This is a genomic window from Collinsella aerofaciens, from assembly GCF_020709435.1.
Lineage (GTDB): Bacteria > Actinomycetota > Coriobacteriia > Coriobacteriales > Coriobacteriaceae > Collinsella > Collinsella aerofaciens_AU.
The window spans coordinates 1-57,671 of sequence record NZ_JAJFDP010000005.1 but is presented as its reverse complement, the minus strand read 5'-3'; the positions used below and the strand labels follow the sequence as shown (position 1 = coordinate 57,671).

The 57,671-nt window shown below is 61.2% G+C and carries 49 protein-coding genes, 2 tRNA genes and 1 pseudogene (1 of these 52 running past the window's edge); 42 read left to right on the top strand and 10 right to left on the bottom strand.

The features are described 5' to 3' along the window. The 11 genes from LK493_RS04700 to LK493_RS04650 all read left to right on the top strand — a co-directional run. Positions 1-68, top strand: partial view of a DMT family transporter gene (locus tag LK493_RS04700; RefSeq protein ID WP_227790299.1) — the end only. Its footprint begins 1,015 nt before the window's first position; 68 of the gene's 1,083 nt are visible here — the last part of the coding sequence; its start codon lies off the left edge, out of view; the stop codon is at positions 66-68. A 183-nt stretch (positions 69-251) separates the two neighbouring features. Then, positions 252-1,175 (top strand): PTS mannose/fructose/sorbose transporter subunit IIAB, encoded by a 924-nt coding sequence (locus tag LK493_RS04695; protein WP_227790298.1) that lies wholly within the window; start codon positions 252-254, stop codon positions 1,173-1,175. 36 nt (positions 1,176-1,211) lie between these two features. Beyond that, complete coding sequence (locus LK493_RS04690) at positions 1,212-2,006, top strand: PTS mannose/fructose/sorbose/N-acetylgalactosamine transporter subunit IIC (protein ID WP_006235136.1); 795 nt, start codon at positions 1,212-1,214, stop codon at positions 2,004-2,006. A 13-nt stretch (positions 2,007-2,019) separates the two neighbouring features. Then, positions 2,020-2,853 (top strand): PTS system mannose/fructose/sorbose family transporter subunit IID, encoded by an 834-nt coding sequence (locus LK493_RS04685; RefSeq protein ID WP_006235135.1) that lies wholly within the window; start codon positions 2,020-2,022, stop codon positions 2,851-2,853. Positions 2,854-3,052: 199 nt separating this feature from the next. Beyond that, positions 3,053-4,036, top strand: coding sequence for an SIS domain-containing protein (locus tag LK493_RS04680; protein ID WP_227790297.1), 984 nt, complete (start codon positions 3,053-3,055; stop codon positions 4,034-4,036). A gap of 86 nt (positions 4,037-4,122) precedes the next feature. After that, positions 4,123-4,752 carry an HAD family hydrolase gene (locus tag LK493_RS04675; RefSeq protein WP_227790296.1) on the top strand — a complete coding sequence of 210 codons (630 nt, stop codon included), beginning with the start codon at positions 4,123-4,125 and terminating at the stop codon, positions 4,750-4,752. Between the two features lie 123 nt (positions 4,753-4,875). Next, positions 4,876-5,883 carry a YitT family protein gene (locus tag LK493_RS04670; RefSeq protein WP_227790295.1) on the top strand — a complete coding sequence of 336 codons (1,008 nt, stop codon included), beginning with the start codon at positions 4,876-4,878 and terminating at the stop codon, positions 5,881-5,883. Between the two features lie 219 nt (positions 5,884-6,102). Beyond that, positions 6,103-6,822 (top strand): GntR family transcriptional regulator, encoded by a 720-nt coding sequence (locus LK493_RS04665; protein WP_227790294.1) that lies wholly within the window; start codon positions 6,103-6,105, stop codon positions 6,820-6,822. Positions 6,823-7,155: 333 nt separating this feature from the next. Further along, positions 7,156-9,120, top strand: a complete 1,965-nt coding sequence (locus LK493_RS04660; RefSeq protein ID WP_227790293.1) for a RecQ family ATP-dependent DNA helicase — start codon at positions 7,156-7,158, stop codon at positions 9,118-9,120. Between the two features lie 2 nt (positions 9,121-9,122). Then, positions 9,123-9,878, top strand: coding sequence for a GntR family transcriptional regulator (locus LK493_RS04655; RefSeq protein WP_227790292.1), 756 nt, complete (start codon positions 9,123-9,125; stop codon positions 9,876-9,878). A gap of 144 nt (positions 9,879-10,022) precedes the next feature. Further along, positions 10,023-10,991, top strand: a complete 969-nt coding sequence (locus LK493_RS04650) for an SIS domain-containing protein (RefSeq protein ID WP_227790291.1) — start codon at positions 10,023-10,025, stop codon at positions 10,989-10,991. A 379-nt stretch (positions 10,992-11,370) separates the two neighbouring features. Here LK493_RS04650 and LK493_RS04645 read toward each other — a convergent pair whose 3' ends face one another. After that, a complete protein-coding gene (locus LK493_RS04645; protein WP_227790290.1) occupies positions 11,371-12,348 on the bottom strand; it encodes an L-lactate dehydrogenase in 978 nt (325 codons plus the stop codon). Between the two features lie 211 nt (positions 12,349-12,559). Between LK493_RS04645 and metA the strand changes: the two genes are divergently transcribed. Next, positions 12,560-13,486, top strand: coding sequence for a homoserine O-acetyltransferase MetA (gene metA, locus LK493_RS04640; protein ID WP_227790289.1), 927 nt, complete (start codon positions 12,560-12,562; stop codon positions 13,484-13,486). 23 nt (positions 13,487-13,509) lie between these two features. Here metA and LK493_RS04635 read toward each other — a convergent pair whose 3' ends face one another. The 4 genes from LK493_RS04635 to LK493_RS04620 form a co-directional block, all read right to left on the bottom strand. Next, entirely contained in the window at positions 13,510-14,106 is a 597-nt protein-coding gene (locus LK493_RS04635; RefSeq protein ID WP_227790288.1) for a 5-formyltetrahydrofolate cyclo-ligase, read from the bottom strand. Positions 14,107-14,252: 146 nt separating this feature from the next. Beyond that, positions 14,253-14,582, bottom strand: coding sequence for a type II toxin-antitoxin system HicB family antitoxin (locus tag LK493_RS04630; protein WP_195239528.1), 330 nt, complete (start codon positions 14,580-14,582; stop codon positions 14,253-14,255). Then, positions 14,575-14,838 (bottom strand): type II toxin-antitoxin system HicA family toxin, encoded by a 264-nt coding sequence (locus LK493_RS10355; protein ID WP_117839829.1) that lies wholly within the window; start codon positions 14,836-14,838, stop codon positions 14,575-14,577. Before LK493_RS10355 ends, LK493_RS04630 begins: the two co-directional genes overlap by 8 nt. 406 nt (positions 14,839-15,244) lie before the next feature. Beyond that, the gene (locus LK493_RS04620; protein WP_227790287.1) at positions 15,245-18,283 is read right to left on the bottom strand and encodes an insulinase family protein; all 3,039 of its coding nucleotides are present in this window, start codon (positions 18,281-18,283) and stop codon (positions 15,245-15,247) included. Positions 18,284-19,341: 1,058 nt separating this feature from the next. On the opposite strand from LK493_RS04620, the gene LK493_RS04615 reads away from it, so the two are divergent. The 4 genes and pseudogenes from LK493_RS04615 to LK493_RS04600 all read left to right on the top strand — a co-directional run bounded on the left by LK493_RS04615 (position 19,342) and on the right by LK493_RS04600 (position 23,049). After that, entirely contained in the window at positions 19,342-20,376 is a 1,035-nt protein-coding gene (locus tag LK493_RS04615; RefSeq protein ID WP_117629022.1) for an SIS domain-containing protein, read from the top strand. Positions 20,377-20,495: 119 nt separating this feature from the next. Next, a pseudogene (locus LK493_RS10295) lies at positions 20,496-20,636 on the top strand (PTS sugar transporter subunit IIC); the annotation flags it as partial. 47 nt (positions 20,637-20,683) lie between these two features. Beyond that, complete coding sequence (locus LK493_RS04605) at positions 20,684-21,151, top strand: PTS system mannose/fructose/sorbose family transporter subunit IID (RefSeq protein ID WP_227790286.1); 468 nt, start codon at positions 20,684-20,686, stop codon at positions 21,149-21,151. Between the two features lie 431 nt (positions 21,152-21,582). Further along, positions 21,583-23,049, top strand: coding sequence for an ATP-binding protein (locus LK493_RS04600; RefSeq protein WP_227790285.1), 1,467 nt, complete (start codon positions 21,583-21,585; stop codon positions 23,047-23,049). 100 nt (positions 23,050-23,149) lie between these two features. Here the strand turns inward: LK493_RS04600 and LK493_RS04595 are convergent, their stop codons facing one another. Then, positions 23,150-23,641 carry a hypothetical protein gene (locus LK493_RS04595; RefSeq protein ID WP_227790284.1) on the bottom strand — a complete coding sequence of 164 codons (492 nt, stop codon included), beginning with the start codon at positions 23,639-23,641 and terminating at the stop codon, positions 23,150-23,152. A gap of 11 nt (positions 23,642-23,652) precedes the next feature. On the opposite strand from LK493_RS04595, the gene LK493_RS04590 reads away from it, so the two are divergent. Beyond that, on the top strand, positions 23,653-24,069 hold the full coding sequence (locus LK493_RS04590; RefSeq protein WP_227790283.1) for a hypothetical protein: 417 nt from the start codon (positions 23,653-23,655) through the stop codon (positions 24,067-24,069). Between the two features lie 445 nt (positions 24,070-24,514). On the opposite strand, the gene LK493_RS04585 is transcribed toward LK493_RS04590, so the two are convergent. Then, positions 24,515-25,201: a DUF5710 domain-containing protein gene (locus tag LK493_RS04585; RefSeq protein WP_227790282.1), complete on the bottom strand. Its 687-nt coding sequence runs from the start codon at positions 25,199-25,201 to the stop codon at positions 24,515-24,517. A gap of 242 nt (positions 25,202-25,443) precedes the next feature. Further along, a tRNA-Val gene (locus tag LK493_RS04580) sits at positions 25,444-25,518 on the bottom strand. A 289-nt stretch (positions 25,519-25,807) separates the two neighbouring features. Here LK493_RS04580 and LK493_RS04575 point away from each other — a divergent pair. The 3 genes from LK493_RS04575 (at position 25,808) to glmM (ending at position 30,707) form a co-directional block, all read left to right on the top strand. Further along, positions 25,808-26,830, top strand: coding sequence for a DMT family transporter (locus LK493_RS04575; protein ID WP_206428103.1), 1,023 nt, complete (start codon positions 25,808-25,810; stop codon positions 26,828-26,830). A 149-nt stretch (positions 26,831-26,979) separates the two neighbouring features. Next, entirely contained in the window at positions 26,980-29,292 is a 2,313-nt protein-coding gene (locus tag LK493_RS04570; protein WP_227790281.1) for a DUF4012 domain-containing protein, read from the top strand. An 83-nt stretch (positions 29,293-29,375) separates the two neighbouring features. Continuing rightward, positions 29,376-30,707: a phosphoglucosamine mutase gene (glmM, locus tag LK493_RS04565; protein ID WP_227790280.1), complete on the top strand. Its 1,332-nt coding sequence runs from the start codon at positions 29,376-29,378 to the stop codon at positions 30,705-30,707. Between the two features lie 205 nt (positions 30,708-30,912). On the opposite strand, the gene LK493_RS04560 is transcribed toward glmM, so the two are convergent. After that, entirely contained in the window at positions 30,913-32,487 is a 1,575-nt protein-coding gene (locus LK493_RS04560; protein WP_227790279.1) for a carboxypeptidase M32, read from the bottom strand. Positions 32,488-32,992: 505 nt separating this feature from the next. Here LK493_RS04560 and pheS point away from each other — a divergent pair. The 6 genes from pheS to LK493_RS04530 all read left to right on the top strand — a co-directional run bounded on the left by pheS (position 32,993) and on the right by LK493_RS04530 (position 40,573). Continuing rightward, positions 32,993-34,069, top strand: a complete 1,077-nt coding sequence (pheS, locus tag LK493_RS04555) for a phenylalanine--tRNA ligase subunit alpha (RefSeq protein ID WP_227790278.1) — start codon at positions 32,993-32,995, stop codon at positions 34,067-34,069. A 161-nt stretch (positions 34,070-34,230) separates the two neighbouring features. Continuing rightward, a complete protein-coding gene (gene pheT, locus LK493_RS04550; RefSeq protein WP_227790277.1) occupies positions 34,231-36,684 on the top strand; it encodes a phenylalanine--tRNA ligase subunit beta in 2,454 nt (817 codons plus the stop codon). 245 nt (positions 36,685-36,929) lie between these two features. Next, entirely contained in the window at positions 36,930-38,015 is a 1,086-nt protein-coding gene (cbiM, locus tag LK493_RS04545) for a cobalt transporter CbiM (RefSeq protein WP_227790276.1), read from the top strand. Then, positions 37,993-38,829: an energy-coupling factor transporter transmembrane component T family protein gene (locus LK493_RS04540; protein ID WP_227790275.1), complete on the top strand. Its 837-nt coding sequence runs from the start codon at positions 37,993-37,995 to the stop codon at positions 38,827-38,829. The genes cbiM and LK493_RS04540 overlap by 23 nt, the downstream gene beginning before the upstream one ends. Positions 38,830-38,873: 44 nt before the next feature. Continuing rightward, positions 38,874-39,644 (top strand): energy-coupling factor ABC transporter ATP-binding protein, encoded by a 771-nt coding sequence (locus LK493_RS04535; protein ID WP_227790274.1) that lies wholly within the window; start codon positions 38,874-38,876, stop codon positions 39,642-39,644. Between the two features lie 80 nt (positions 39,645-39,724). Continuing rightward, entirely contained in the window at positions 39,725-40,573 is an 849-nt protein-coding gene (locus LK493_RS04530) for a hypothetical protein (RefSeq protein WP_227790273.1), read from the top strand. Positions 40,574-40,776: 203 nt separating this feature from the next. Here LK493_RS04530 and pyk read toward each other — a convergent pair whose 3' ends face one another. Further along, on the bottom strand, positions 40,777-42,237 hold the full coding sequence (gene pyk / locus LK493_RS04525) for a pyruvate kinase (RefSeq protein ID WP_035136807.1): 1,461 nt from the start codon (positions 42,235-42,237) through the stop codon (positions 40,777-40,779). 441 nt (positions 42,238-42,678) lie between these two features. Between pyk and LK493_RS04520 the strand changes: the two genes are divergently transcribed. The 16 genes from LK493_RS04520 to LK493_RS04445 all read left to right on the top strand — a co-directional run bounded on the left by LK493_RS04520 (position 42,679) and on the right by LK493_RS04445 (position 57,448). Beyond that, on the top strand, positions 42,679-45,360 hold the full coding sequence (locus tag LK493_RS04520) for a cation-translocating P-type ATPase (protein WP_217750950.1): 2,682 nt from the start codon (positions 42,679-42,681) through the stop codon (positions 45,358-45,360). A 474-nt stretch (positions 45,361-45,834) separates the two neighbouring features. Further along, positions 45,835-46,788, top strand: coding sequence for a ribosome small subunit-dependent GTPase A (rsgA, locus tag LK493_RS04515; RefSeq protein WP_035137160.1), 954 nt, complete (start codon positions 45,835-45,837; stop codon positions 46,786-46,788). Positions 46,789-47,040: 252 nt separating this feature from the next. Next, positions 47,041-47,700: a Flp pilus assembly protein CpaB gene (cpaB, locus tag LK493_RS04510; protein WP_227790272.1), complete on the top strand. Its 660-nt coding sequence runs from the start codon at positions 47,041-47,043 to the stop codon at positions 47,698-47,700. Continuing rightward, the gene (locus LK493_RS04505) at positions 47,700-49,349 is read left to right on the top strand and encodes a nucleotide-binding protein (protein ID WP_227790271.1); all 1,650 of its coding nucleotides are present in this window, start codon (positions 47,700-47,702) and stop codon (positions 49,347-49,349) included. Before cpaB ends, LK493_RS04505 begins: the two co-directional genes overlap by 1 nt. Then, on the top strand, positions 49,346-50,674 hold the full coding sequence (locus LK493_RS04500; protein WP_227790270.1) for a CpaF family protein: 1,329 nt from the start codon (positions 49,346-49,348) through the stop codon (positions 50,672-50,674). The genes LK493_RS04505 and LK493_RS04500 overlap by 4 nt, the downstream gene beginning before the upstream one ends. A 50-nt stretch (positions 50,675-50,724) precedes the next feature. Next, positions 50,725-51,573 (top strand): type II secretion system F family protein, encoded by an 849-nt coding sequence (locus LK493_RS04495; protein WP_227790269.1) that lies wholly within the window; start codon positions 50,725-50,727, stop codon positions 51,571-51,573. Continuing rightward, positions 51,570-52,211, top strand: a complete 642-nt coding sequence (locus LK493_RS04490; protein WP_227790268.1) for a type II secretion system F family protein — start codon at positions 51,570-51,572, stop codon at positions 52,209-52,211. Before LK493_RS04495 ends, LK493_RS04490 begins: the two co-directional genes overlap by 4 nt. Positions 52,212-52,221: 10 nt before the next feature. Then, positions 52,222-52,455: a hypothetical protein gene (locus tag LK493_RS04485; RefSeq protein WP_148345504.1), complete on the top strand. Its 234-nt coding sequence runs from the start codon at positions 52,222-52,224 to the stop codon at positions 52,453-52,455. Further along, positions 52,419-52,982 carry a hypothetical protein gene (locus LK493_RS04480; RefSeq protein WP_227790267.1) on the top strand — a complete coding sequence of 188 codons (564 nt, stop codon included), beginning with the start codon at positions 52,419-52,421 and terminating at the stop codon, positions 52,980-52,982. The genes LK493_RS04485 and LK493_RS04480 overlap by 37 nt, the downstream gene beginning before the upstream one ends. A 1-nt stretch (position 52,983) precedes the next feature. Further along, positions 52,984-53,202 carry a hypothetical protein gene (locus tag LK493_RS04475; protein WP_227790266.1) on the top strand — a complete coding sequence of 73 codons (219 nt, stop codon included), beginning with the start codon at positions 52,984-52,986 and terminating at the stop codon, positions 53,200-53,202. Further along, a complete protein-coding gene (locus tag LK493_RS04470; RefSeq protein ID WP_227790265.1) occupies positions 53,177-53,674 on the top strand; it encodes a TadE/TadG family type IV pilus assembly protein in 498 nt (165 codons plus the stop codon). The genes LK493_RS04475 and LK493_RS04470 overlap by 26 nt, the downstream gene beginning before the upstream one ends. A 76-nt stretch (positions 53,675-53,750) precedes the next feature. Continuing rightward, positions 53,751-55,811: a hypothetical protein gene (locus tag LK493_RS04465; RefSeq protein ID WP_227790264.1), complete on the top strand. Its 2,061-nt coding sequence runs from the start codon at positions 53,751-53,753 to the stop codon at positions 55,809-55,811. Next, positions 55,811-56,287, top strand: coding sequence for a hypothetical protein (locus tag LK493_RS04460; protein WP_227790263.1), 477 nt, complete (start codon positions 55,811-55,813; stop codon positions 56,285-56,287). Before LK493_RS04465 ends, LK493_RS04460 begins: the two co-directional genes overlap by 1 nt. Further along, on the top strand, positions 56,284-56,643 hold the full coding sequence (locus LK493_RS04455) for a DUF192 domain-containing protein (RefSeq protein WP_227790262.1): 360 nt from the start codon (positions 56,284-56,286) through the stop codon (positions 56,641-56,643). The genes LK493_RS04460 and LK493_RS04455 overlap by 4 nt, the downstream gene beginning before the upstream one ends. A gap of 324 nt (positions 56,644-56,967) precedes the next feature. Continuing rightward, the gene (locus LK493_RS04450) at positions 56,968-57,252 is read left to right on the top strand and encodes an ATP-binding protein (RefSeq protein WP_035137167.1); all 285 of its coding nucleotides are present in this window, start codon (positions 56,968-56,970) and stop codon (positions 57,250-57,252) included. 123 nt (positions 57,253-57,375) lie between these two features. Further along, positions 57,376-57,448, top strand: a tRNA-Phe gene (locus LK493_RS04445). The last annotated feature ends 223 nt before the right edge of the window (positions 57,449-57,671 follow it).

Sequence of the window (57,671 nt, the reverse complement as noted above, 5' to 3'; positions counted from 1 at the left end):
TTAAGGAGCGCACCGGCATTGCGCTGGAACCCACCGTGCAGGAAAGCCCCTGGTACTTCGTGCGATAGAGGATTGCGTGCAGGGTCTGACCTGGGGTTATCCAGCCAGCGCCTGCCTATCCAGCCCCAACGTTTCAAGTACGTTAAACCCGTCAACGGTCGATTTTCACCCGCGAACGGTCTTTATACTAATTAGCAATATAAGCAATGTATAAGACGTTATAATGACCATAACGAAAAGGAGGAGGCAAGATGAATCAGATCATTCTCGCATCTCATGGCGGCCTGGCCGCAGGCGCCAAAGACACGCTCGAGATGGTTCTCGGCGACGTGTCGAACGTCCACGTCGTGTCGCTTGCTCGTGACGACAAGGAGCCCATCACCAATAAGGTGGACGCCCTGATCGCCACGTTCAACGCGGACGACACCGTCTACGTGCTGACCGATATGCTCGGCAGCTCGGTCAACAACAACATGGTCGAGCTTTCCAAGAACGGCACGAAGTTCACGGTAATCAGCGGTTTCAACATCCCGCTGGCGCTCACGCTCGCTATGAGCCCCGTCCCCGTCAAGGGTGCCGAGCTCGCAGCCCTCATCAACGAGGCCCGCACCGGTCTGACCAACCCCAACGCACCGGTCGAGGCTGCCGCGGCTCCCGCCAAGAAGGCCAAGGCGTCCCGTCACAGCTCCGGTCCCGCCAAGATCGTCCTCGCACGTCTTGATTACCGTCTGCTGCACGGCCAGGTCGTCTTTACCTGGACCACCAAGGTTCAGGCCGAGCGCATCATCGTCGTCGACAACGCTGCCGCCAACGATGACATCAAGAAGGGCGCTCTCAAGCTGGCCAAGCCCCAGGGCGTGCGCCTGAACGTCTTCACCGTCGAGCGTGCCCTCGCCAAGATGGACAAGCTCAACACCCTCGGCGAGCGCGTCATGTTCGTCTTTGGCAACACTGCCGAGATGCTGCAGTTCTGCCAGGGCTACAAGCTCGACGCCATCAACCTGGGCGCCACCGCCAACCACGACGGTGCCGATCAGGTCGGCGGCAAGGACAGCTCCGTCTTTCTCGACGCCACCCAGAAGGCCGACGTCAATCAGCTGCTCGACATGGGCATCAAGCTCTATGTTCAGCAGACCCCTACGTATCAGAGCGTCGACATCGACGCCAAGCTGTAATCAACCAGGCTTTTGCCTGACTGAAAGGAGAAGGGTATGAATACGTTCATCAGTGCGGTGCTCGTCGGCCTCGTCGGCGTGTTCTGCATGTGGGACTCCCGCCTGCTCGGTCGTCTTAACTTCGAGCAGCCCCTCGTTGGCGCTACGCTCGTCGGTCTGCTGCTGGGCGATGTGCCCACCGGCCTTGCCGTCGGTGCCGCCGTCGAGCTCGTGTCCATGGGCCTGGTGCAGGTCGGCGCCGCCGTTCCGCCCGATATGGTCCTGGGCGGCATCGTGGCCGCTGCCTTTGCGTGCCTGACCGATGCTTCCGCCGAGACCGCCATGACGATCGCCATCCCGGTCGCCGTCCTGGGTCAGCTTCTCGGCATCGTGTTCCGTTCCATCATCGCCGCCCTCACCCATGTGGCAGATAGCGCGATCGATAACGGAAAGTTCAAGACCGCCTACCGTATGCACATCTGCGCCGGCTCCGGTCTGTACGCCGTCATGTACTTCCTGCCGATCTTCCTCGCCGTTTTTGTTGGCACCGACCTGGTTCAGGCCATCGTCAACATGGTTCCCGAGTGGCTGTCCACTGGTCTTAACGTTTCGACCAAGATCATGACCGCCTACGGCTTGGCCCTGCTGCTCACCATGATGATCAAGAAGGGTATGACTCCGTTCCTGTTCATCGGTTTCCTGCTCGCCGCTTACCTCAACCTGTCCGTCATCGCGGTCGCTCTGATCGGTGTGTGCCTGGCTGTCGTCTTCATGGGCTTCAAGTTCAACGGTTCCCATGCAGCCGCCGGTGTCGATTCCGACTACGATCCGCTCGAAGACGACGAAGACTAAGGAGGAACACACTATGGCAACCGCAACCAAGGACGTGTCCCTGAACAAGAAGGTCAGCCAGTTCTTCTGGCGCTCCTGGGCCATCCAGGCCTCTTGGAACTACGAGCGTCAGATGAACATGGGCTTCCTCTACGGCATGGTTCCCACGCTCGATCGCCTCTATCCGGACGAGTCCGACCCCAAGCAGCTCGCTGCTAAGAAAGAGGCTTACCACCGTCACATGGCGTTCTACAACTGCACCCCGCAGACGAGCGCCTTTATCCTGGGCCTCACCGCCTCCATGGAGGAGGAGTACGCCAAGGATCCCGAGAACTTCGATCCCGATTCGATCAACGCGGTCAAGACCTCCCTCATGGGTCCGCTTTCCGGCATCGGTGACTCCTTCTTCCAGGGCACCATCCGCGTTATCGCCTTTGGCCTTGGCGTTCAGCTGGCTCAGCAGGGCTCCATCATGGGCCCGATCCTGGCCATGCTCATCTCCATCGTCCCCTCCGTGCTGATCACTTGGTTCGCAGCCAAGATGGGCTATCAGGGCGGCCACGAGTACCTGAGCAAGCTTCAGGGCGGCGACCTCATGGAGAAGCTCATGTATGTCTGCGGCATCGTGGGTCTTATGTCCGTGGGCGGCATGATCGCTACGCTGATTGGCGCCACCACCCCGCTGCAGTTCGCTGAGGGCACCGTCGTTATCCAGGACATCCTGGACGGCATGATGCCCCAGATGATTTCCCTTGGCCTCACCGGCCTTATGTACTGGCTCATCAAGAAGAACGTCAACACCGGTTGGCTTCTCGTGATCGCCATCGTGGGCGGCATCGCCCTCTCCGCGGCCGGCATCCTGGCCTAGTCGCGACCAAGCGTCTAACCGCTTTCCCCCGGGGGCCTGCCTGGCATCCCATACCCCAGGCAGGCTTCCATTCCCAAAATGCGACAATGGGACAGTCCCCTTGTCGCATCCTCAACGGGCCGGCGACTCGGTCCAAACCACGGTAACCCTGCGAGCGCCCGGCAATGTGGCGCCGCAAAAATCGAAAGGAATGTGTCAGATGTACGAGATCGACCTTAACCTCCCTAAGCAGATCGTCGCTGACGTCCTGTCCAACCACGAGATCCACAGTGTCGCCTTCGTCGGCTGCGGTGCTTCCATGTCCGACCTGTACCCCGCCAAGTACTTCCTGGCCAACAACACGGACAAACTGAACGTTCAGATCTTCACCGCTAACGAGTTCAACTACGACACGCCTTCCTGGGTCAACGAGCACACCTTCGTGATCACCTGCTCCCTCGGTGGCTCCACGCCCGAGACCGTCGAGGCCAACAAGACCGCCAAGAAGCACAACTGCCCGGTCGTCTCCCTCACCAACAAGGCTGGCTCCGCTCTGACCGTCGACGCCGACCACGTCATCGTCCACGGCTTCCACGCCAACTATGCCGCTAAGGCCGAGAAGCCTGGCTACGCCATCGCTCTTGCTCTCGAGATCCTTCAGCAGACCGAGGGCTATGATCACTACGAGGATATGATCACCGGCCTCACCAACATCTTCGACCTGTGCGAGAACGCCGCTCAGCACTGCACCAAGCTCGCCAAGAAGTTCGCTGAGGACTTCAAGGACGACAAGATGATCTACTTCATGGCTTCCGGTGCCTCCGAGAAGATGGCTTATTCTCACGCCGCCTTCCTGTTCACCGAGATGCAGTGGATCGACGCCGCCGCCTACAACACCGGCGAGTACTTCCACGGCCCGTTCGAGGTTTCCACCGAGGGTAAGCCCTACGTCTTCTTCATGTCCGATGGTGCTACCCGTCCGATGGACGCCCGCGCCCTCACCTTCCTTGAGCGCATGGGCGCCAAGGTCGCTCTGATCGACTCCAAGGACTACGGTCTGGCCGACGCCGTGCCGGCGAGCGTCATCACCTACTTCAACCCGCTGCTGCACCTCGCCGTTATGCGCGAGTACGGCAACCAGATCGCCGAGGCCCGTCAGCACCCGCTGACCATGCGTCGCTACATGTGGAAGCTTTCCTACTAATCACAAGTAAGTAAACCTTACGGGTTGATTGAGAGGGGATGGGGTTTGCGCCCCGTCCCCTTTTTTGCTCTTGAGAGGAGATGCGTATGATCAAGGCAGTGCTGTTTGATATGGACGGCGTGCTGGTCGATACCGAGTGGTTCTACAACCGCCGCCGCGTGGCGTTTATGGAGGAGAAGGGGTTCCACTTTGACGAGATCCCCGATCTCTCGGGGTCTAACGAGCCGGCCATTTGGCAGGCGCTGGTGCCCGACGATGTTGAGTTGCGCGAGCGCCTGCGCGTGGAGTACAAGCAGGTCTACAGCCCGGTCCATCCCGTTCCGTATGCCGAGCTGCTCAACGAGCAGACAGAGCCGGTGATGCGCGAACTGCACGAGCGCGGCGTGAAGTGTGCCATCGCGAGCTCGTCTTATCGCGAGCTGATTGACGAGCTGGTGGAGATCGCCGGTATCGCCGACGTGCTGGACTACACCATCAGCGGCCACGAGTGCAGCGCGTTTAAACCCGACCCCGAGATCTACCTGCGCGCCATGGAGACGCTGGGCGTGGAGCCGGCCGAGTGCCTGGTCATCGAGGACTCGCCCTTGGGTATCGAGGCAGGCAAGCGCTCCGGTGCTCGCGTTTTGGCTTTGCGTCCGCACGAGGGCGTCAACCTGGACCAGTCCGCCGCCGATACCATCATCGACAACCTCACCGACATCCTTTCAGCCATCTAGCCATCTAGCGGCAAACCACCGCGAAGGTGCCTGTCTCCTTTGTGGTGGTTGGGCGCCCGTCTCGCTCCATGCTACAATCGCCGACATGCCTCACAACTAGATTTGCCTTCGAAAGGAGCCCGCGTGGCGAACGCCATCGATCAGCTCACGGACCGCGTGCTCGTGCTCGGCCGCCTTACCATCGTCCGCCGCGCCATTACTGCCGTGGCGGTCACGATTTCTGCCGTTCTCCAGACATTCCTGATCCAGGCGTTCATTCAACCCGCCGACCTGCTTCCGAGCGGCCTCACCGGCGTTGCGGTCCTGCTCGATCGCGTTACCTCGCTCGGCGGCGTTCACATCGACATCTCGCTCGGTATGCTCGCGCTCAACATTCCCGTGGCGCTCCTATGCTGGAGCGGCATTAGCAAGCGCTTCGTCATCTTCTCGATGATGCAGGTTGTGCTCTCGTCGCTGTTCCTCAACGTCTTTCACTTCGCGCCGTTTTTGGGTGACAAGATCATGCTCATCATTTTTGGCGGCGTGGTCTCGGGTCTGGGCGCTGCCATCGCGCTTAAATCCGGCGCATCCACCGGCGGCACCGACTTTATCGCGCTGTGGGTTTCCAACCACACGGGCAAGACCATCTGGGGCGTCATCTTTGGTTTCAACTGCTTTATCCTGGCGATCTTTGGTTTTATGTTTGGCTGGGACAAGGCGGCGTACTCCATCGTGTTCCAGTTTATTTCGACCAAGACCATCGACAGCTTCTATCGTCGCTACGACCGCGTGACGCTGCAGATCACGACGCGCAAGGCGGACGAGGTCATGACCGCCTATGTTGACCATTTTCAGCATGGCATTAGCTGCGCCGAGGTCATTGGCGGATACAGCCGCGAGAAGATGTACCTGCTGCACGCCGTTGTATCGACCTACGAGAGCCAGGACATTATCAAGCTGGTGTGCGACATTGATCCCGGCGCCGTGATCAACGTGTTCCACACGCTCAACTTTGTGGGCGGCTGGTGGGGAGGTCATGTCGACGAGCCCATGCCCGCGGCCGTTCCCGATCCCGACAAGCCCGCACGCATGGCCAGCAGGCAGGCGCGCCTCAGCGAGCAGGACAGCCTGCAGCAGGACGACGGCAAGTAGGGTTTTGGCATTTTACCGGCCCGGCGCAACCCTTCCGTATGAGTCCCTCGAAAGCCCCGTTGCTTTCGAGGGACTTTCGTTTGCCCAGATAAAACCTGCCAAAATGAAGCTGTCGCTTTTTGGTAGGGAGGGTGTATCGTTTTATCAATATGAGGTAACATGAAACTAGACGTTATATACGTATTAGTTATTTCAATATTTCGATAAGAGTGATTAGATATGCCTGCGCCCAAAAATGCACCGCTTTACCAGCAGATTTACGACGAGATCAAGGATGCGATCGAGAAAGGTGTTTATGCACCCAAGGAGCGTATTCCGTCCGAGCTTGAGCTAGCCGAGCAGTACGACGTGAGCCGCATTACGGTGCGCCGCGCCGTCGAGGAGCTGTGCTCCGATGGCTACCTGGTTAAGCGGCAGGGCCGTGGCACCTTTGTCTCCACGCCGCACATCAACCGCCAGTTCCACGCTTCGACGCTGCAGACGTTTACCGCGCTGTGTGCCGATAATGACATGAAGGCGGGCGCGCATGTGGTCGATCGCCAGATTGTGCCGGCACGTCAAAACGAGATGGAGTTCTTTGGCCTGCAGAAGGACGCGCTGCTGCTGCATATCAAGCGCGTGCGTACGGCCGACGGCGAGCCCATCTTTGAGGAGAACATCTTTGTGCCGTTTGACGCCTACCGTGAGCTGTTGACGGCCGATCTTGAGGACAAGTCGATTTTTGCCGAGGTCGAGCGTGTTGGCGGAACGCCGATTGCATCGGTTGGCTACCGCACGGTCGAGGCCGTTCGTGCCAATGCCGAGCAGGCGGCCGAGCTGGGCATCGCTCCGCACGATCCACTGCTCAACCTGCGTGCCGGCTTTACCGGTCCCAATGGCGAGCCGGTCCTGATGGGTAAGCAGTACTACGTGGGATCGCGCTACGTTATGGTTATGTAAGTTACGCGGTTTTACCAAACCGCGTAACGGCTCGACGCTGCAAACGCCCCTAAGCGGCAACCTGACGTTCAATCGTCGGTCGCGTACCGAAGTACGCTTCCCTCCTCTTTCACGTCACCTTGCTCGCTTAGGGGCGTTTTCGCTGGCTTATGCTCAACCTGCGGCGTTTCCGTGCTTGTCAAGAGCTTAGTCGTTGGGGACGTTCTTAAACGACTGGTCATTCAAGAACGTCCCCAATGACTACCCGCAGAATGAGCGTGGCTGACAGCCGGGCGACGCCGGTCCGCGTGGCGGCGTATAATCGGCGGCAGATGATTCTGACGTTAGGAAACCATGACCGATAGCATGCAGCAGATGGCGCTCGACACGCTCGGCGCCTATTTTGGCTACACCTCGTTTCGCCCGGGACAGGATCGCATGGTCGATGCGATTCTTGCCGGTCGCGATGCGTTGGGTGTTATGCCCACAGGCGCCGGCAAGTCCATTTGCTACCAGGTGCCTGCGCTCATGCTGCCCGGTATCACCTTTGTGGTGAGCCCGTTGCTGTCGCTTATGGAGGACCAGACCCGCGCGCTGCTCGCGGCGGGTGCGCGACCCAGCTATCTCAACTCCAGTCTTACGCCGGCTCAGCAAAATACCGTGCTCAAGCGGGCGCGCGAGGGCCGCTACCAGCTTATGTACGTGGCGCCCGAGCGCCTGCTCGAGCCGCGTTTTTTAGCCTTTGCGCAGGAAGCTGCGGCGGACGGCGGCATTGGCGTGCCGCTCGTTGCCATTGACGAGGCCCACTGCGTGAGCCAGTGGGGCCAGGATTTTCGTCCCGCTTACCTGCAGATTCGTGAGTTTATCGATTCGCTGCCGCGGCGCCCCATCGTGGCGGCCTTTACCGCCACGGCGACCGAGCGTGTACGCGCCGATATCCAGCAGATGCTCGGCCTGCAAAACCCTGCGACGGTGGTGACGGGCTTCGATCGCAAGAACCTCTACTTTGGCTGCGAGGAGATGGGCGACAAAGCCAAGGCAGCGTGGGTGCGCGACTATGTGATTGCGCATTCGGGCGAGAGCGGTATCGTGTATTGCTCGACCCGCAAGACCGTCGATGCACTGGCGGGTGAGCTTGCCGAAGCGCTGGGCCCCAGCGGCATTCGCATTGGCCGCTACCATGCCGGCATGGGTAATGACGCCCGCCGCCAAAGCCAGCGCGCCTTTATCGACGACGATATCCAGGTGATGGTTGCCACCAACGCCTTTGGCATGGGCATCGACAAGCCCAACGTGCGCTACGTGATCCACAACAACGTGCCCGAGAGCATCGAGGCATACTACCAAGAGGCGGGCCGCGCTGGCCGCGATGGCGATCCGGCCAGCTGTCACTTGCTGTGGAACGGCAACGATTTTCGCATGCGCCGCTTTCTGATCGATCGCGGCGATGCTGCCGACGAGGCGCTCGATGACGAGCAGCGCGCGTGGGCGCTCCAGAACCGTTATCGCCTGCTCAGCCAAATGGAGGGCTACTGCAATACCACCGGCTGCCTGCGCGAATACATGCTGCGCTACTTTGGCGACGAGGCCGCGGCCGGTGCGGGCGCCACCGCCACGGACGACGCCGAGGGCTGCGGCAACTGCAGCAACTGCCTCACGCAGTTCGAGGCCGAGGACGTCACCGATATGGCCCGCGCCGCTGTGCGCTATGTGGCCACGCGTCCCATGCGTTTTGGCAAGTCGCTCATCGCCGACGTGCTCCACGGCGGCAACACCGAGCGCATTCGCCAGATGCATCTGGACGAGGACCGCGGCTACGGTGAGCTGTCGAGTGAATCGGTTGGGCGCATCAAGGATATTATCGGCCAGCTGTGCGGCCGCGGTTATCTGGCTACCTCGCAGGGGCAGTACCCGGTCGTGGGGCTGGGCCCGCGTGCCGGCGAGGTCGAGGACGAGGCGTTTGCCTTTGCCGTTAAGCGTCGCGCGCCCAAGCGCAAGGCCTCGGCCCGCGCCCGCCGTGCGGTGGATCTGCTGCGCGAGGAGGCCGAGCTGGATCAGCGCCCGCGCGTGGGCGACGATGCCGAGCTGTTCGAGCGCCTGCGTGCCCTGCGCAAGGAGATTTCGACCGAGCTGGAGATGGCGCCGTACATGGTCTTTTCCGACAGGGCTCTGCGCGGTCTGTGCCGCTTACGCCCGCAGACGCGCGACGAGCTTATCCAGGTCAACGGCATTGGCGAGAAAAAGGCCGACGCCTTTGGCGAACAGTTTATGGCGGCGATTGAAGAGTTTGAGTCCGAGCATGCGCGGGATGGAGCGTAACGATGGCTTTCGATAGCAAGACCGACCGTACTGACGTGTCCGCCGTGCCGCTGTACCAGCAGGTCATGGACGACCTAAAGGGCGAGATCGCGCGCGGCGTGTACGCTGCCGGCTCGCGCATTCCTTCCGAGATGGAGCTCGCGAAGTCCTACGGCGTGGGGCGCGTCACCGTGCGTCGCGCCATCGAGGAGCTGTCGCGTGCGGGGTATCTCAACCGCCAGCAGGGGAGGGGCACCTTTGTGTGCGCTCCCAAGCTCAAGCGCAAGATTCGCCAGAAGGGTGACGTCCAGAGCTTTACTGAGGGTTGTGCTGCCAACGACATGGTGCCGGGTGCGCGTCTGGTGTCGCGCACGGTGGTCGCAGCGACGCACGAGGATGCGGCGTTCTTTGGCGTGGAGCCCGGCTGCGAGCTTATCGTGGTCGAACGCGTGCGCACAGCCGACGGCATCCCTGTCATGCTTGAGAACAACGCCTTTGTGCTCGCCGACCATCCCTATCTGCAGACGCTTGCCGACAAGAACCTCACGGACAATTCCATCTTTGCGCTCGTTGCCGAGCATTCGGGTCGCGCGCCGCTCAAGTCCGACCCCTGCACCGTGGAGATTGCGCTTGCCGATGCCCAAACGGCCCCGCTGCTGGAGGTGCCGGTCGGTGAGCCGCTCTTCTATATGGAGGCCTACTTTACCGACGCCGGTGGGCACCCTCTGTTGCTCGGTCGCCAAAAGATTGTGGGCTCGCGCTACGTCTTCGACATCTAACGTCCACAGATAGAACAACATAGAACAAATTTGCCGAGATGACTTCACGGGCGTTGTTACGCGTGTTATAAATAGGACAACATAGAACGACAGCAGGTACGAGCTGCCGTCGCTCAAAGCCACCCCACAAGGAGGAACATCAGGATGAACGCACATGATCTGGTTCAGGAAGTCATCGAGCGCAAGGGCAAGATCGAGAACGTCTTTTGGATCGCCTGCGGCGGTTCGATGATCGACCTGATGCCGGCTAACGAACTGCTCAAGCGCGAGGCCACCACGTTTACCTCGACAGTCTACACGGCACGCGAGTTTTGCCTGATGGCTCCCAAGAGTCTTGGTGAGAAGTCGCTCGTCATCGCCTGCAGCCACAGCGGCAACACGCAGGAGGTCGTCGACGGCTGCGAGATGGCGCTGGCCGCCGGTGCCGAGGTCGTCGCCATGACCGACTGCGAGGGCTCCAAGATCGACAACGGCAAGTGGACCACCTGGGTCTACCCCTGGGGCGAGGGCGTGCCGCAGGCCGAGGTGCCGCAGGGCATCGGCGCTCTGATCGCTGCCGAGCTGCTCGACCAGCAGGAGGGTTACGAGGCGCTTGCCGACATGTACGAGGGCCTCAAGAAGATGGATGCGCTGCTGCCCGCCGCCCGCGAGAAGGTCAACGCCGAGCTGGGCGCCCGCTTTGCCGAGCTCTGCCAGCAGCACAAGTTCTTCTATATCCTGGGCTCCGGCCCCAACTTTAGCCAGACCTACGCCATGGCCATCTGCTCGCTCATGGAGATGCAGTGGCAGCACTGCTGCTACATCCACTCCGGCGAGTACTTCCACGGCCCGTTCGAGGCCACCGAGCCCGGCGTGTTCTACTTTGTGCAGCTCGGATCGGGCGAGTGCCGCCCCATGGAGGAGCGCGCGCTTGCATTCCTCAACACGCACACCGATACGATTATGGTGCTCGACGCGCTTGAGTACGGTGTGGGCGACGTGCCCGCCAGTGTGCGTTCGTACTTGGAGCCGATCTTCTTCTACAACATGAGCTGCGAGCTGCGCGCCGCCCGCGGCAAGGTCTTCGACCACAGCCCCGAGGTTCGTCGCTACATGGGCATTGAGCAGTACTAGGTACCGGGAATTGTCTTTTTTGACGGGGCCTGCGCTGTGCGCGGGCCCCGTTTTACGTTGTGGCGGCCGGATTCGTGTCTGCGCGAAAACGAAGGTGAATACTTTTCCGCGAAGTGAACGACATATTTTGGACCCCCGAAGCATCCACACTTTTTGACGCCAAAACTGCAGGGAAAACTCGGCGAAACCGCAGGAAGCGGCGTCTGAAAAGTGTCGATGCTTCGGGGGCTCGTTTTTGCTCGTTCACTTCGCGGAAAAGTATTCACCTTCGATTCGCAAGGGCATTGCGTGAGTCAAAAAAAGCGTGCCGCGCCGGGTATTTCCGGCGCGGCCCGCTTAGTATCGCGCTTAGATTCGCAAGGTTGCGGCAGCCAGCGGCCTACTTTGCGTCGTAGGCCTCGGCGTCCCACCAGTCGAGCTGGGCGATGTTGTCGCGGATGTGCTGGCAGCTCTTGTGGAAGCCCTCGAGCTCGTGCTCGGACAGGTCGAGCGTGTAAACCTCCTCGACGCCCTCGGCGCCGATCACGCACGGCAGGGAGGTAAAGATGCCCTCCTCGCCATACTGGCCGGTCATGAGCGTGGAGGCGGAAAGCACGGCGTGCTCGTTGTGCAGCACGGCGGCGCAGACGCGCGCGGCGGAGTTGGCGACGGCGTACTCGGTGCACTGCTTGCCCTGGTAGGTCACATAGCCGCCCTTGCGTGCAAGCTCCTCGACCTCCATGTGGTCAAAGGCGTATTTGTCGGGGTTCTCGGCCTGGAGCTCGTTGAGGCTCTTACCGGCGATGGTCGCGGCCTTAAAGGCAGCCAGCTGGCTAAAGCCGTGCTCGCCGATCATGTAGGCGTCGATGGACTTGGGGCTCACGCCGACTTTCTTGGAGATCTCGGTGCGCAGGCGGGCGGAGTCCAGGCCGCAGCCCGAGCCGATGATCTTCTTGGGATCGTAGCCGGTCAGGTGCCACAGCTCGGTGCACACGACGTCGCAGGGGTTGGAGATGCTTACGAAGATGCCGTCGAAGCCGGCGTCGACGATGCGCTTGGCAAAGGAGCGGGCGGCGTCGGTGGTAAAGAACAGCTCGCCGTCGCGGTTGCCGGCGGCCAGCGCGACCTTGCCGGCGGCGTTGACGATGACGTCGCAGCAGGCCAGCTCCTCGTAGCGGTCGTAGCAGTTGACGATCTTGGTGTTGTACGGGACAAACGAAAGGGAGTCGCGCAGGTCCTGGACCTCGGACGTCACCTTGGCCTCGTTGATATCGCACAGGTACAGCTCGTCGGCAATGCCCTGCATAAGCAGGCTGTTGGCGACATGTGCTCCTACGTGGCCCTGGCCGACCACACCGATCTTACGCGTCTGGTACATACGAGTATCCTTCCGGCCGAGTTTTTTGCGTCGAATCATTGTAGCGTCCTGCCGTCACTTTGCTAGACTAAAGCGCCATAGATTTTTGGGACATGCCTTAATCTCTACTTTTGGAGTGATTTGGGCCGCTGGCGGCATCGCTGGGCGATGTGCTCGCGCGGATAGGGCCGCTCGTTGTACCATAGCTGCAACTGACTCGTAAGGAGCATCCATGCCCATTCGCATCCCTGACGCCCTCCCTGCCGCCGCGCAGCTCGAGAGTGAGAACATCTTTGTCATGACCGAGTACCGCGCGCTGCACCAAGACATCCGCCCGCTGCGCGTGCTCATCCTCAACCTCATGCCCACCAAGATCGCCACCGAGACGCAAATCATGCGCAAGCTCTCCAACACGCCGCTGCAGGTGGAGGTGGACCTGCTGCGCACCAAGACGCACGAGGCCACGCACGTAAGCGCCGGCCACCTGGAGACGTTCTACCGCACGTTCGACGACATCCGCGACATCCACTACGACGGCCTGATCATCACGGGCGCGCCGGTGGAACAGATGCCGTTCGAAGAGGTCGACTACTGGCCCGAGCTATGCCAGATTATGGACTGGTCCACTACGCACGTGCACTCTACGCTGCACATTTGTTGGGGCGCGCAGGCCGGCCTGTACCATCATTACGGTATTCAGAAGCACGACCTGCCGGCAAAGGCGAGTGGCGTCTTTGAGCATCGTCTGGTGAAACCGCAAAGCCCGCTGGTTCGCGGCTTCGATGATCGCTTCTATGCCGTGCACTCGCGCAACACCGATGTGCGCCGCGAGGACGTGGAGGCCGAGCCGCAGCTTGAGGTCGTGGCCGTATCCGACGAGGTGGGCCTGTATATCGTCAAGTCGACCGACAGCCGCCGCTTCTTTGTCTTTGGCCATCCCGAGTACGATACCGATACGCTGCGCCTGGAGTACGAGCGCGACGTGAAGCGCGGCCTCAACCCTCAGGTGCCGGCGCATTACTTCCCGGGCGACGATCCCACCGCCGAGCCGCGCAACGTCTGGCGCAGCCAGGCTCAGCTGTTCTACACCAACTGGCTCAACTACTACGTCTACCAGACCACGCCCTACGACCTGGCCCGCGCCGGCGAGGAGCACTAGGCCGTCGGGATATGCGTCAGCCGTTAGGCGCTGATGATGTGGGGTAGCGGCAGGTCGTGGGCGTCGGTGGGAACGTGGTCGACGCGCTGTTCGTCAAAGGCGATGCCGACGATTAGGCATTTAGGTGCAACTGTGGGCAGGTAGCGGTCGTAGCAGCCGCCGCCGTAGCCCAGGCGCGCGCCGGTGCGGTCGAAGGCTACGAGCGGCACGACGACCATGTCGAGAGCTTCGGCAGGCACGATAGGGAAGCGGCTGCTGTCGATGTCCGTGGTCGCGAAGGCCCGCGTGGGGTGGGCGATAAACGGAGCCGCGGACGCATCGTCGGCGGCAACTGCCCGCATGCACATGCGCTGGCCGCATGTGGCGGCGTCGCTTGCCGAGAGCATGCACGGATAGGCTACGCGCCAGCCACGCGCGACGGCCGCGGCGGCAAACGCGGCTGGGTCGACTTCGGAACCCATCGCGGCATAGACGGCAACGGTGTGCGGTGCCGCGGCACCCAAGCGATCCATCAGTTCAACAAGCCGCGCGCAGATAGCGGCTGACTTTGCCGCCCGCACATCCAAATCAAGAGCATTGCGCCGGGCAATCACCGCCCGCCGCAACTCAGCCTTATCCATCCCAGCCTCATCTCTCAAACCTACCAAAAAGGGACAGGTTTATTTTGGCAGGTTTTATCTGGGCAAACGCAACATGGGCAGTAAAGCTAGCGCTAACTTGCCTGCGAACTGCGCCCTTTGTGGTTGTTTGGGCCTATGCGTTAATGCTATAACGCCGCGGCGATTGCTTCAGTCACAAACTTATTGAGTGACTCACCCTTCTTTGCCGCTGCCAGCGCTGCTTGCTTGTGGAGCTCAGAGCCCGTTCTTACGTTGAACGACCCCTTAAAAGCCCGCTCGGGTTCCTTGCCCTTCTCGGCGCAAAACTCAAGGTAATCGTCGACGGCGTCGTGGAAGCATTGCTCCACTTCTTCAGCCGTGGAGCCTTCAAATATGATTGCGTCCCTAATGCCGGTGACCATACCTGTTAGCACATGCTGTTCGGCATCGAACTCGACTGGGGCGAAATAACCCTTGTATGCCAAAACGTTACTCATGACTACCTCCGACATCTTGCAGAAATCGAACGATGTTTCGAATGGTCCCCGCTGTCAATTCGTCAGATGGATGCGGCGCGTGCATTACGAACATCCTGCCATCTGATGGCCTGTAGAAGCGAACGCGCGATCCGGATGTCTTGCCTTTGTTGTCCATTTCAAAGCCATATGAAGCCATGACTTTTAAAAAATCGGTATACCGATACGTCGAAGGGCAGCTAAGCAGTTGGGCGATGAGTTTATCGGTTCGAGTCATCCCGCCTCACATTCTGCAACTATATCCTAGTTGCAATTTAAGTCCGATGCAAGCACCCCTACTATAGAACATGTGTACGTATAGAACAAGTGTTCGAACTAACACAAAGGCACCTGTCCCCTTTGCGGTGGTTTTTGCTGAAGGGCGGGTGTCTGCGGCGGTTTGTCTCGATCTGTAACAGTACCTCGGCAAAAATGGGCCTAGCTGTTACAGGTCGAGACAAAGAGCCGGCGCCATTCGGAAACGTCTTGATCTGTAACATCTGGAGCCGATATTGCCGCCTAGATGTTACAGATCGAGACAAAACCGGCGGGACGGGGCGGGCCGAAGTCAGATCGCCTGCCCCGTCCGCGGCAAAAAGAAAAGGTAGATTTTCAGGCATGTCCCAAAAATCTACCTTTGTACGTTAGGCCAGCAGGTCGATGACGGTAAAGCTGGCGTTGCTCTTGGCGATGACGTCGCGGCCGCCAAAGACACAGGTGGGCGAGGCAGCCGCAATGCGCGTCACATCGGCGCCGAGCGAGCGCAGCTCAGCGGGTGTGGCCGCGAGCATCTGGGCGCGACGCTCCTCGCGCGCGTGCGGGTCGAGCCCGGCCAGGTAGGTCGTATTGCGGCGCTTGGTGAGCGCGTACGGCTTCACGGGCGCGTCCATGCCGCTCACGCAGCTCACGATAAAGCCCTCGAAGGCGGCCTCGTCGGGCTCAAAGCTGCCGAGCCATTCGCCTGCGCGCGCCACACGCTCAATCGAGGGGTCGATTGCTGGGTCGCGGTAGGTGTAGAACGCCGTCTGACGCTCGCCGGCCGCGCGGAATCCGCAGCCGTACGCACCGCCCTTCACGCGGATCTCGTTCCACAGGTAGTCGTAGGAGAGTGCGTTGGCAGCCACCGCCCAGGCGCCCGTTACGTCGATGCCCAGGCGACGCGGGTCGCACGCGCGCGCCGCAAAGCAGATGTCGCTGGGAATGACGAAAGCCTCGTGACGGTCGCGCGGCGCCGGCACCACGAGCGTGCCGCTGGCAGCGCCGTCGCCCGCGCCAAGCCCCAGGTCGCCCGCGGCATCCCAGTACGCGTCAAAGTCCTCGCCGCTGCCGGTAAAGCTCGCCAGGCAGCCATCGGCCACAAAGATGCGGTCTGCCAGCTCGGCAAGCTTGGCGCGCAGGTCGTCCAGTCGCTCGTCAAAGTGCTCGAGCAGATCGCGCAGGAACAGGTAGAAGTCCACGCCCGAGAGCTGCTCGCGCACCACGGCCGAAGGCGAGCTGTAGCTCATCGCGCGACCGAGCGCCGCCGAGTGGCCGTTGTTGATAAAGCCCTGCTCAAGCCCAATGCGAATCTGCGTGAGCACGTCGCGAACGCGGTCGGCGTCGGCATCGAGCAAAAGTGTGCTCGACCACACCTCGCGCGGCAGGCTCGCCAGCGCGTCGATCTTTTCGGACAGGGCGCCGGCGCTCACCAGCAGGTAGGGGCGCACGCCGTCCACGTCGGGCTGCGTCATGACCTCGGTCGTAAAGCTCAAAAAGCCCAGCTTGCCGGCGAGCAAGTTGTCGAGTTCTTCGGCCGGGTGCTCGCGCGTGGGCAGCTGCTTGAGCAGACGGCAGAGCAGCGTCACGTAGGGCAGGTCCTCAAATGCGATGCAGCTCAGGTCGAAGTATTGCATGGCGTAGGCCAGGCGGTTGGTGGGGATGCCGTGACGCAGGCAGGGGATGGGCGCGGTCGTGTCCACGACCAGCGGCGGCTCGGGGCGCGCCTCGCCAATGTCGGATACACACAGGCGCGGCAGCGTGGCCTTGTCCTCGGGCGTGTCCTCGGCCTCCTGCGCGGCGCGCAGTACGGCCGTGCGCTCGACCACGTCCGTCAGCTCGGCATCGGTCATGGCGTCGCGCTTGGCTGCCAGCTCGGCGGCCTCGGCGCTCTCCGAACCCTCGGCGGCGTCCACCGGCACCTGCTCGACCAGTGCCATGTGGTCGTTCTCCAGCACGAGTTCGCGCAGCAGATCCTCAAAGTAACTGCCGTCCAGCTCGCCGCGCAGCTCCTCGTACACCGGGCCGTACTTGAGCGCCAGCGTCGCGGCGTCGTCATCGTAGAGCCAGGTGCTCAGCGCGTCGCACGCAATGGCCACGCCGTCGGCGATGCCATAGTCGCGCTGGCGCAGGTCGTATTCGTTGCTGCTGATGATGGCTTCCAGGCGCTCGCGCGGAACGCCGTGTTCGCACAGGTCGCGGCAGGCGTCCTGGAACACACGACGCAGCTCGCGCGCCACGCCGGGCTGTGCGTTTTGCAACATGATGAGCTCGTAGGGCTGCAGGCTCTCGGCCGCGGTGTAGCTCACCACGTTTCCGCCCAGGCCGGCGGCCAGAATGGCCTTCTTAACTGGCGCTTCGTTGGAGCCCAGCAGTGCCTCGAACAGGATATCCGCCGCGATCGTGCGCTTGCGGTCGAGCGCGCTGCCCAGCACCAGGCCCAGGCCCACCAGGGCGTTCTCGGGCGTGGTGGCCATCTCGACGCGCTTGTACTCGCAGGTCACGGGCGCCTGCACGTCCAGCGGATTGGGCGCCAGCGCGGACGGGTCCTCGCCGGCGGCAACGGCGGTGTCCATGCGGCGGCTCGCGGCACTCGACTGCGACAGATAACGCTCGTCCAAAAAGGCCAGCGCGCGGTCCACGTCCAGGTCGCCGTAGAGCGTTATATAAGAGTTGGAAGGATTGTAGTGGCGCGCGTGCGTGTCCAGGAACTGCTCGTAGGTGAGCGCGGGAATCGCGCGCGGGTCGCCGCCGCTCTCGTGCGCATAGGCGGTGTCGGGATAGAGCGCGGCGTTGACGGCGTCGTCCAGCACGCTCATAGGGTCGGACAGCGCGCCCTTCATCTCGTTGAACACCACGCCGTTATAGCGCAGCGCGCCCTCGCGCAGGCTCGCGGAGCTGCCGTCGCCCTCGCCCTCGGCGCCCTCTGGCAGGTCCAACTCGTAGTGCCAGCCCTCCTGCTCAAAAATGGTGGGCTTGGTATAGATGGCCGGGTTGAACACCGCGTCCAGGTACACGTCCATCAGGTTGTACAGGTCCTGCTCGTTGGTGGTGGCAACGGGGTAGATGGTTTTGTCGGGGTAGGTCATGGCGTTGAGGAACGTCTGCATGGAGCTCTTGATCAGGTCGACGAATGGCTCCTTGACGGGGAACTTGGCCGATCCGCACAGCACCGAGTGCTCAAGAATATGGAACACGCCGGTGGAATCGGCCGGCGGCGTCTTAAAGCCAATGGCAAAGGCCTTGTTTTCGTCGTCGCACGCCAGGTACAGCAGGCGAGCGCCCGAGGCAGTGTGGCGCAGCACGTAGGCGTCCGAGTCGAGCTCGGGCACGGTCTCGCAGCGCTCGACGGCAAAACCGTGGCAGGTGGTACCGGGCACCAGCAGCGCGGCAGCAGCGGCGCGCGGGTCGGTTGAGGTGGTGGGCATATGCAGTCTCCTTTGACGCCCCAGCGGGGGCGAATCGAGTCGAATCCCCGAGAGTATACCCATATGGGGCCGCGGCTCTGCGGCGAACTGAAGACGATGCCAGCGGATTGGCATGGGTCCCGCGTGTCCCGCCAAATGAGCGTGGATTTTCGGATGAAATAATCCGTCGCAGGCCCAAATGCCGTCCAATTATCCACTCCCGCACACCTTTCGTCTCCAACCGTGAGATGAGAGATAGACGAGAAGCGTATACGAAAGATGGCTGTACAGCAAAGAGCCAAACAATTAATAGTGCTGTTAATAGTGCTGTTTGGTTGGTGATTGTTTTTTCAGTAAAAACACTTACGAATAAAGCAAGTTGCAAACAGCTGCCCCTTTATTTCGTGCTCATTTTTAAGGCGAGAAATTGCCGTCATATGATCGGACGAGTTACAACGATTGCGATTTAGTATTTGGCGCGGATGCGGTCGATTTCGATGAAACGCTAGTTGACCACGCGGTAGATTGCACTTTCTCCCAGACGCCCCGGCAATGCGCAATAAGCCAGATAACAAAGCGATTGCCGGTGCGTCTATCCATGGGGAATTCCGGGAAAGCTTCTGCGGACAGTCAAAAGATTCGTCGGCCCCAAGCGGATTAAAGGTATTTGCATAAGACGTCATTTAACTAGGGACGATGCATATTGAATCGTTCAATGAACTTGCACGCTGTGTCCAACAATGCCGAGTGTTGTTTTAAGGGGCTTGATGAAAGAACAGAATCAAAATAATACTTGCATAGTTTGTTGTGAGCTGTCTCTCGCATGGCTGGAGTAAAAAGCAACCGCTCGATGCGGAGATCATTCGGGATGCAATGGAATTCGCTGCTGACTATTCAGCTAAGAATTGCCTTAAACCCGGCGGCTTTGGATTCGAGCATAAACTCGCCGAGATGAAAGACGGCCAAGCTTCCATTTCCTAGAAAGGTATTTTTTTAGGTCATTAAGTATTAATACGTAGTGAAATGACAAGTTGTCAATTGAAACGAATTTCACTCTATTAAACGAAGGGATATTAGATATGTTCAATTTTGATGAGCCTCGTTACGAGAAGGTTGTGAGCGATGCCCTCGCTCTCCGTCCTCAGATTGAGGCTGCCGTGGACAAGGTCTGCGAGCAGGGCTATTCCAACATCTTCTTCATCGGCTGCGGTGGCACCTGGGCCCACACGCTCCCGATGAAGTACTGGGTCGAGACCACCACGGCCGACGTCGACGTCCACTGCGAGATCGCCGCCGAGTTCCTCGCATGCCCGCCCAAGACCTTCAACAAGGACTCGGTCTGCGTCTTCTCCACCCGTACCGGCACCACCCCCGAGATCATCGAGGCCGCCAAGTTCTGCCAGGAGCAGGGCGCCCGCACGCTGATGTACGTCTCCAACGACAACACCCCGGCCACCGAGTACGCCGACTACAAGTTCTTCAGCTTCGCCGAGGACGACGTCCTGTGCGAGGCCATCTACACCTACCAGATCACGCTGGTCGCCCGCTTCCTCAAGAACGCCGGCGCCTTCCCCAAGTACGACACCTTCATGGAGGAGTTCGGCAACATCGCCCCGTACCTCATCAAGGCCAAGGACGCCCAGGACGAGCGCTGCGCCGCCATGGCCGAGGACTTCAAGGACACCGACTACCACATGGTGATCGGCTCCGGCATGCTCTGGGGCGAGGCCTACGACTACGCCATGTGCATCCTCGAGGAGATGCAGTGGATCAAGACCAAGTCCATCCACGCCGCCGAGTTCTTCCACGGCACCATCGAGCTGTGCGAGGAGGGCACGAGCCTCATCATGCTCTACGGCGAGGACGACACCCGCAAGCTCATGGACCGCGTGGACAACTTCACCCACATGCTCGCCGACGAGAAGGGCGTCAACGTCCGCGTGAACAAGTTCGACACCGCCGAGGTCGAGCTGCCGTTCAGCGACCCCGAGTTCCGCAAGATCGTCTCCCCGATGGTCACCTACACCATCACCGAGCGCCTGAGCTGCCATCTCGAGCACGTCCGCAACCACCCGCTCACCACGCGTCGCTACTATCACCAGATGAACTACTAATCCTTTCAAATTGCTGCTGTTGCCTGCAGGCGAGCTGTTCTGAACGTCTCGCCTGCAGGCTTATTTCTGGGGTTAATCAGAATAGTTGCCCAGTACCTCCTAGTTGCGCTGGTCGCATTATGGCGTCTATGGACGAGCAAGCATTTGGCATTACGATGCTTGGTCGTCCGCTGTTTACGAGCCTGTTTGTCGGCTTGATCCTTGGCGATGTCCAGCAGGGAGTTATCGTCGGCGCTGCTTTGGAGTCCATGTTCATGGGCGCCATCATGGTCGGCGCGGCGGTACTCCCGAGGTCTATGCCTTCGGCGTGCTTGGCTGCGCGTTTGCCGTCATTACGGGTACGGGCACGGCAACTGCCGTCGCGCTCGCCCCTCCCGTCTCCGTCTTCCTTCTCTACTCCGTTATTAACTTTGCAACGCGTATCGTCGCCGCCCATCTGGGATACGACCTGGGAACCAAGTTCCTGCAGCAGTCCGAAGAGAACAACCTTATGTCTCGCATGACGCATGCTGCCGGCGTTCTCGGAATGACCGTCATTGGCGCAATGATTGCGGCACAGGTCTCGCTGTCCACAGCTTTGACCTTTGATGTGGGTGGTTCGGAGATTGTCCTGCAGGATCTGTTCGATTCGATCTTCCCCGGTCTGCTGCCCTTGCTGGCAACGTTCGCTTGCGTTGCCCTCTATAAAAAGGGTGTCAAGACCATTTGGATTATTATTGGTATCTTCGCGATCTGCATCATCGGAACGGGCTTGGGAGTGTTCGCTGCGGCGTAATGTTGACTGCTATGCTCGCGCGTTGGATAACTAACTGACCGTTTGAAAACGGGGCTCGGCGTAAGGCCGGCCCCGTTTTTTGTTTGAGGGATTTTCTGACCGTCCAAAAAACCACGCTCGCCCATCACCCGCGTATCTCTCATCTCTCATTCGTCACTAATAATGAGAGATAACTGAAAGACGAGAGATAAATATGAGAGATAACTGAGCAGCAAAGAGACAAGCAATCATGGTATTGTCTCAATACTGATTGTTCTACCAGCAAAAACATGTTTAAATGAAACAGATGGCAGACATCTTTTCTTTCATCTCTCACTTATCTCTAATATGAGAGATAGCAGAAAGATGAGAGATAATTACGAGAGATAACTGAGAGACGAAGGAAATCTATCCGTGGCATTCTCCGTCGGGCCGAGCGAAAGGACATGCAGATGAACGAAAACGAGCTGACCGGTCTGCTCGAGTCTTTAAAGCGCATGGGCTCGGACGATCTTAACGTCGAGGTCAAGGAGAGCGCCACGACGCTTTCCCGCGACGTATGGGAAACGGTTAGCGCGTTCGCGAATACCGCTGGCGGAATTATCGTGCTCGGCGTGAGCGAGCGCGCGGGCTTTGTTCCGGTTGAGAACTTTGAGACCGAGAAGGTGCTCAACCAATTCGTAGCGGGCATGGGTGATGCCGGCGGTCGCGGAAAACTGGCCAATCCGCCCAAATACACCATTGAACGCGTGGAGCTCCAGGGCACCGTGGTTCTGGTCATCACAATTGAGGAGCTCGACCCGTCGAGCAAGCCTTGTTATGTCATAGAGCGGGGCGCTCAAGGCGGCAGCTACAAACGCATCGATGACAAAGATGTTCCGCTTTCGTCGACCGAGGTCCTGTCCTTGTCGTCGTATGAGCGGACGAGCCCCAGTGATCGCGACGCAGTGCCGGGCGCGGGTGTGGGCGACCTCGACGAGGCCCTGATCGACCGCACGATAGAGCGTGCTTTCTCGCTGACGCCCCGAGCTATGCACGGTGCGACGGACAAGAAAACAAAGCTGGAGCGCCTGAATTTCCTCGATTCCCAAGGCAACGTGACTAAGGCCGGACTCCTGGTTGCGGGCGCCTATCCTCAGCAGTTCTACCCCAAGCTCTTTATCGATGTGGCGGTCTATGCCGGAACGCAGAAGGGCGCGGCGGGGCCGTTGAGGTTCATGGACCGTACGATCTGCGAGGGAACATTGGGCGAAATGATCTCGGATGCCGTCGCGGCAATCGCCAAGAATTTGCGGCGAACCTCGACGATCCAAGGCGTCTCGCGTGTCGACTCGCTGGAGATTCCCGAGGAGGTCCTGCGCGAGGCAATCGCCAACGCCGTAATCCACCGAGAATACGGAGATCGGTTCTGTGGGCAGTCGATCGCCGTTGACGTCTTTGATGACCGTATCGAGGTGACGAACCCCGGCGGCCTATACGGAGGAAAGACTCGCGAGAACCTGTTTGACGGCAGCTCCCGATGTCGCAATGCGACGCTTGTGAAGCTCATGTCGCTTGTCCCGCTGCCGGATGGCGCAGGTTCGCCGGCTGAGGGCAATGGCTCGGGCATCCCGATGATGATCGATGCCATGCGCGCGCATGGTCTGGCCGAGCCCCTGTTCTGCCCGGGATTCGATCGGTTCAAGGTCGTACTTTACCGTTCAAAGATCGAGCCGGTCGATCATGGCGGGGGCTTAATTGTGACGGCACTCAAACACTACGGCGAGCTGGGGACGCGCGAGCTGGCAGAGCACACAGGGCTCACAATTTCCCAGGTTAGGTCGCGCGTCAACGCGCTCATTGCTCAAGGCGAGCTTGAGCCCACGGCGCCGGCGACGAGCCGCAACCGCAAGTATCGACTGTCGGAGTGCGTGGGATAGATGCGTTAGTGGACGAGGCGACCCAATAATCGACTCTCGATTGGCGTCCATTAAGGTAAAGCGGTCGTTGCCCAGTCGACGGTGATGCTAAAGACTCGGCTTACGCCGGCATGGCCCCGAACCCGTCCATCAAGAACAACCTAAGAACCAGCTTGATGACATATCCCGGTTTGACTTCAGCCGTGCCAAAGACGCTGCGCTTGGCGAGCTCGCTGCAGTATGCGTAGATATCGCGGATAAGGTCTGCGCCCGAAAGCGTAAACATGTAGCCTGCGTCCGAAAGCTCATTGGGCGCGGCGGGCAACTTGGCCATGTGGCAGAACGTTTGCAGGTCGGGCGCCATAACATTCTGGTAGTCGAGGTGGCCGCTGGTACCCTGTGCGGCAAGCTCCAATTGGCGCGCAAAATCCAGCGCCGCCGCTAACACAAAGCTCGGCGTAGGCGCATTGACGTCCTGAGTGGTCGCCACAAGCCTACCCGCCGCCTGCGTGACAAGCCAGGCGACCTCGCGCTGGCAGCGCACGGCCTTGCGTGTAACCGGCTTGATGGACGAAGAAGAAACGCTCCCCTTAGGCGTGTTCAAAGCAGCCATAAGACCCTCCCATGAACAATCCGGCCCAACAAGCCCGGATGAAACACGTGCTACATCAGTATACAGGGGAGTGGGGTAGCGGGGTACAAGCGCGCCAGCGGCAAACCGAGAGCATCAACGATGTGCCTCCGCTCTATTTGGACGATGGCACGTGGGTCATTAAGTACTCGGTTCAAGCGCCGGGTACCGTTGGTTTTCGAGACCAGAATTACAACCGTAAAATGCTCAACTGCATGGAATGTGGCGTTCCAGTCGGAGTCATATTTGCAACCGAGGTGGGCTACAAGGTGCTCGGCCTTGCGTTTGTTGAACGGTTCGAGCCAGAAAACGGATGGTTTGGACCCAATACGGTGTTTCTTGAGGCCCATCGCATTGAGTTCGATCACTCGGAAAAGAAGCGTGAAAAGGCGGGGCTTCTGCCGTATTAGCGTATTTGGCTTTGGCGGTCTTTTAAGATCGTGTTGTTTGATCGGATCGCGTGGCGATGCAATCTCGTGCCCGCCCGCCGGTGCATGCTCTTCCTGATTTGTATAGCGAGAGGGGAGCGTGTATGAGCTGGCGAGGCGATATTGCGATGGGGAAGTACGGAAAACTGCCGTGTGCCCTTGTAGACAACAATATGTTTCCGAGCGTAGAGGTTGATTGCGGGTCGTTTGCTGTCGCCTGTCCTTGCTGCGGCTCGCAAATACCGTGTCTCGACATTCGGTTCATCGATGCGCGCGACAGACTCAGCGACGAAGTGAGAAAACAGACAGGCGTTCATATGCCGGTGTATCCGGAGAAATGCCCTGTTTGTGGCCTCGATATCGTGTATGACGCCGGCGATGAGGGATAGGTGATGCGGAGGAGCTGGCTGTGAAGGCTTCTCCGTCTCTACAAATAAATCCCCTCACCGAGTTGCTTGTGGAACTCGGCGTGATGGTCGCGTGCCCAGGTAAAGAGCGCCTGGTCAAAGTCGGTGCGCGCGGCCGGGACGCCAAAGACGCCGGCAACTTCGACGCGCACAAACTCTAGTGCCGGCAGCTTGTTGATGGCAGTGAGGGCAAACGGGGACGAGGGCTCCTCGAACAGATAGCGGCTGCCTTGCAGCGCGTCGCAACTGGTGCACGTGTTGCCGAGCGACGGGGCTTTGGAGGCTCGCGCGCCTACGGGTTTGTAGCCGCAGCGCTTATGAAGGTAGTCGCGGATCTCGCCCGGCACGCAGCCAAGAGCGGGCACGATGGCGAGTGCGTTGGCGTTGGCCGTGTCGATGGCAATGTGCCCGGCTTCGTTGGGCGCGTGCGCGATGACGATGCTCTCGTCGTTATCGGCTCGATAGGGAATGCCGAAGGCCGCGACCGAGGTCTCTTTGTGACACTTCCAGCACTCGCGCTTGCCCAGTACTAGATATATATACGGCGCTGAGGGGTCGGATCGGTCAACACCGGGCAGCCACTCGGCAAAGGGTTCGGGGTTGACGCCGCTGGGTACATACCAGATCTTCTTGGTCCGGTCCCATTTGGCGCCCAGCGCCTTGGCTTCTTCTTTGTGCGAAAAGGGGACATCGAGCTCGGTGCGCATGGCGGCTCCTTGGTGCTGCAGGTGCAAGTGGCTCAAGGATACCGCAGGGCGCAGACATCGCGGCGTTTTGCTGAGGAGTTGCGGCTCGGATGGGTTCGAGACGCGTTGGCCTCGGCCTCGGTGGCTATTGACGCGGTTTTGTGCATGGGCAGGGTGGTTGCTTGGGCGGTTGGAGTTGCCAGCTGATTTGGTGACATAAAACAAAACAGCCCAGAGGACATAGCCTCTGAGCTGCGAACATTTGGTGGGCGTTAGAAGATTTGAACTTCTGACCTCTTCCGTGTCAGGGAAGCGCTCTCCCCCTGAGCTAAACGCCCGATCAAGGGTGCGCAAGCGCGCAAGGGATAATATAACGGAGCCTGAACTCGGTGGCAAGAACATTTTTAAAAATCGCTTACATTGTGGAATTCGGGGGCTTTGTCATATCCATTTCAAAAGAGCCTGCTGCCGCGATTTGACTGTCGCATAATGCAAGGCCATTGCGGTATCGAGCTATGGAAAGACGTCTGCGGAATTGTCCTACCGATAAGCGGACAAGCCTTCGGCTGGTGCCTTCGCCGTGGTAAGGTAAGCCGAATTGTTTCCAGGCTGCTTCGAGGGAATGGAATGAGCAAAGAGCGTGTCGAGCAGGTCGAAGGCGCAGGGGCTTCGGTGCCGATGACCGATATATCGAACATTGATGTGCCCGAGGGCACCGATGAGCTCAGCCGTAGCACCCGCCGCGCTTGGCGCGAGCGCCTGAACAGCGCTTCGACGCGCAAGATGATCACGGGCGTCTTGGCTACGTTGGTGGGCGGTTCGTTTTGGGGCTTCTCGGGCACCAGCGCGAGCTTTCTGTTCGATACCTACCACGTCGACACCTTGTGGCTTATGAGCGTGCGTCAGATTCTCGCCGGTCTACTCTTTATGGCCGTGGTTGTTACGCGCGACCGCGAGCGCCTGATTAAGCTCTGGACCACACCCGCCGATCGCAAGCAGCTGCTGCTCTTTACCGCCTTTGGTCTGCTGTTCAACCAGTTTTGCTATCTTTCGGCCGTGCGCCTGACGAACGCCGGAACCGCGACGGTGCTCCAGTGCCTGCAGCTCGTTATCATCATGGGCTACACCTGCGTGACCGATCGCCGCATGCCGCGTACTCGCGAAGTTATCGGCATTGGCCTGGCTCTGGGTGGAACCTTTTTAATCGCCACCGGCGGCGACCCCACCAGCCTGAATATCTCGCCGCTTGGCCTGGCAGCAGGTCTTATGTGTGCGGTCAGCGCCACGTGTATGGCGGTGATTCCCGCTAAGATCCTGCCCGAATACGGCAGCCCCATCGTCACGGGCTCGGCAATGCTCACGGCGGGCGTGGTCTCGTGCGTCTTCGTGCAGCCTTGGGCGCATATGCCGGCACTCGACGCTGCCGGCGTCGAGGCGCTCGCGGTATTCGTGGTTATCGGCTCGTTTTTTGCTTACATGCTCTATATGCAGGGCGTTAAGGACATCGGCTCGGTGCGTGCGAGCCTCATCGGAACTGTGGAGCCGGTTTCGGCGACCATCACCAGCGCCGTTATGCTGGGCACGGTGTTTTTGCCGACCGACCTTATCGGCTTTGCCATGATCATCGTGATGATGTTCCTCACGGTGTAGCTGGCGCCGCCGCCAAGACAGAAAAGGTGTTGTGCCGCATTTTCGCCAATTGACGTCCGTGTCTGGAGTTTAGCTGTCGATGCTCAAAATGCCATAAACTAGTAACGTTATGGATTTTTTCATTGCGACTCAATTGCGAGGATTTCTTTATGGCTGGTAATCACTTTAAGGGCAGCGATAGCGGCCGTCCTGCAGTTCCGCCGCGTCCGAACGGGGCTGGTAAGGCCGGCACGCCGGGCGGCGCTGGACAGGGCGGTTCCAGTAAGCGCGTGTCCCCGGGCGAGACGGCGATGTTTACCGCTCTGTACGAGCAGTCTCAAAAGGCAAAAAAGACCGGCCGTGCAAGAGGGAATGTCTTTGCGGGCGGTGCAACCTCCGCGTCGCAGCCGAGCGGGGCTCCTTCGGTACCTGCGAACAACGCAGGTGCTGCCAACGCCGCAAATGCCGCCGGCAACGTTAATGCCGGCAAGGCCGCCAACAATACTCCCTCTGCCGGTGGCGCGGGGCTTACGGGTAACCTTGGCACGATTTACACCGGTGCCTCCGAGACTGGCACGTTCGCCCGCCTGGATGATAGCGGTGCCGAGTTTGCGGGCTCGGGTTCCAAGGAAGATTATTACGATTTTGGCTTGAACTACGGTAGCGACGCTTCGTCGAGTTCGACCTCTGACGGTCTGGTCCGTCATCGCCATCGCAAGGGCGAACGCAAAAAGCGTCACACCGGCGCCATTATTGCCGCTGTAGTCGCGGTGCTTCTCGTTGCGCTTGGCGCAAGCGGCTTTATGCTGCTTAACTCGGCAAAGACCGTAAAGAGTGAAGCGAAGGAGGCCGTCGAGATTGTCGGTGGCCTTAAGGACAAGGTCACGTCGGGCGATTTTTCGACGCTGCCTGACGACGCGAAGAAGATTGATGAGCTTTGCGACAGCATGAAGGCGGAGACCTCGAGCCCGCTGTGGACGGCGGCTTCGTTTATCCCGGTGTATGGCAGCGACATCAATGCGGCCCGCACCATGATCGACGCCCTGTCCGATGTCTCGAGCAATGCGCTGGTTCCCATGGCCGATAACCTTTCGCAGGCCACGCCCGGCAAGCTGTTTCAGGACGGCATGATTAACGTGTCCGCGCTGCAGGCGGTCGCCGATTCGCTTTCCAGCAGCTCGAAGGTGTTCAAGAGCGCCAACGAGAAGATCCAGGGCATTGGCGATACTCATATTTCCCAGGTGACCGAGCTGGTCGATAAGGCCAAGGACGGCTTTGCCACCCTCAACGGCGCGGTTGACGCGGCGGAGAAGGTCGCCCCCGTCCTTCCCCAGATGCTCGGCGCCAACGGCCAGACGCGCAACTACCTTGTGTATGCCATGAACAACGTCGAGATTCGTGCCTGCGGCGGCTTTGGCGGTTCGCAGGGCCTGATTTCGGTCGCCGACGGCCAGATGTCGATTGGCGAGTTTGTTCCCCGCATTGGACTCAGCGAGGATGAGGCAGTCGAGAGCGTCGACGAAGAGGATGAGGCGCTGTTCGGCAACCACAGTAACCTGTACAACTCGGGCAATACCTATTCGCCTGATTGGCCCCGCAACTCGCAGCGTGTCGCAGCCCTGTGGAAATCTCAATATGGCCAGGACGTCGATGGCGTCATTGGTATCGACCCGGTGTTCCTGCAGTATCTGCTGGGCCTGGTCGGTAACGTGTCGCTGCCCGACGGAACGGTTGTCGACGGCACCAACGCCGCAAAGGTCCTCATGCACGATGTGTACTGGAACTATCCGGTCGAGGAGTCGGACGGTATCTTTGCGGCTGTTGCCAGCGCCGCCTTCGACAAGATCCTTGGCGGTATCGGCGATGTCGATGTTACGAAGCTTGTCAGCGCCGTTGAGCGCGGTGCCGAAGAGGGGCGCCTGATCGCGTGGATGAAAAACGATGACGAGCAGAACGCTATCAAGGAGATGAACATCGACGCCTCGCTGCCCGATCCGGATGACCCGAGTGAAGATCCCGTTGCTGGTGTCTACTTTAACAACCTGAGCTTCTCCAAGCTCGACTGGTACCTGAATGCCGATACGCAGATTGGCCAGGGCATCAAGAACGGTGACGGCACATGCTCGTATCGCATCACCGTTACCCTGACGAACATCATGACGCAGGAGGAGGCCGGCAAGCTGCCCGACTACGTCGCGGCGAGCGCGCCCGATGCCGCGCGCGACGACGAGCGTCTGAATGTCTCGTTGTTTGCCCCGACGGGCGGCAACATTACTGATCTGACCGTCGAGGGCACCCAGTTTGGTCTTGGCGCCGCTACGTGGCATGGAATCCCCTTCTATTCGGGCACCGTTGACCTGCATGCTGGCGAGACGACGACGATCACATATACGCTGACCACGTCAGCCGAGGCGGGGGACAAGCCGCTTACGCTGCGTCAGACTCCTACATGCCAGGCGGCTCGCGACAGCGCGTCGGCGTAGGGTTTTTCTGGTAGCGCAGATAATCGAGTACCATTTTGGGGCGGACAGGCAATCTGTCCGCCCCTATTTTGTAAGGAGAGCGCATGAAGTACTTTGGCACCGACGGCTTTCGCGGTGAGGCTAACGTTGGGCTGACGGTAGAGCACGCTTATAAGATTGGCCGTTTTGTGGGCTGGTATTACGGCGCCAACCGCGAGCGCAAGGCGCGCGTCATCGTGGGTAAAGACACGCGTCGCTCGAGTTATATGTTCGAGGCGGCGCTGGTGAGTGGCCTGGTCGCGAGCGGTGCGGACGCCTATATGCTGCACGTGATCCCCACGCCGGGCGTAGCACATCAGACCGTGGAAGGCTGCTTCGATTGCGGCATCATGATCAGCGCGAGCCACAACCCGTTTTGCGATAACGGCATTAAGCTCGTCAATAGCGACGGTTTTAAGATGGACGAGGACGTACTGGAGCTCATCGAGGACTACGTCGATGGCAAGAGCGAGGTGCCGCTGGCCACGGGCAACCACATCGGCGCCACGGTGGACTACATGCAGGGCCGCAACCGCTACATTGCCTCGCTCATCGCCAGCGCGAACTTTTCGTTACAGGGCGTCAAGATCGGCATCGACTGCGCCAACGGCTCGGCGTCCTCGGTGGCCAAGCCGGTGTTCGACGCGCTGGGCGCCGACGTGCGCGTGATCAATGCCGCGCCTGATGGTTTTAACATCAACGTTGACTGCGGCTCCACGCATATGGAGCGTCTGCAGCGCTACGTGGTGGAGCAGGGCCTGGACGTGGGCTTTGCCTACGACGGCGATGCCGACCGCTGCCTGGCCGTGGACGAGCGCGGCCGCGTGGTCGATGGCGACCAGATCCTGTACGTGTGCGGCGTGTACCTGAACAAGCACGGTCGCCTTTCGGGCGGTACCGTGGTTCCGACGATTGCCAGCAACTTTGGCCTGGTCAAGTCGCTGGAGCTTGCCGGTCTGAGCGCCGTGACCAGCGGCGTGGGCGACCGTCACGTGTATGCCAAGATGCGCGAGGGCGGCTACAGCCTGGGTGGCGAGCAGACGGGCCATACGATCTTTGGCGATATCGAGCGCACGGGCGACGGCATTATGACCTCGCTGCGCGTGATGGAAGTGATTCGTGCCGAGCGTGAGACGCTCTCGCAGCTCACGGCTCCGTGCAAGCTGCTGCCGCAGGCGCAGGTGGCCGTGCACGTGGCGGACAAGGACGCCGCGCTCGAGAACATGGGCGTGCAGAACGCCATCGCCGAGGCCGAGGCTGCGCTGGCAGGCGAGGGCCGCGTGCTCGTGCGCAAGAGCGGAACCGAGTCTGTGATTCGCGTTTTGGCCGAAGCCCCCGACCAAGCATCCGCCGATGCTGCCATGAAGCGCATCGCCAACGCACTCGAGGCTTTATAGCTACGCGGTTTTACCAAACCGCGTAGCTGCTCGACGCTGCAAACGGCCCCAAGCGGCAATCTGACGTTCAATTTCAAGGGCGCGACCAGAAGGTCAGCGCCCTTTCATTTCGCGTCACCTTGCTCGCTTGGGGCCGTTTTCGCTGACGTTGCCAAGACATTGGCGTCAACATGGTTGGCGTTGGCGATGGCGTGCTGGTCAATCCTTACAGCTCGTACAGCGTGGTGAACTTGTCCTGCAGGTAGCTGCAGTAGTAGCGGGCGTCAAAATCCATGCCGCAGGCACCCTTGATGAGTTCCGGCGCGTCCTTGGCGCGGCCCCATTGCCAAATGTGCTCGCCCAGCCAGGCGCGGACGGGCGCCAGATCGCCGCTCGCGCAGGCACCGGTAAGGTCGACGCCGTCGCGGCACATGGCCGGCACGAACATGGCGTCGTAGGCACTGCCCAGCGCATAGGTGGGGAAGTAGCCAAACGAGCCGCCGCTCCAGTGCGTATCCTGCAGGCAGCCGCGCGTGTCGTCGGGAACCGGAATGCCCAGGTACTCGTCCATAAAGCGATTCCAAAGCACGGGGATGTCCTTGGCCGTGGCTTCGCCGGCAAACAGCATACGCTCAATCTGGTAGCGCACCATAATATGCAGCGGGTAGGTGAGCTCGTCGGCCTCGGTGCGGATCAGCGACGGCTGCGCGATGTTCACGGCGCGGTAGAGCGTGTCCTCGTCCACGCTGCCGTAAACCTCGGGCGCGTGACGGCGCAGCACCTCGAGCAGCGGTCCCATAAAGGCGCGACTGCGACCCACGGTGTTCTCAAAGAAGCGGCTCTGGCTCTCGTGGATACCCATGGAGGTGCCGCCCTCCAGGCAGGTGCGCGCGTAAGCGGGGTTCACGCCCAGCTCGTACATGGCGTGTCCCGCCTCGTGGATGATGCTGTAGACGTTGGAGATGCAATCGTTTTCGTAGATGTGTGTGGCAATGCGCGCGTCACCCACCGAGAAGCCCTCGCTAAACGGGTGCTCGGTAAAGGCAAGCGTGGTGTCGTCCAAGTTCAGGCCGACGAGCTTCATAAGGTCGAAGCTCATGGCACGCTGGGCGGCCTCGGGCACGCGGGCGTGCAAAAAGTCGGTAGTCGGCTGCTGGCCGCGCTCGCCGATGGCGTGAACGAGCGGCACGACGGTGGCCTTGACCTCGTCGCAAAACGCGTCGAAGCTCTCGGTGGAAAGGCCGCGCTCGTACTGGTCGAGCCAAACATCGTATGGGTCGCGTTTGGGGTCCATGAGCTCGGCCTGATGCTTAAGTTGGGCGACGATTCTATCTACATAGGGTTCAAAGCTCGCCCAGTCATTGGCCGTCTTGGCCTTGTGCCACACGGCGTCGGCCTCGCAGGTGAGCCTGGTCCAGGCCTCGGCCTCCTCGGTGGGAATGGCGCTTGCCTCGCGCTGGTCGCGGCCGAGCACGCGGATCTCGTCGAGCAGCTGCGGGTCGTCGATCTTGCCGCCGGCGATGGTCTCGCGTGCCAGCGAGCGCACAAGCTCGACAGACTTTTTGCTGGTTAGGAGCTTGTGATGTTCACCGGCAAGGGTGCCCATGGCATCGGCGCGCGCTGCGGCGCCGTTGGCGGGGGCAATGGTCGCGCCGTCAAACTCGGCAATCTTGAGCAGGTACTCACGAGTCCACAGCTTGCCTTCGAGCTTGCGGATTTTTTTGACGGCCTTATCGACCTTCATGCCTTTGGATGTCTTGCCCGCTGCAGGCTCGGCCTTCTTATCGAGTTTCTTTCCCATACCATATCCTTGATCTCGTGAGCCGAGCGCTTCGGGTGGGCGCGCGGCCAGTTTGCACAGCTACCTGCCTTGTACCCAGCACGAACAAAACGGAACGCGGCGATACGCCCACACAATGTGGTATCCTGTAGCCCAATGCGTTGACGGAGAGGGTTTTGCCCGCCGCGTCGCCGGCAAGAGAGGGAAGGTCATGGGCTGCAAGCCTTCCTGCGGTGACAAGGGCCAAGCGTTCACTCCCGAGCAGCGACCTCAACGGGCACGCGGCCAGCGGCGGCGAAGCCCCAGTAGGGAAGCCGTGAGCCTCGCGATAAGGGGCGCAGAGTGGGCACGGCGGGCCAGACATCCGCCGCGTCAAACAAGGTGGTACCGCGGAATTCAACCGTCCTTGGGCAATGTACATGCCCGAGGGCGGTTTTTTTGTTACCGAACCGGGCCGCGTTTTCGCAACGCCAGGCGGCGGCAGTCGTCCCGGCGAGCGGGGAGCGCGAGAGATGAAAGGGAAGACATGAGTCTGATTGATGATCTGGTCAAACTCGAGGAAGAGGCCAAGGAGCTCGTCGCAGGTGCCGATGACGCCGCCAAGCTCGAGGCTGCGCGCGTTGAGCTGCTCGGTCGCAAGGGCCGCATCACCGGCCTGATGCGCATGATGGGCAAGCTCGCCCCCGAGGATCGTCCCGTGATGGGCAAGCGCGCCAACGAGATGCGCCAGCTGATCGAGGGCATGCTCGACGAGCGAAACACCGAGATGAAGGCCGCCGCCCTCAAGCGCGCACTCGAGCACGACGCCGTCGACATCACGCTGCCGGGCATCCGTCCGCAGATCGGCCACCAGCACCTGATCAAGCAGATCATCGAGGAGGCCGAGGACATCTTCTGCGGCGTCGGCTACACCGTCGAGTCCGGTCCCATGGTCGACACCTCCTACTACAACTTCACCGCGCTCAACGCCCCTATGGATCACCCGAGCCGCTCGGCCCGCGATACCTTCTACGTGGTCGACAATAACCCCGGCAGCGTCGCGCACCCCGAGGCCCACGCCCACGGCGAGTCCGACGTGCTGCTGCGCACCCAGACCTCGGGCGTGCAGATCCACACCATGGAGTCGCAAAAGCCGCCCATCTACATGATCTGCCCGGGCACCGTCTACCGTCCCGACACGGCCGATGCCTGCCACCTTCCGCAGTTCAACCAGATCGAGGGTCTGGTCGTCGACGAGGGCATTACCTTTGGCGACCTGAAGGGCACGCTCGACTACTTTGTTAAGTGCATGTTTGGCGAGGACCGCAAGACGCGTTACCGCCCGCACTTCTTCCCCTTCACCGAGCCTTCCTGCGAGGTGGACGTGAGCTGCCATGTGTGTGGCGGCAAGGGCTGCAACTTCTGCAAGCACAGCGGCTGGATCGAGATCCTGGGCTGCGGCATGGTCGATCCCAACGTCCTTATCAACTGCGGCATCGACCCCGAGAAGTACACCGGCTTCGCCTTTGGTATTGGCGCCGAGCGCGTCGCCGCCCTGCGCTACGACCTGCCCGACCTCAGAACCCTGATGACGGGCGATATGCGCTTCTTAAATCAGTTCTAGTCCCGGCGGCTTTCCCAAGCACCGCACCTTGCCTTTCAATCGTCGGTTGCGTACCTAAGTACGCGGCCCTCCTCTTTCAAGGCAATCTGCGGCACTTGGAAAACCCGTCTCCGTTGCAGTTTTCCGGCTCAAAGCCGCATTTATGAAAGGAGACCAGTTAGATGCGCGTTTCTTACGACTGGCTCAAGACCATGATCGATATTCCGGAGGATCCCAAGACCCTTTCGGACGAATATATCCGTACCGGCACCGAGGTCGAGGCGATCGACACCGTGGGCGAGTCCTTCGACCACGTGGTGACCGCCAAGGTACTCACCAAGACCCCGCACCCCGATAGCGACCACATGTATGTGTGCTCGGTCGATGTGGGCGACAAGAATCTCGACGCCGACGGCAACCCCGCTCCGCTGCAGATCGTCTGCGGCGCGCAGAACTTCGAGGCCGGCGACCACATCGTCACGGCCATGATTGGCGCTGTCCTGCCCGGCGACGTCAAGATCAAGAAGAGCAAGCTTCGCGGCGTCGTGTCCATGGGCATGAACTGCTCCGCGCGCGAGCTCGGTCTGGGCGGCGACCACTCCGGCATTATGATCCTGCCCGAGGATACGCCCTGCGGCATGCCGTTTGCCGAGTACGTGGGCTCGAGCGACACCGTGCTCGACTGCGAGATCACGCCCAACCGCCCCGACTGCCTGTCCATGATCGGCATGGCCCGCGAGACCGGCGCCATTTTCGACCGCGATTTCCACGTTGAGCTGCCCGTCATCAAGGCCGAGACTGGCCGCGCGACCGACGACGAGCTTTCGGTCGAGATTGCCGACGAGGGCCTGTGCGACCGCTATGTCGCGCGCATCGTGCGCAATGTGAAGGTCAGTCCGTCGCCCGACTGGATGGTCAAGCGCCTCAACGCCCTGGGCGTACGTCCGCACAACAACATCGTCGACATCACCAACTACGTGATGATGCTCACCGGTCAGCCGCTGCACGCCTTTGACCTGGACATCTTTGCCGAGCGCGATGGCCACCGTCGCGTGGTGGTTCGCGCCGCCCAGCAGGATGAGAAGTTCACGACGCTCGACGGCGAGGAGCGCGTGCTCGACGCCGGCATGGGCCTCATCACCGATGGCGAGCGTCCCGTGGCGCTGGCCGGCGTTATGGGCGGCATGGATTCCGAGATCGAGGACGACACCGTCGACGTGATGGTCGAGAGCGCCTGCTTCAACGCCGGTCGCACCTCGCACACCAGCCGCGACCTGTCGCTGATCTCCGACGCCTCCATTCGCTTTGAGCGCCAGGTCGATGAGACCGGCTGCGTGGATGTCGCCAACGTTACCTGCGCGCTCATCGAGGAGATCGCCGGCGGCGAGGTTGCTCCCGGCTATGTCGACGTTTTCCCTGCGCCCAAGACTATCGACAGCATCAAGCTGCGCCTGGCCCGCGTGCATGCCATCTGCGGTGCCGACATCGAGCCCGAGTTTATCGAGCGTTCGCTCACCCGCCTGGGCTGCACCGTCGAGCGCGACGGCGATGACTTCATGGTCACCCCGCCGAGCTTCCGTCCCGACCTGCCGCGCGAGATCGACCTGATCGAGGAGGTCCTGCGCCTGTGGGGCATGGGCCGTGTGACGGCGACCATCCCGGCTGCCAAGAACCACATCGGCGGCCTGACCCGCGAGCAGAAGCTCACCCGCAAGGTCGGCGAGATCCTGCGCGCCTGCGGCCTCAACGAGACCACGACTTTCGGCTTTGCCGCCCCGGGCGACCTGGAGAAGATCGGCATGTCCACCGAAGGTCGCGGTTGCCCCGTGGTGCTCATGAACCCGCTGGTAGCCGAGCAGACCGAGATGCGTCGTTCGCTGTTGCCGGGCCTGCTGCAGTCCGTGGCCTACAACGAGGCCCACGGCACGCCCAACGTGCATTTGTACGAGGTCGGCAGCCTGTTCCACGGTCGCGAGAACGCCAGCCTGCCCAAGGAGACCAAGTCCGTGGCGGGCGTGCTCTCGGGCCAGTGGAGCGAGCAGTCTTGGAACATGAAGTACCGCAAGCTGCGCTTCTTCTTTGGCAAGGGCATTGTCGAGGAGCTGCTCGCCCAGCTGCGCATCGAGAAGGTTCGCTTCCGTCCCGTCGAGGGTGAGGGCTACGCTTTCTTGCAGCCGGGTCGTGCGGCCGAGGTTCTGTCCGGCGGCACCGTACTGGGCTGGGTCGGCGAGATTCACCCCGAGGCGCGCGAGGCGATGGGCATCGATGAGGTCGTCGTTGCCTTTGAGCTCGATCTGGACAAGCTGATCAAGGGCGCCCGCAATCAGGAGAACTACCGCGAGTTCTCGCAGTACCCTGCCGTTGAGCACGACCTTGCGATCGTGGTCGACAACGCTGTGACTTGCGAGGATCTTGAGCGCCGCATTACCAGCGCCGGCGGCAAGCTGCTCGAGGGCGTGCGCCTGTTCGATGTCTACCGCGATCCGGTCCGCATCGGAGCGGGCAAGAAGTCCATGGCCTTTGCGCTTACGTATCGCTCCGACGACCACACGCTCACCAGCGAAGAGGTCGAGAAGGCGCACCAGAAGATCGTCACCAAGGTGTGCAAGGGCGTAAACGGCGAGGTCCGCGGATAGGGCTTGCGCTGGGTATAGGCCAGCGGTGGCTGCCGCCGAGTCCTACGTGACCGCTATGCTCGATATAAGGCACTGTTGAGCCTTCATATATGACACGCGCATTACATAACGGCGTGCTGCTTTGTCGGCAGTGCGCCGTTTTGCTATGATATCCCGCGGCGTGTTACGAATCTGACAATGCGTAACACTGACAAGGTGATTTAAGCGGCGTTGCAATTTCGTGCGCCGATAACCGGGAGGCGTACATGCACATTCCAGATAATTATCTGTCCCCGCAGACCGATGCCGTCATGGCGGTGGCAATGGTGCCCGTTTGGGTCCATTGCATCAAAAAGGTGCGCGCCACGCTCGATCGCGAGCACATGGCTTTCCTGGGCATCTGCGCCGCCTTCTCCTTTTTGCTCATGATGTTCAACGTGCCGCTGCCCGGCGGCACCACGGGTCACGCCGTCGGCGGCGCGCTCATCGCGCTGCTGCTGGGCCCGGAGGCCGCGGCCATCGCTGTCTCGGTCGCGCTGGCGCTACAGGCGCTGCTGTTTGGCGACGGCGGCATCCTGTCCTTTGGCGCCAACTGCTTTAACATGGCCTTCGTGCTGCCGTTTGCCGCTGCAATCGTGTTCCGTGCGCTCAACAGCCGTTTGCACGACAAGAGCTGGGGCACCTCGGTCTCTGCCATTGTCGGCGGCTGGGTCGGCCTGTGCCTGGCGGCCCTGTGCGCGGCAATCGAGTTTGGTATTCAGCCGATGCTCTTTACCAACGCTTCGGGCGCGCCACTGTACTGCCCTTTCCCGCTGTCTATTGCTATCCCTGCCATGATGATCCCGCATATGTTGGTTGCCGGCGTGGTCGAGGGCGTGGCGACGGCCGCCATCTACGGTTTCATTAAGAAGACGGCGCCGAGCGTTATCGTCGGGCCCGAGGCCGTCGATGGTCAGCTTGCTGCCGAGGGCGCTGCTGCCAAGAAGACCTCGCTGGTTCCCACGCTCATCTTGGTCGCCGTGCTTGTCGTGGCCACGCCGCTGGGCCTGCTGGCTACAGGTGACGCCTGGGGCGAGTGGGACGCTGAGGGCGCCGCGACCGCCGTCCAGGAGGCTGGCGACGACAGCCTGCAGGCTTCGGTCGGCCTCGATACCCCGACCTTTGCCGACGCTCTGCCCACAGGCGATTATCTGCAGGCCTATTCCGAGGAGCAGGGCCTTGGCTTTGCCGGCCAGGCCGCGATGTATATTCTTTCGGGTGTGATTGGCGTGGCGGTGCTCACCATCGTATTCCGCCTGGTCTCGCTGACGGTCAAGGAAAGCGGTGCTCATGGCAATAGCCGAGCTGCCTAGCTGGCTTGCGGCCGAGGAGCGATATGAGCCCGTGGGGGCTCGGCATCGTGTGATGCAAAAGAATGTCCTGCACCTGGCGAGCCTGCTTGAGCGGGTTCGCCTGGGTGGAGGCGCGCACGAGGGCGGGTCGATGGTCGACCGCGCCCTTTCTTGCGTTTCGGCTCCGGTGCGCCTGGTGGGGATGTTCGTTTGCGTCCTGTGCGTGTGTCTGACGCAGAGCCCGCTGTACCTGATGCTGATGGCGGCTATCGCGCTGGTGCTGGTCACGGTGCGCCCCGCGCGCGGGTTGCGCGCGACTTTTGTACCGGCGCTTGGCGCCACGGGGCTTGCGGTGGTTCTGGCGCTGCCTGCCCTGTTGCTGAGCGCGTCTGCCATGGGCGCCATGCTCAAGATCGCGCTCAAGACGTTTATTAATGTGTCGCTGGTGCTGGGTGTTTCGTGGACGCTCACCTGGAGCCGCATGTCGGCGGCGCTCAAAATGCTGCACCTGCCCGACGAGGTTATCTTTACGTTTGATATGGCGCTCAAGCATATTGAGGTGCTGGGACGCACGGCGCACGATCTGTGCGAATCGGTCATGCTGCGCAGCGTCGGTTCCGCGCCTGCGGGTTTTTCGCGCACCGACTCGCTGGCGGGTATCATGGGCATGACCTTTATCAAGGCGATGGAATGCAGCCGCGCGATGGACGAGGCTATGCTGTGCCGCGGCTTTGCCGGTGCGTATCCGGCTCCTGCGCGGAGCGGCTTTGGCTGGTGCGATGCGGTTTACGCGGTCGTTGTGGTTCTGCTCGCCGTGTTGTGCGCGGTGCTGTAGCGCGGGCGGTCGATCCGTTGATGTGAATAGGGAAGGGCGACGTTTTGGCAAACGATACGAATGACGCGATGGGCGCGAGCGGTGCTGCTGGCGCCGAGACAACGCCGCTCATCGAGTTTCGCGACGTGGTGTTTTCCTATGCGGGCCATACGGTGGTCGATGGCGTTTCGCTGCAGGTGGACCGTGGGGAGCTCGTTGCCCTGCTAGGTCCCAACGGCTGCGGCAAGACGACGATCATGCGCCTTATCAACGGCCTTGAGCTCGCGGACGCGGGCACGTATCTGTTTGACGGGCATGCGGTCGATGCGGCATATCTCAAGGATCCCGCGGCTGCCCAGCGGTTCCATCAGCGCGTGGGCTTTGTGTTCCAGAATGCCGATGCGCAGCTCTTTTGCGCCACGGTGGGCGAGGAAGTTGCTTTTGGTCCCGCGCAGATGGGGCTGCCGGCAGACGAGCTCGAGCACCGCGTGCGCGATGCCATGGGGCTGTTCCAGGTTGCCGATCTGGTCGATGCCTCGCCCTATCAGCTTTCGGGTGGGCAAAAGAAGCGCGTGGCGCTGGCTGCGGTTGTGTCTATGAACCCCGATATCCTAGTACTCGACGAGCCTACCAATGGACTCGACGAGGATTCATGCGACATCGTGGTCAACTTCTTGCTGGCCTACGTCGCGGCGGGTAAGACGGTCTTGATGAGCACGCATCACCAGGATTTGGTGCGACGCCTAGGTGCCCGTGCAATCTATATCGATCGATATCACCATGTGGTCGAGGCACCTTCGCCGTCGTATGGAACCGAAAGCGGTGCTACGGACTAGTTGCTGCGTAGAGCGTGCGTAGCCGCCCGCGCGGCTTTGCCGTGATGGTATAGTTATCCAGGTTTTTTATGGGGGTGGCTATGCCAAGCTGGAACATTCATATCGCTCAGACGGAGCGTTTGCTGGAGCGCACCGGTGCGCTTGCCAATAGCGTGCGCGACCGCAATGCCTTTTTGTTTGGCTGCGTGGTTCCGGATATCTTCGTGGGCTATATGGTCCCTGCCATCGCCGATCCCATCCCGTACCGCATTACGCACTTTGCCAAGCCTGAGCCCATCCCAAAGCCTCGTGAGCATGAGTTTTGGGATACCTATGTGGCACCGTTGCTAAAAAGTTCGCCCACCGGTGCGCCGGCCGCGGCGACCTCGATTATCGAGGAACGCGAGCGACTGAACCGCGTGCACTATCCCCAGCGCTACAAGGATGCCGAGCCGGTTGCCGGTCCCGGCGCCTATGAGTTCTCGCTTGCATCCGAAGATGTGGCACAGTCGTTGCTCGATTTGACGCTGGGTGTCTGGTCGCATTTGGTGGCCGACACGGTATGGAACACGCGTGTGAACCAGTATCTGGAAGCAAACGGCGGCAAGCCGAGCGAGGAATTTCGCATTAAAAAGCAGGGCGATTTTGACTGGTTTGGCAAGACGCTGGGCATTGTTTCCATCCCGCGTGCGACCGATCGTCTGTATACTGCTGCGGCGCGTTTTGGTCAGTATCCCATCCATAAAGAATATGTGCTCAAGACCATCGGCGTCATGCACGAGATTGTACGCGAAAACCCCGGCGAGCCCGATCATCCGCCATATCGTCTGCTAACCGAGGAGTTTTTCGACGCAACGTTTACCGAGGTCATCGAGCTGACCGAAGCGGGCTTTGCGGCTCGCGTTGCCGCTTCTGACGTTCCCGCAGTCCCTCTGATCGCTAGCTGCTAGCCGGCCGGCTTAACGGAGAACAGTTCATCCCAATTGACCAACAGCTCCCGTCGCAGGGCATCTTCGGTGGTACGCTCGGCATCGGAAAGGTTCGCGACTGATCACAAATCGATGAAGCGGCATATGAGGTAGGTCCTAAAAAAGGGCCCGGAAGGCAAAGCCTTCCGGGCCCTTTGCAATGCAAGCGTGCTTGCAAGTACGATTTAGCGCACCTGAGCGACGTAAGCGACGTTGGTCGAGGAGACCTTGTCCTCGAGCTGGACGCTCATGCGGGGATCGCCGGCGGTAGCGACGGTCAGATCGCCGGCCTCGACGTAGCCGAGCTCCTTAGCGGTCTCGATCGCCTTGACGATCGTGCCGTTGACGGTGCCCTGGGTAATCTCGGCCTGGTGCGGGATAACGCCCCAGTACATGATCATCTGCTGGACGGCCCACTCGTGGCGGGAGAACGCGCAGATCGGCATGTTGGGACGGAAGTGCGAAATCAGGCGAGCGGTACGACCGGTGGTCGTCGGCACGGTGATGCACTTGGCGCCAACGGTGGTAGCCATGTTCACAGCGGACATACCCACAACGTTGTTGACAACGCGGGTGCCGTGAGCATCGGCCGGAACCTCGAGCGGAGCGTGAGCCGGGAGGTACTTCTCGGTCTCGAGAGCAATGCTGGCCTGCATCTTGACGGCCTCAACCGGGTACTTACCGGCAGCGGACTCGCCAGAGAGCATAACGGCGTCGGTGCCGTCGTAGATGGCGTTAGCAACGTCGGCAACCTCGGCGCGCGTCGGGCGCGGGTTTTGCTGCATGGAGTCGAGCATCTGCGTAGCGGTGATAACGGGCTTGTAGGCCGCGTTGCACTTGGCGATGATCTCCTTCTGGATGTGCGGAACGAGCTCGGGCTTGATCTCGATGCCCAGGTCGCCACGGGCGACCATGATGCCGTCGGAAGCCTCGAGGATCTCGTCGAAGTTCTCGACGCCCAGGGCGCACTCGATCTTCGGGAAGATCGTCACGTGCTCGCCACCGTTCTCGCGGCAAAGCTCGCGGATGCCGCGGACGGACTCGCCGTCACGGATGAAGGAAGCGGCGATGTAGTCGATGTTCTCGGTCAGGCCAAAGAGGATGTCCTGACGATCGCGCTCGGTGATGGCGGGCAACGAGATGTTGACGTTGGGCATGTTGACGCCCTTGCGCTCGCCGATCAGGCCGTCGTTCTTGACGACGCAGGTCATGTCCTGACCGTCGACGGACTCGACCTCGAGGGCAACCAGGCCGTCGTCGATCAGGATAAGGGAGCCCTTCTCGACCTCGGAGGGCAGAGCCAGGTAGTCGAGGGAGATGTGCTCAGAGGTGCCGTGGAAATCCTCGGACGTGGGCTGAGCGGTGACGACGATCTTATCGCCGGTCTTGACGGCAACCTTCTTGCCATCGACCAGAAGGCCGGTGCGGACCTCGGGGCCCTTGGTGTCGAGCAGGATGCCGACGGGCAGACCGAGCTCCTTGGAAATACGACGGACGCGCTCGATGCGACCGTGGTGCTCGTCGTAGGATCCGTGCGAGAAGTTAAAACGGGCTACGTTCATGCCCGCCTTGATCATCTCGCGGATGGTCTCGTCGCTATCGCAGGCGGGACCCATGGTGCATACAATCTTGGTGCGCTTGTACATTCAGACCTCCATCTGACATCGTCTTGCGCTGATAGATAAACCATAAGAAATAAAACTGAGATGATTATAACGAAATGGCGACCGAATACCCCAAAAAATCGACCGTATGCCGAATTAGAAGTTCATTTTTTGCGGAAAAACGGTATATGCAAAAACTTTACCAACCGTTCTGACCGCTGCTATCTGGGCGATATTTCAGTTTGACGATGTGCCGAAGAAAAAACGTTTTATCAATATTGAGCATCACACGGTCTGCATCGTTGCACTCGAGCCGTGTTTCCAATTGGAATGTTTTGGCTAGACGCGCTGCTTTGGGGTACCATAGCTCCACTATCAACTGCCGCTCAGCACGGCAGCCTTGATGAGCCCTTGCCCTTCTCCTGGGAATTATGATCGGGCATCAATCTGCTGAGTGGCCCGAATCCCAGGAGGGGACTCTATATGCAAAAGGAATACCTGTCCGCCGCGGCGGAGGTGCTCAGCGACCAGGGCGTCGATGAGAACCTCGGCCTGAGCAACGACGAGGCGTCGTCGCGCCTCGCCAAGACAGGCCCTAACAAGCTTGAGGAAGCCGAGAAAACGCCGCTGTGGAAGCGTTTCTTTGAGCAGATGGCCGACCCCATGGTCATCATGTTGATCGTTGCCGCCGTCATCAGCGCGCTCACGGGTATGGTCAAGGGCGAGCCCGACTTTGCCGACGTCGCCATCATCATGTTCGTCGTTATCGTCAACTCGGTACTGGGCGTGGTCCAGGAAGCCAAGAGCGAAGAGGCCCTCGAGGCCCTGCAGGAGATGAGCGCGGCGCAGTCCAAGGTGCTGCGCGACGGCAAGCTCGTGCACCTGCCGAGCGCCGAGCTCGTGCCCGGCGATGTGATCATGCTCGAGGCGGGCGACTCCGTCCCGGCCGACTGCCGTGTGCTCGAGAGCGCCACGATGAAGATCGAGGAGGCCGCCCTTACCGGCGAGTCCGTGCCCGTCGAGAAGCATGCCAACGTCATTGAGCTCGCCGCCGGCACCGACGACGTGCCGCTCGGCGACCGCAAGAACATGTGCTACATGGGTTCCACCGTGGTATACGGCCGCGGTCGCGCCGTCGTGGTCGGCACCGGTATGAACACCGAGATGGGCAAGATCGCCGGCGCCCTGGCCGAGGCCAAGGAAGAGCTCACGCCGCTGCAGGTGAAGCTCGCCGAGCTCAGCCGCATCCTTACCATCATGGTTATCGTCATCTGCGTCGTCATCTTTGGCGTCGACATCATCCGCCACGGCGTGGGCAACGTTCTCACCGATCCGACCGCGCTGCTCGACACCTTTATGGTCGCTGTCTCGCTTGCCGTCGCCGCCATCCCCGAGGGCCTGGTTGCCGTCGTGACCATCGTGCTGTCGCTCGGCGTGACCAAGATGGCCAAGCGTCAGGCGATTATCCGCAAGCTCTCTGCCGTCGAGACCCTTGGCTGCACGCAGACCATCTGCTCCGACAAGACCGGTACCCTCACCCAGAACAAGATGACCGTCGTCAAGCACGAGCTCGCTGCGCCTAAGGAGAAGTTCCTGGCCGGCATGGCTCTGTGCTCCGACGCCCAGTGGGACGAGGAGCTGGGCGAGGCCGTGGGTGAGCCGACCGAGTGTGCGCTCGTCAACGATGCCGGCAAGGCGGGGCTCACTGGCCTGACTGCCGAGCATCCGCGCGTGGGCGAGGCCCCGTTTGACTCGGGCCGCAAGATGATGTCCGTGGTCGTCGAGACCCTGGACGGCGAGTATGAGCAGTACACCAAGGGCGCGCCCGACGTGGTGATCGGCCTGTGCACCCATATCTACGAGGGCGACAAGGTCGTTCCGCTGACCGAGGAGCGTCGCGCCGAGCTCGTGGCCGCCAACAAGGCCATGGCCGACGAGGCCCTGCGCGTGCTGGCGCTGGCAAGCCGCACCTACACCGAGGTCCCGGCCGACTGCAGCCCCGCTGCGCTCGAGCACGACCTGGTCTTCTGCGGCCTGTCCGGCATGATTGACCCGGTCCGCCCCGAGGTCGCCGACGCCATCCGCGAGGCCCACGATGCCGGTATCCGCACCGTCATGATTACGGGCGACCACATCGACACCGCCGTGGCCATCGCCAAGCAGCTGGGTATCGTCACCGATCGCAGCCAGGCCATCACGGGCGCCGACCTCGACCGCATGAGCGACGAGGAACTCGACGCGCACATCGAGGACTACGGCGTGTACGCCCGCGTTCAGCCCGAGCACAAGACCCGCATCGTCGAGGCTTGGAAGTCGCGCGACCAGATCGTGGCCATGACGGGCGACGGCGTCAACGACGCCCCGTCCATCAAGCGCGCCGACATCGGCGTTGGCATGGGCATCACCGGTACCGACGTCACCAAGAACGTCGCCGACATGGTGCTTGCCGATGACAACTTCGCCACCATCATCGGTGCCTGCGAAGAGGGCCGTCGCATCTACGACAACATCCGCAAGGTCATCCAGTTCCTGCTTTCGGCAAACCTTGCCGAGGTCTTCTCGGTGTTTATCGCCACGCTCATCGGCTTTACCATCTTCCAGCCGGTGCAGCTGCTGTGGGTGAACCTGGTTACCGACTGTTTCCCCGCGCTCGCGCTGGGCATGGAGGACGCCGAGGGCGACATTATGAAGCGCAAGCCGCGCAACGCTAAGGACGGTGTCTTCGCCGGACATATGGGTCTGGACTGCGTGGTCCAGGGTCTGATCATCACCGTGCTGGTGCTGGCGAGCTTCTTTGTGGGCGTGTACTTTGACATGGGCTACATTCACATCGCTGATATGATCGCCGGCAATGCCGACGAGGAAGGCGTGATGATGGCGTTCATCACGCTCAACATGGTCGAGATTTTCCACTGCTTCAATATGCGCAGCCGTCGTGCGTCGCTGTTCACCATGAAGAAGCAGAACAAGTGGCTGTGGGCTTCCGCTGCGCTGGCGCTGGTGCTGACGGTGATCGTGACCGTACAGCCGACGCTTGCCGAGATGTTCTTTGGCCCTGTGACGCTTGAGCTCAAGGGCGTTCTTGCCGCGCTGGGCCTGGCCTTCCTGATCATCCCGCTGATGGAGATCTACAAGGCGATCATGCGCGCGGTCGAGAAGGAGTAAGTTAACCTGTCCGGGCCCGCCCCTGCGTGTTTTCTTCTTCGCTGGTCCTCGCGCTTCGCGCTGCGGGATCGCTCGGAAGAAAACACTCCCGGGGTGGGCCCTACGGTATCCTTGCTGGCTTTACTCCCGCGCGGATGAAAAAGGGTTGAGGGAAAGTTTGTGAGCTGGTCGGGCTTTGCCCGGCCAGCTCTTTTTGATTTAAAATACCTGCTCAGTTGTGATTTATGGTGCTGGGAGGCGCTTGTGGGCAAGGCTAAGGCTAAGGCGAAGAAAAAGACGACGGGGGCGCGGGCTAAGCGCGATCGTCGTCGGAAGCTTGCGACCGAGGCTCCCGCGTCTGCCGAGGAGTTGCTGGCAAGCGTGCCGGGACTTGACGCGCTGCAGGATGTCCCGGCGTTTGATGACCTGCCGGTCGATGGGGCTCAGCGGGCGGCATTTGACGACTTTTGCGCACATGCTGAGGAGCCCGAGCAGATGCAGCTTGGCGCCGTGGTGCGCTTAGATCGCGGGTTTCCGCTGGTGGCGACGGCCGACGATACCTTTCGTGCCGAGCATGCCGTGGGGTTTGCCAAGTCGCGCGGCGAGGACGAGGTGCTGCTGCCCGCCGTGGGCGACCGTGTGGCGGTGCGCCGCGCTCCCGGGCACGATATGGGCGTGATTGAGTGCGTTCTGCCGCGCCGTACGAGCTTTGAGCGTTGGCGCGGCCGTGCCCGTGGAGAGCGCCAGGTGCTCTGCTCCAACGTGGATAGCGTGCTAATCGTGCAGGCGCTCGGTGCCGGTGAGGTGCTGCTCGACCGCGTGGCGCGCTCGCTGGTGTTGGCGCTCGACTGCGATGCCGAGCCGGTGGTGGTGCTCACCAAAGCTGACCGCTGCGATGCCGAGGAGCTCGAGCGCGATCTGGACCGCGTGCGCCGCCTGGTGGGTCCGGACGTGCGCGTGATCGTTACGTCCTCTGCCGAGGGCCGCGGCCTGGACGAGGTCCGTGCCTGCGTGCCTGCCGGGAGCTGCGCCATGATTCTGGGCGAGTCGGGTGCCGGCAAGTCGACGCTGCTCAATGCACTGCTGGGCCACGATACGTTGGCGACCGGCGGTGTGCGCGAACGCGACGACCAGGGCCGTCACACTACCGTCGCGCGCGTGATGGTGGCGCTGCCGGGCGACGCCGGTGTGATCGCCGATGCCCCGGGCCTGCGCAGCCTACCGCTCGTGGGTCACGAGCGGGGTCTGGCGCGCGCCTTCCCCGAGATTGTTGAGGCATCGCGCGCGTGCCGGTTTGGCGATTGCACACATACCCATGAGCCGGGTTGCGCCGTTCGCGAGGCCGAGGACGCCGGGCAGATCGACAGTCTGCGTCTGGAAACGTTCCAAAACTTGGCGTCATCCATGCGCGTGAGCGCTCAAATGCTCGATCCCGATGTCCATCTGTAATTGATTTTTCCTATGACAGCCGTCTCCCAACTGTTCGGGAGACGGCTTTTTTGCTGCGGAAAAGCCTCGAAATATGCAGTTTGCTGACGTGCTGACCAAAACCTTGCCACGAGCTTGACGGGCTGGTCAGCTTTTGGTTAGCGATTGGTTTGACATCGAAAACCAAGATCGCGATTGCGCCGCTTTGCACTCTGACCGCCCAGACAATGGTGGTACGGGCATTCGCCCGGCACTGCCATGAGAGGAGCGGCCGTGAACAAGAGCAAGCGCATCGCCATCAGTCTGGTCGCGGGCGTGCTCGCTGCTCTGCTCTGCATGGTTTACGGCTCGTCGATCCGCTCGCAAGCCGAACAGGTCCAGGCTGAGACCTTGGCCAAGTATGGTGGCGATCGCGTCGAGGTATGCGTCGCGGCGCGCGATATCGATGTGGGCGAGACCCTCGATGAGACCAATGTCATAACCCAGGAATGGCTGACGAGTTTGCTGCCGCGTGACGCGGCGACCGAGCTGCGCCAGGTACGCGGCGACGTGACGACTTCACGTATTCCCAAAAACGCCGTGATCTGCAATGTCTACACCAAGGCCGAGAGCCACAAGCTCGAGGTGCCTAAGGGCAAGGTCGCCGTTTCGGTGGCGGTCGATGCCGAGCACTCGGTCGGCGGTGCCACGGGCGTGGGCAGCTATGTGGACGTGTACGTGCAAAAAGATGGCGTAACCGATCGACTGTGCGGCGCGCACGTGATCGATACCAGTGAGAATTCCGGTGCCACGCGCGAGGGCAAGATCGAATGGGTGACGCTGGCGGCTGACCCCGAAGACGTCAAGGAACTGCTGGGAGCCTCGGGCAAGGGAACGGTCAGCTTGACGATTCCCGCCACGGCGCGCGGCAAAAAGAGCGGAGGCGACGAGTGATGAAGGCGATCTGGCTTGCGTGCTGCGCGTGCGGCGATTACGGGCTGTTGCAGCGGGAAGTCGAGGGCCGTGATGCGGGTGCACAGGTGCTTCGCGTGGGTGACCTGGACGGGCTGATTTCCATGGCGCGGGCGTTTCCGTCGCGCCGCGGGGCTGCCATCATCGCGGCGTCTCTGTTTGATATCGAAGATGTGCGCAAGACTGTTGCGCGCCTGACGGCCGAAGGCCGCGTGAGTCGCGTGGTCGTGTTGATAGAAGCACTCGATCCGTCGGATATCGAGGGGCTGTTTCGCGCAGGGGCGACCGAGGTCATCGCTGCGCACAGTATATGCGGCAACGGGCGCGCGGGCGAGGGAGCGGTTGATTCCGATCGGCGCATGACGATTGAGCCCGATGCTTTTGTTGATAGGGAACCCGGGGCGCCTCGCGCTACAAGAGGCCCGCGTGTTGATGATTATGGAAAAGCGGAAGCCGAGCATGGTCGGCGCCCCCGGAACCCCCTTGTATACGATGACGCTGGAGGGCCGGCGCAGCATGCTGGCGACTCCCCGGCTGTAGATTTGGGATACGTGCACGGCGTGAATCTGGCGGATGAACTCGACGAAGTTGAGGGCTTTGCCGGGTGCGGCGAGTTGTCGCTGATGCAGCATGAGCAGATTGTGCAGAACGAGCCTGCCTCGCAGACCGAACAAGCCGCCATGCCGGCTTGGACGCAGCGTGTGGTTGCGGCGGGGGAGACGGGGACGCTGCCGCCGACGCCCGCCCCGCCGCCTCCGATGCCGCCGGCAGACGCTGCCGCTTCGCCGCACCGAGCTCCGGTCATCTGCGCCATTTCGGGTTCGGGCGGTTGCGGCAAGTCGACGATCGTTGCCACCATGGCACACACATCGTCGCTGTTGGGCTTGCGTGCCGCCGTGCTCGACCTGGACCTGATGTTTGGAAACCTTTACGACTTGTTAGGCGTCGATGCTCCGCGCGATATGGCGGCACTTATCGAGCCGTCGGCGGCGGGCGCGCTCGCCGAGCCAGATATCGTAGCCGCATCGATGCGCGTGGCGCCGGGCGTTACGCTCTGGGGTCCCGTCGCGGCGCCCGAGCAAGCCGAGCTCATGGCACGTCCGGTGGAGCTACTGCTTGATGTTCTGCGTCGCGAATCCGACGTGGTCTTTGTCGACACCTCGGTCTTTTGGGGTGATGCCGTGGCGGCTGCGGTGGCGGCGAGCGACCGCTGCCTGGTCGTTGGCGATGCGGCGGTGTCGTCCGCGACATCGGCGTCGCGCGTCATTGAACTGGCAAGTCGAGTGGGTGTGCCGCGCACGCGCATGAGCGCCGTGTTCAACCGGTTCGGTGCGCGCGGGGCAGACGAGGACGTCGCCATGCGCTTTGAGATTGCCTGTGCGTTGAGCTCCAAGATTCATATCGCCGATGGCGGGCAGGATCTCGCCGCGCTCATGGCGTTTGGACGCGCTGACGAGGCAGTTGGGCAGACCAGCGCTTTTGCGACCAGCGTGCGCGAGGCCACGCGCGAGATGCTCGTGGAACTGGGGTGCGCCGTCGGCCCTTGGAGCGATATGGTCGCCGACCGTGCAACGCGCACCGAACGCCCGCGTATCCGCCTTCCCTGGTCGCGCGAGGGTGATCAGCGATGAGCCTGCAAACGAGGATTAAGGCTGCCGGCGCTGCAGCGGGGGCAGCGCCTGTAGATGCGGGGCGTCGCCGCGCGGTGAAACGACGCACCAAGCGCGCCGTGATGGACCGCATGGGTTACGACGAAGTGGCGCGTATCAGCGCCTATATCGACCCGGCACTTGCCCGCTCGGAATTGCGTCCCGCGGTGGAGGCGGCGCTCAATGTTGAGGAACCGACCGATCTCGCGACGACCGAGCGCGAGACCATCATCGACGAGATTTTGGATGACGTGGTGGGCCTGGGGCCGTTGCAGCCGCTCATCGAGGACGACACCGTTACCGAGATCATGATCAACGGCTGCCGCTCGGCTTTCTTTGAACGCGGCGGCGTCTTGCGCCCCATCGAGCATGCGTTTGAGGATGATGAACAGATCCGTGTGCTTATCGACCGCATCATCTCGCCGCTTGGCCGCCGTATCGACGAGCGCAGCCCCATCGTCAACGCCCGCCTCAAAACGGGCTATCGCGTCAACGCGGTGATTCCGCCTGTGGCGATTGACGGACCGATTCTCACCATCCGAAAGTTCTCGGACCGTATCTGCTCGCTGGACGAGCTTGTGGGGCTGGGGTCGCTGCCGCTTTGGTATGCGCAGCTGCTGTCGTGCGCGGTGTCGCTGCGACAGGACCTGGCGGTTGCGGGAGGCACGGGGTCTGGTAAGACCACCCTGCTCAACGCGTTGTCATGCGAGATTTCCACCGGCGAGCGCATCGTGACGATCGAGGACTCTGCCGAGCTCAAGTTTGCGCATCATCCGCACGTGGTGCGCCTAGAGGCGCGCGAGGCTTCAATTGAGGGCGAGGGCGCGGTGACGATCCGCGACCTGGTGACCAATGCCCTGCGCATGCGCCCCGACCGCATCGTGGTGGGCGAGGTGCGCGGTGCCGAGTGCTGCGACATGTTGCAGGCCATGAACACGGGCCACGATGGGTCGCTCACCACACTTCATGCGGGTTCAGAACAGGAGACCGTGGTGCGTCTGACGTTGCTTGCACGTTATGGCATCGATCTGCCGAGCGAGCTCATCGAGGAGCAGATTGCCATGGCGCTCGACGGCATCGTGATGTCCGAGCGCCACGCCGATGGCAGGCGTTTCGTCTCCTCGTATTCGGGGGTGCGTCGCGCCGCGTCGGGCGGCGTAGAACTCGAGCGCTATGTGACTTTCGATGCCGCCGAGCGCACCTGGAAGCTTGACCGCGAGCCGCCGTTTATCGCAGAAGGCCTGCGGTCGGGGACGCTCACACAAGAGGAGGTGGACGAATGGAGGTCGCTGTGCCCCTCGTCGTAGGGGGTTTGGCAGGGTTTTCTGTTGCGACGGCGTGCGGGGCGGAACCTCGTGTGCCGCAGGTACCGCCGGCGGAGCTGGCGCGTCAGGCGCTCGAGACGGTGGCAGAGAAGCTGCCGCGTGAGCTGGTGGAAAACGATCTGCTGAAAAAGATCGCCCGTTCGTGGGCATCGCTGGCTCCGGCGCATCGCTTTGGCCTCGTGATTGAAGATGCTTCGGGGCGTTTGGCGTTTCTGCTGCTATCGAGCGGTGTCTGCTGCGTTTTACTAACGATGGTGTCGTTATCGCCCCTCGGATTTGCCTTGGGACTTGTTGCTCCGTTTGCCGTTGGCGCCGCTCGGGATGGCTTTGAGAGCCGGCGCGAGCAACACGATGCAGAAGAGGCAATGCCCGAGGCGTTTACCGCACTTTCCATGTCGCTTGCCTCGGGACATTCGCTGGCCCAGGGCATGCGCTTTGTGGGCGCTCATGCGCAAGAGCCAGTGCATACCGAGTTTTTGCGGGTGGCGGCGGCGATCGATTGCGGCATCTCGGCGACCGACGCGCTCGATGACTTGCTCGTGCGCATCGACGCCCCCGGTCTTTCGCTTGTGACCTTGGCGCTTAAGGTGTCTCAGCGCACCGGCGCTCCGCTTGCCGACTTACTGTCTGAGGCGTCGAGCATGGTGGGGGAGCGCATTGAGCTCAAGCGCCGCCTGGATGTTAAGACGTCGCAGGCTCGCATGTCTGCACATATGGTCGCGGCGATGCCGGCGGGCATGTGCGCGGTGTTGGCGCTGCTTTCGGCAGATTTTCGTCGCGGTCTTGCGACGCCTGCCGGCGCGGGCGCTGTGGTGCTGGGTCTCGCCCTCAACGCCGTTGCCCTGGTGGTTATCAGGCGCATTATGCGGGTGGAGCTATGAGCGCCCCGGTTGCAGTTGCGGCTTGCCTGTGCGCCCTGAGCGTATTTGTCGCGACGGGTTTGGATCGGGCGGATGCACGCAAGATCGCAGGGGCCTGCAAGCGCGAGGCGGTGCTGGTCGCTGCCGCAGGTCGCTCGGTGGTCGATGCTCTGATCGCGCGAGTGAAGGGCGCGGTTGGAGCGGGCGGCCCGGCGCGAGTGTCGCTCGGCGAAGTGTCCGAGATGATCAATGTTGTTCGCTTGGGTCTTTCGGCCGGTCTTTCGTTTGATGCGGCGCTTGAGATTTTCTGCGCCAACCGCCGGTCAGTGCTGGCTCTTCGCCTTGAGCGAGCCTGCATGGCGTGGCAGGTGGGCGTGGGCACGCGTGAGGACGAGTTGTTGGCCGCCGCGCGCGACTTGGACGTGCGAGCGCTCGAGACCTTTGCCATCACGGTGGGGCAGGCGCTCGCCCTGGGTGCCCCACTTGCCGAGACGCTGGCCGCTCAAAGTCGCGAAATCCGTGCGGCTCATCGCGCCGCGGTCGAGCGCGAGATCGAGCGTGCGCCCGTCAAGCTGCTGATTCCCACCGGCACGCTCATCTTGCCGGCGTTGCTTCTGTCCATATTGGGCCCGCTGCTGGGAGCAGGCGGGATGATGTAGGGAGGAATACATGAACACGATGACTGACGCTGCTGGCAAGGTCCAGGGCTGGGCGTTTTGCCGGGCGGCACATGTTCGTCAGTGCGCCAAGGAGCTATTGCAGGAGGAGAGCGCACAGGGTACCACCGAGTATGCCATCTTGGTCGGCGTGCTCGTGGTGATCGCGATTATCGCCATCGTCGCATTTAAGGGCAAGGTCCAAGATCTATGGAACGCTATCAGCGAGGGCATCAACAGCCTGTAGAGGGCGAGCGCCCCATCGGGGTACTGCTGGTGTTTGCTTGCCTGGTCGTGGCGATAGCGGCGGTGCTTTGGGGGCTTAACGCCGCGCGGCAGCAGCGTCCTGGGGCCGCCTCCGATTCGGGCTCAGATTCGGCGGTGGCGTCTCAAAAAGATGAGACGCGAGATGCGGACGATTCGGATGTCGCTGTCACGGCGCAAACCTTTCTGCGGACGCTCGACAAGCGGTCTGCCACTGCGACGGATTCGCCTGAGGGCAACGCGATTGCGGTCCGGCTTGCATGGTCCGAGGACCGACCGATGACCGAGGCAGCGGCGGATATGTTACGCGCCTACCGCGAGGTGCCAACGGCCCAGCTCGCCCTGAGCGGCTATCTCGATATTAAGGGCAACGTATGGGGCGCCATCGTGCGTGATGGGCGCGGCTGGGTCGATATGGTGACGGTTGCCGCGGATACTGGCGATGCTTCGTGTCGTCTGCGCGCCGTGCGCCTGGTCCCGCAAACAATAAGCTCAAAGGAGGGATCGTGAAATGCATGGCGTTCTGCGTGAAGAGGTTGCCCAAGCGACTGTGGAATACGCCATCGTCACGGTGGCGCTGCTTTCCATCGTGCTGGCAATCGCGGGGCTTTGGCGTGCCGGTGCCGATGGGCGCTTGGCGGCGCTGGTCGAGCGGGCGGCATCTCACGGCGTCACCTCGACATCGGTTGTCGACGCTGCTGCGGGTGCTAAGGACATCGTGCTGTATTGATGTTGCGCGCGAGGACCAGGCGCAGTCTACGGTCGAGGCGGCATTCCTACTGCCGACGTTTCTGACACTCGTTCTGTTGGCACTGCAACCGGTGTGCCTGCTCTATACGCGCGCGGTCATGGAGTCTGCCGCCGCCGAGACCGCGCGGCTCATGACCACGACGTCGGCGGAGGACGATGATCTTAAGGAGTTCACTCGCCGCCGGCTTGCCGCAGTGCCCAACGTTTCGATCTTTCATGCCGGCGGGCCGTTGTCGTGGGATATCGAGCTTGGCCGGGCCGGTGCGGGTGGCGTCTCGTCCGTGTCCGTTTCCGGCGAGGTCAAGCCGTTGCCTGTGATCGGTGCGTTTGCGCAGGCTATGGGTGGTACCGCCGAGGGCGGCTACGTTGAGCTCAAAGTCGATGTCTCGTATCAATCGCGTCCCGAATGGCTGGAGGGAGATTATGATTCGTGGATTGCTGCATGGGATTAGGCGCTGCCTGTTGCGGGTGACGCAAGGGTTTGCGGCCCGCCGTCGACCAGGCGCTCTCCGCAAACGAGGCGGCTTTATGGGTCGAGCCGGTATCGACCTGTTTATCGAAGACGGTGCCTACACCACGCTCTCCTCTGCGGTGGTCATCTTGGTGGTGCTCACGCTGCTGTTTTCGTCGACGGCGGCGATATGGAGCATGTCGCGTGCCGGGGATACCCAGGTGGCGGCCGATAGCGGCGCGCTGGCGGGTGCCAACGTAGTGTCGTCCTATCACACGGCTGCCACGGTGGTTGATGCGAGCATCTTGAGTCTGGGGCTGGCGGGGTTTGCCACGATCGGGACGGGCCTGGTCGCCATCCTCATCCCGGGTGCCGAACCAGTTGCCGGCAATATGGTCGACACCGGGATTGAGATCATTAAAACGCGCAACAAGTTTGCCAAAAGCGCATCGGAAGGCTTACAGAAAATCGAGACGGCTCTGCCATATCTGATTGCCGCGCGTGCCACGCAGGCGGTGTCGGCGCAGGATACCGATAGTGTGACCTATACCGGTACGGCGCTTGCCGTGCCCAGGACATCCGAGTCTGATTTTGTTGCGCTCGAGGGTTCCGAGATCTCGACCGATGCCATTAAAGATGCGTCGGAAGATCTGGAGCGCGCGGCCGAGGAGCTACAAAAAGCATCGGAGGAGACGGCGAAGGCAAAGGAGCGTGCCTGGCTAGCGGATTGCGGTGGATCGGATAAAGGTTCGGTCGGCAGCTGTTCGTGTATGTGGGAGCGCGCGAAAAGCCTAACGGATCTCTCCGGTGTTCAAAATCCGCATTACGCTTCGAGCGTTACGTGGGAGCCTCAAGTTGCCCTTGATCGCGCGAAGGACTACTACCATTGGCGCCTGACAAATGAGAAGCCCCACGGCTCGAGTGTCGAGATGAGGGCAGAGTCTGCGGCGCGTAAGGCGTTTTATACCTATGCGAGTGCGGAGGTCGATCGGGCATATATAACCGAGAACGGAGACAGGGTTTCCTCCTATATCCCACTGTTGCCGCGCAACTCTGATGAGGTTCGGGCGACGGAGCTCTATACCGATGCGGTGTGGCCGACGAGCGTGAACGATGACAAGGCGTATCTGCATTACGGGACGACCTGCCCTAACTATAAGAAAGGGACGCCGAGCGGATTTGCTTCGGTTGCCGATTACGATGGACAGGATAAATGCAGCAAATGCCATTTTGGCGTTTCGTCGCTTGGTGCTGTTGCGGCGCCTTCAACCTCTATCGAAAACGGCTTCGAGTATCACTTTGACAAGTTTAAAGACGCCCTGGAAGACTACGTCGAATGCCGCAACAAAGAGCTCGAGCTCGAACGTCAGACCGAAGACGAGACCGACCGTGCGAGCAATGCGTTTGACCAGGCCATCAAAGCGCTTTCGGGCGAGCGTCCGCGTATCGCTCCGCCCGGTCGCAACGGCGTGGTTGCCTTTGCGGTTTCGGGTGCCATCTCGAGCCCCGATGGGCTCAACTCTTCGTTTAACACGGCAGTCAGGCTTGGCGATCGCGGTGCCATCTCTGCCGCGGTGCTGGCGCCCGATGAGGCGACGGCGCAAAACAACGTGCTTTCGCGATTTTTCTCGACATTGAAGGAACGCTCAGGTGGCGTTGCCGGCGTACTCGACGGCGTCATGGATGTTTGGGGACGGCTGCTCGTAGGATACGGAGACATCCAAGGTTCGGCCGACGAACTTATGGACGAGATGATTAAAGGCCTAGGAGGGGGCAGCGGCGCGTTGGGCTCCATTGCATCGTGGCTCGGCGATACCGTTTCGGCGTCCGTGGCGGCGCTGGGTTTGGAACCGTGCGACTTGCGCCTGCGAAAGCCGGTGCTGACTGATTCCGCCAACGTCATTAAGAGCCCGGGGTCTGACATTGCTGGCCTCTCTCAAGCGCAAGACAAACTGCGAAGTATTCCGTTGGGCGTGACCGATCCCAAGGCGCTTTGCGAGGCGTTGGAATATCAAGTCGAACGCACCATCAGCGGTACGGTGTTCACGCTTGCGGAGATTCCTCTGCCCGGCGGCGGTTCCATCCCGCTCGCCGTCGATGTCGCCACGCTGGTTGGCGCTCTGGGCGGTGGGTCGTAATGAGTATCCGCATGCGTCTGCGCGAGGAGCGCGCCCAAGCGACGGTGGAGATGGCAGTGGTTACGCCCGTTTTGCTGGTGCCGGCACTCATTGTGTACAACGTCATGATCTTTGCCAGCGCTGTCGCGCGCTTCGACCGCGTGGTGCCCGACATCGTGTTGGCGCACGCCGTGGCGTCGGAGGGGGAGGGCGACGAAAGCTCTGTCGATGCCTCGGCGACGGTCCAGACTCAAATTCTGAATGCCATGGAAGGCTATGACTTGCAGATCGAAGTGTCGAGCGAGCAAGGCGCGGAGGCATCGGATGGTGGTCTGCTCTCCCTATCCGGTGCGTTTAGGACCTACACCTGCACCATGTACTATGAGCCGTGGCCGACTTCTCTCAGCATCGCTGGCGTTCCGCTGGGGGCGCCGACAACGTTGTCGCACGAGCGCGCGGTGACGGTCGATCCATGGCGTCCGGGGGTGGTCATGTGACCGCGGTCTCGTCCTACATCGCCTACGCGCGGGCACTCAATAGGCTGGGCTGGACGCCGGCCGAGTTTGCGGTGGCGGAGTCGTTTGCCGTGCGCCTGCGCGGCATGCTGGGACGGCATCCGGTTGCCGCCAACGGCTTGCCGCTCGTCATGGCGTTTCCACGCTGCTCTTCGGTCCATACGTGTTTTATGGCCTATCCCATCGACATCGCCTTTATCGATGCACGTGGCTATGTCCTCGTATGCTACGAAAACGTACGTCCCTGGCGTATGTGCTCCTGCCCCGGCGCCTGGGCCGCACTAGAGCGCCCTTCAATCATTGTTTCGACCCCTGCTCTCCAACGCGTGCCGGCTTAAGAATTGGCGACAGCGGACTTTCGTCATACGAAATTGGGTAAGATGGAGGAGAAGATGCATGGATGTTGAGATCCATCCCAACGCTAAAAAGCACCTGACGGAAAAGCAGGTGCTTAGCGCTTGGCTTGCGGTTACTGAGTGCGTTCGTCGCGAGTCGAAGGACGAGCCGCCGAGATGGCTTGCGATTGGATGGCTCCCAGACGGACGAAGCGTGGAGTTTGTCGCGGTCGAGCTTGTCCGTGGGTGGCTTATCATTCATGCCTTGTCTCCAGTCCAGAAGAAATTTTGGCAGGAGATTGAACGGGCTCGGCAAAGGGGTCGATGATGGGCAAGACGTATACGGCCGCTAATGGTCAGGTTGTAACGGATGAAATGATTGACGCGTGGTGCGAGTCGTACGAGCGCGGAGAGTTTCCGGATGGCGAACACACCGTTGGTGGGATCGTGCATGGACGGCCCCCACTCTCAGGTGAGGGGACGGCAACGCTGTCGGTCAAGATTCCTCTGGGAATGAAGGAGGCCATTCGTCGACGGGCGGCTGCCGAGGGGATGACGCCAAGTGAGTTTGCCCGTGCGGCTCTGAGCGAAAAACTTCTTGCTGCCGGCTGATGCCTCTGACGTGCTGATTTAAAGAACCGAGGCTGTGCTCAAAAACTTTTTTGAAATTCTCGGTTGACCGGAACGCGTCCTTGGTTATACTAATCAAGCCTTGAAACAAGGCACACCTCAAATGGCTGGGTAGCTCAGTTGGTAGAGCAGAGGACTGAAAATCCTCGTGTCAGGGGTTCGATTCCCTTCCCCGCCACCTTGAATTGACTAGGACCTCTGCAAAGGGGTCCTTTTCTTTTATGCAGCCCCCACATGGAATCGAACCCCGTGAGGGCGCGGAGCTGAGTAAACGCGTAAGCGTTTGCCAGCGCAGCTCGCAAGGCGCGTAAGCGCCGCAGCGGTCCGTCCGCGCAGCGCGCGGACGCGATTCCCTTCCCCGCCACCTTGAATTGACTAGGACCTCTGCAAAGGGGTCCTTT

What these genes read in the sequence shown, in the direction of transcription:
- LK493_RS04695 (WP_227790298.1), top strand. Translation starts at nt 252, where the DNA reads ATGAATCAGATCATTCTCGCATCTCATGGCGGCCTGGCCGCAGGCGCC.
- LK493_RS04690 (WP_006235136.1), top strand. Translation starts at nt 1,212, where the DNA reads ATGAATACGTTCATCAGTGCGGTGCTCGTCGGCCTCGTCGGCGTGTTC.
- LK493_RS04685 (WP_006235135.1), top strand. Translation starts at nt 2,020, where the DNA reads ATGGCAACCGCAACCAAGGACGTGTCCCTGAACAAGAAGGTCAGCCAG.
- LK493_RS04680 (WP_227790297.1), top strand. Translation starts at nt 3,053, where the DNA reads ATGTACGAGATCGACCTTAACCTCCCTAAGCAGATCGTCGCTGACGTC.
- LK493_RS04675 (WP_227790296.1), top strand. Translation starts at nt 4,123, where the DNA reads ATGATCAAGGCAGTGCTGTTTGATATGGACGGCGTGCTGGTCGATACC.
- LK493_RS04665 (WP_227790294.1), top strand. Translation starts at nt 6,103, where the DNA reads ATGCCTGCGCCCAAAAATGCACCGCTTTACCAGCAGATTTACGACGAG.
- LK493_RS04660 (WP_227790293.1), top strand. Translation starts at nt 7,156, where the DNA reads ATGACCGATAGCATGCAGCAGATGGCGCTCGACACGCTCGGCGCCTAT.
- LK493_RS04655 (WP_227790292.1), top strand. Translation starts at nt 9,123, where the DNA reads ATGGCTTTCGATAGCAAGACCGACCGTACTGACGTGTCCGCCGTGCCG.
- LK493_RS04650 (WP_227790291.1), top strand. Translation starts at nt 10,023, where the DNA reads ATGAACGCACATGATCTGGTTCAGGAAGTCATCGAGCGCAAGGGCAAG.
- LK493_RS04645 (WP_227790290.1), bottom strand. Translation starts at nt 12,348, where the DNA reads ATGTACCAGACGCGTAAGATCGGTGTGGTCGGCCAGGGCCACGTAGGA.
- metA (WP_227790289.1), top strand. Translation starts at nt 12,560, where the DNA reads ATGCCCATTCGCATCCCTGACGCCCTCCCTGCCGCCGCGCAGCTCGAG.
- LK493_RS04635 (WP_227790288.1), bottom strand. Translation starts at nt 14,106, where the DNA reads ATGGATAAGGCTGAGTTGCGGCGGGCGGTGATTGCCCGGCGCAATGCT.
- LK493_RS04630 (WP_195239528.1), bottom strand. Translation starts at nt 14,582, where the DNA reads ATGAGTAACGTTTTGGCATACAAGGGTTATTTCGCCCCAGTCGAGTTC.
- LK493_RS10355 (WP_117839829.1), bottom strand. Translation starts at nt 14,838, where the DNA reads ATGACTCGAACCGATAAACTCATCGCCCAACTGCTTAGCTGCCCTTCG.
- LK493_RS04620 (WP_227790287.1), bottom strand. Translation starts at nt 18,283, where the DNA reads ATGCCCACCACCTCAACCGACCCGCGCGCCGCTGCTGCCGCGCTGCTG.
- LK493_RS04615 (WP_117629022.1), top strand. Translation starts at nt 19,342, where the DNA reads ATGTTCAATTTTGATGAGCCTCGTTACGAGAAGGTTGTGAGCGATGCC.
- LK493_RS04600 (WP_227790285.1), top strand. Translation starts at nt 21,583, where the DNA reads ATGAACGAAAACGAGCTGACCGGTCTGCTCGAGTCTTTAAAGCGCATG.
- LK493_RS04595 (WP_227790284.1), bottom strand. Translation starts at nt 23,641, where the DNA reads ATGGCTGCTTTGAACACGCCTAAGGGGAGCGTTTCTTCTTCGTCCATC.
- LK493_RS04590 (WP_227790283.1), top strand. Translation starts at nt 23,653, where the DNA reads ATGAACAATCCGGCCCAACAAGCCCGGATGAAACACGTGCTACATCAG.
- LK493_RS04585 (WP_227790282.1), bottom strand. Translation starts at nt 25,201, where the DNA reads ATGCGCACCGAGCTCGATGTCCCCTTTTCGCACAAAGAAGAAGCCAAG.
- LK493_RS04575 (WP_206428103.1), top strand. Translation starts at nt 25,808, where the DNA reads ATGAGCAAAGAGCGTGTCGAGCAGGTCGAAGGCGCAGGGGCTTCGGTG.
- LK493_RS04570 (WP_227790281.1), top strand. Translation starts at nt 26,980, where the DNA reads ATGGCTGGTAATCACTTTAAGGGCAGCGATAGCGGCCGTCCTGCAGTT.
- glmM (WP_227790280.1), top strand. Translation starts at nt 29,376, where the DNA reads ATGAAGTACTTTGGCACCGACGGCTTTCGCGGTGAGGCTAACGTTGGG.
- LK493_RS04560 (WP_227790279.1), bottom strand. Translation starts at nt 32,487, where the DNA reads ATGGGAAAGAAACTCGATAAGAAGGCCGAGCCTGCAGCGGGCAAGACA.
- pheS (WP_227790278.1), top strand. Translation starts at nt 32,993, where the DNA reads ATGAGTCTGATTGATGATCTGGTCAAACTCGAGGAAGAGGCCAAGGAG.
- pheT (WP_227790277.1), top strand. Translation starts at nt 34,231, where the DNA reads ATGCGCGTTTCTTACGACTGGCTCAAGACCATGATCGATATTCCGGAG.
- cbiM (WP_227790276.1), top strand. Translation starts at nt 36,930, where the DNA reads ATGCACATTCCAGATAATTATCTGTCCCCGCAGACCGATGCCGTCATG.
- LK493_RS04540 (WP_227790275.1), top strand. Translation starts at nt 37,993, where the DNA reads ATGGCAATAGCCGAGCTGCCTAGCTGGCTTGCGGCCGAGGAGCGATAT.
- LK493_RS04530 (WP_227790273.1), top strand. Translation starts at nt 39,725, where the DNA reads ATGCCAAGCTGGAACATTCATATCGCTCAGACGGAGCGTTTGCTGGAG.
- pyk (WP_035136807.1), bottom strand. Translation starts at nt 42,237, where the DNA reads ATGTACAAGCGCACCAAGATTGTATGCACCATGGGTCCCGCCTGCGAT.
- LK493_RS04520 (WP_217750950.1), top strand. Translation starts at nt 42,679, where the DNA reads ATGCAAAAGGAATACCTGTCCGCCGCGGCGGAGGTGCTCAGCGACCAG.
- rsgA (WP_035137160.1), top strand. Translation starts at nt 45,835, where the DNA reads ATGCAGCTTGGCGCCGTGGTGCGCTTAGATCGCGGGTTTCCGCTGGTG.
- LK493_RS04505 (WP_227790271.1), top strand. Translation starts at nt 47,700, where the DNA reads ATGAAGGCGATCTGGCTTGCGTGCTGCGCGTGCGGCGATTACGGGCTG.
- LK493_RS04500 (WP_227790270.1), top strand. Translation starts at nt 49,346, where the DNA reads ATGAGCCTGCAAACGAGGATTAAGGCTGCCGGCGCTGCAGCGGGGGCA.
- LK493_RS04490 (WP_227790268.1), top strand. Translation starts at nt 51,570, where the DNA reads ATGAGCGCCCCGGTTGCAGTTGCGGCTTGCCTGTGCGCCCTGAGCGTA.
- LK493_RS04485 (WP_148345504.1), top strand. Translation starts at nt 52,222, where the DNA reads ATGAACACGATGACTGACGCTGCTGGCAAGGTCCAGGGCTGGGCGTTT.
- LK493_RS04480 (WP_227790267.1), top strand. Translation starts at nt 52,419, where the DNA reads ATGGAACGCTATCAGCGAGGGCATCAACAGCCTGTAGAGGGCGAGCGC.
- LK493_RS04475 (WP_227790266.1), top strand. Translation starts at nt 52,984, where the DNA reads ATGCATGGCGTTCTGCGTGAAGAGGTTGCCCAAGCGACTGTGGAATAC.
- LK493_RS04465 (WP_227790264.1), top strand. Translation starts at nt 53,751, where the DNA reads ATGGGTCGAGCCGGTATCGACCTGTTTATCGAAGACGGTGCCTACACC.
- LK493_RS04460 (WP_227790263.1), top strand. Translation starts at nt 55,811, where the DNA reads ATGAGTATCCGCATGCGTCTGCGCGAGGAGCGCGCCCAAGCGACGGTG.
- LK493_RS04450 (WP_035137167.1), top strand. Translation starts at nt 56,968, where the DNA reads ATGGGCAAGACGTATACGGCCGCTAATGGTCAGGTTGTAACGGATGAA.